Origin of the sequence: Streptomyces sp. 2A115 (genome assembly GCF_052245575.1) — a bacterium.
Classification (GTDB): domain Bacteria; phylum Actinomycetota; class Actinomycetes; order Streptomycetales; family Streptomycetaceae; genus Streptomyces.
Window position 1 is genome coordinate 1 of sequence record NZ_JBQQCG010000052.1, and the last position, 57268, is coordinate 57268.

Sequence of the window (57268 nt, forward strand, 5' to 3'; positions counted from 1 at the left end):
CGCTTCGCGCGTCCCCGCGCGAATTGCCCGCCTCCGGCGGGGGGTTATGGAATTGGCCTCCGGCCATTTCCATAACCGGCGTGCCTCCGGCACGAAAAGCGGGTGTGCCTCCGGCACGAAATACGCTGGTTTTGTTTTGTGGGTGGGGAGTTGGGGTTTTAGTTGAGGGTACGTCATATTCATTGTGGGGGTGGGTTTTGGGGAATCCCCGGATTCCCTGTAATGCGGGGGTGGTTGGGGTTCCTTGGGGGGAATCTCCGATTCCCTTAAGAGGGAGGGTATTTGATTGGTATTCCGTGTGGAAAGTAAACCACGGAATACCGGGAAGGGGCAATCGGGCCCCTCCGGGGCCCGGTTGCCCTGCGTGGGGGTGGAGGGTTGGGCCTGCCTCCGGCAGGACGGGTGTACGGGGGTGGGCAGGAACAGGAGAGCGAAGGAGAGCAGGGAACGAAGGGAGGAGGGGAACCCTCGGGGTTCCACCCCTGTCCCCTCTGTACGGGCCGAACAGGCCCCACCCCACCACCCCAGGCCCACCACCCCAGCGCGACGGCCCCGCCCGACGCGCAACCACACACCCAGGCCGCCCGATCCCCGAAGCCGCCGCCCAACCACACCCGCCCCCATTCCTCACTCATCCTTCAACCGCGCGGGGAAAAGTGGCAGCAGAGGGGATGTCAGACCCCCGACCACGCGCGGAAACCTTGGTTGACCTGCGGATACTTCGCCCCTCCCAGAGAGGCACGCGCAAGAGTTGTCGCAAGAGAAGGCGCAGGAGTAGCCGCAAGAGAAGGCGCAAGAGATGTCGCAAGGTTCGGTGTTGTGGGTCCCTTCCGAGGCCGAAGCGTGTATTATTGATTTTGTTGTCAGGCGGCAACCTGACTGAGTCTCAATCACCAACACGAGGAGCACCGTTGGACACCGGAACGGAAACCGTTGACGCGGTAAGCCGACTCACAATCCACATTGCTGGAGAGCACGAGACCAATGCTTCAATCGGTCTGACGCTCATTCCCCTACTCAAAATCCCTACGGCCATTATCGAATTCCGGCACCCTACCGCCGCGCGTGTGTGGTGGGAAGGCTGGTGTGAGGCCGCCGAAATGCTCGACCGGGTCTTTCCCGAGCAAGTCGACGCAGGCGAATTGCGTGAGCCTGAACTCATCATCAATTCGTTTGTGCTCCTGGATGACGCGCCCCGCCGCGCCAAGGTCCGGGCGCGCAGCGCGGCAGTGAGCCCCGACGGGATCGGTGCACTGTCCGTCACCGTCGGAGGTCTGACGATCGCGTGTGCGTCGCGCGCTGCAGTCGAGTGCCAGGTGCGCGGGTGGCGCGAGGCGTACGACATGTTCGCCCGGGACGGAGGGTTCGGACTCCCGTCCGTCGACGAGGTGGCCGCGCGCATTCGGGCCGACCACGCCCGCCACGGGGTCAACGAGCTGTCGACGGCCGCCGAGGAGCAGCGGGCAGGCCGGACACGGTGACGTGCCCAGGGTGGGGCGGCCGCCGGTCGCCCCACCCTCCCGGAGTCACGGCCACCAGAGAGGGGACAGCATGACCGCCACAGGACAGATCAGCATGGGGCAGCGGGTACGCGTCGAGCGCCGCCCCAGCCGGAGTCTGGCCGCCGTCGCGCGGCCGAGGACCGCTCGCCAGGCTGCACCGTGGCCCGAGGTGTGGGAAGGCACGGTGTTGCAAGTGATCTACGAGGACGACGAGTTGAGCGCCGTCGAGATCTACGGCAAGCGCGAGGCCACCGGCGAGACCAAGCGCATCACGTTCAACCTCGCCCGGAACGCGTTCTTCCGTACGCGGGTGACGCCGGTGGAGTTGCCGTAACTCGGCAGGTCCGGGGGGTGATTGAGGGTTGACGGTCACCCTCCATAAGGGAGTATTATTGATTCTACGGATGAGCGGCAACTCACCCGCCACCAACTCAACCACCCAAGGCAGGGGACATGAGCGAGTACCAAGACCACATCCGGCAGAGCCTCGACGGGACGCACCACGACCCCGCCGAGGAACTCGGCATCGACGAGATGCGATGGACCCCCGCACCCGTCAGCGAGCCCGTGACGGACGAGGCGATGAGCGACGCAGCCGAGACGGCGCACGCGTTGCTCGACCTCGCGGCGGACGCGTACCTGTCTCTCCTGAACGCCGTTCTCGGCGAAGGGACGCACCACATGGTGGCCAGCGCCACCACCCCGCACGGTGAGCTCATCGAGGGCCAGGAGCTCACTGTGATCGGTGACGCCGTGATCATCAACGAGGAAGCCTCCATGCGGGTGTGCGCCGTGATCGCGGCAGGCATGGTCGGGTGCGCCACCGGTGGACTGGTCGTGCGTACCTTCAGCCCCGACCGGTCGGAGTTTGTACGCGGCTGGAAGGTCCGGAACCTCTGGCTTCGGCCGCTCACCGCCGACGCCATCCAGGAGGCGTACAGCTTCCACCCCGAGACCGACGAGCCGTTGGCCCCAGAACCGGGAGTCGAGTTCCGGCAGGCCGAGCGAGTACCGCGCCCCGCTCAGGACCAGGCCGAGACCGGCGACCGAGAGGCCAGCCGCACCGCGCCCCGGGACAACCGCCCGCAGAACCGCCGCAACTGAGCACCACCCGCCGGGGCCGGTCGCCCGACCGGCCCCGGCGGGAACCCCTGGCTCCCCTGCCCTGCCTCCCGGTGTGAGCGGCAACTCACCCGGCACCAACCTGACCAGGAGTGACCCGACATGACTGCGACCACGCGCCTCGCCAGCAGCACGAGCGCCCCCACCCAGGCGCCGGCCCCGACCCCTGCCGAAGTGCCGGCGCCCACCGCCCCGCCCGCCGAGCAGCTCCACGCGGCGGACGCCCAAGGGGTGGCCCTGCCCCGCAACCTGGCCCGCTTCACCGCCCAGGCTGAGGAGGCCGGATGGACGGCCACCGTCCAGACGCAGCCCGGACACTGCGCGCTGCTGCTCACCGCCCGCCAGGAGGGCGGTGAAACCGTCCTGCGCTGCGTGTGGCGACTCACCGCCCGGGGGCACCGCTGGGACGGCGCCACCCTCACCCGCTACGGCCAGACGGCCGCCCAGGGCATCGCATGGCGCGCCGTCGCGGACCTGGTGACCGCAGAGGCGCCCACCGCCCGCACACAGCCGACGGATCGGGCGGACGCTCCGGCGCCCGGTCCGGCCGAGACCGCGGCGGAGACTTCGGCCCCCCGGAAGCGTGCTCGTAAGGCGCCGTCCGTGGCGGAAGTCGAGCGCGCGCGTAGGGCGGCGGAGGAGTGGCCGGAAGCGATGGAAGCGCGGTCGCTGGGCGACCGTTACGAGGGGGAGTTCCGGCGCTCCGACCTGCTGTCGGAACTGTCCGTGTGCGGTGAGCGGCTCCCGTTCCGCTTCCATTTCGAGTCGGGCGGCGGCCACACCGTGACCCTTCCGACGGGGGACGTGCGCGGTACGTGGGGTGAGGTCACGGGGGCCACTATCGGGTACGTGATCGCGGAGCGTCCGGCGGCGGTGCTGCGGGCGACGGCCGAGACGGCGCGCGTGTACGGCATCCATGCGGAGCGGGCGGAGAAGAACGCACAGACAGCCGTGTCGGTCGGCATGGCGCGCGCTGCCCTGTACACGGTCCGTGCGTTCGCTCAGCGCATCGATTGGGACGTGCTGACGGATGAGCAGTACGACAGTGCCCGGGGTGCGATCCGTGAGGCCGAGCAACGCGCAGAGGGCGCAGAGTCCGCGTACGGGCGGGGCGACGTCGACACGGCCCGTTGGGCCGCTCGTGACGCTCTCGCCGTCGTGCGCTGGTTCGGGCTTGACTCGCCGTCGGCTCAGGAGTGCGCGGAGCGTGCGCCGGAACCGCGCGCGGTTGCTGGGCGGGTGCGGCCCCAGGCGTCGGCGTTCCTGCTGCGCATCACCCGCCCGGGGTGGGAGGGACCGGCCGAGAAAACCGAGGTTCCGGCCGGTGACGCTCCGGCCGGTAGCGGCGTGGCACCGGACGTTCCGGCGGAGGAGATCGAGAGGGGCACCGTGGCGAAGGCCGCTCCGGAGTCGGCGACTTCCCGAGGTCTCGACGCGGACACTTCAAATGAGGTGGGGGAGACTGCGGCGGCTGTGGCGGTTATGCCGATCGACTGGGCGAAGCCTGTCGGCCGCGGTGACTGCGCGGCAGCAAATACGTGTGGCGGGTTCGAGGTGCTGCTGTGGGACGTGCCCGGCTGTGCTCCGCGCTGCGCCGAGTGCGCCGCAGGGATCATGGGGCACTCTCCGGCGGCGCTGCGCGCGCTCACCCTGCCCGGGGACGTCGTGGAGGCGGAGGAGGAGGCCGAGGCGGCGGACATCATCATCCGGCACACCCACGAAGACGGCACCACCGTTGAGGGCTCCTTCAAGGGTGACGGGGTGTGGGAAGCGTTGCGCCCGCTGGGCTGGACCTACCGGCGTACCCCGGGGATCTTCATCCGTGGCAGCCGCTACAAGGACGCCGACCGGTGGAAGATCAACCGGGCTGCGGACGCGGTGCGCGCACTCGGCCTGTCGTGCGCTGTGGTGATCGAAGAGGGCATGTCGTTTGCGGAGCGGGAGGCCGTCCGCGTGGATGCGGCCGAGGAGCGGTCGGAGCGGTTCGCGGACCGGGCCGGACGTGCGGCGGCGGCGTCGCAGTCGGCGCGGGATGCATCGGACCGGATCGGCGAACGGTTCTGGATGGGTCAGCCGATCCTGGTAGACCACCATTCGAAGGGGCGCGCCCGCAGGGACCAAGAGCGCATGCACAACGCGATGCGCAAAAGCATCACCGAGGGCGAGCGGGCCGGTTACTGGGCATCCCGCGCTCAGGCAGCGGAGGCCTACGAGCGGTACCGGAAGAACCCGGGGCGCACGCTGCGCCGTATCGAGAAGCTGGAGGCGGAGCGGCGCGGCGTTCTGCGGGAGCGGGACGGCGTTGACGACCGGGGCCGTAAGGCTGATGTGTGGCGACGCGAGCCGTCCGAGGCGCGCCGGGAGGAGCTGACGCGCCGTCTGGCCGAGTACGACGAAGAACTGACGTACTGGGCGGAGACGATCAAGGAGGCGGAGCGGCGCGGCTTCAAGGTGTGGGGTCGGAACGACTTCGTGAAGGGCGATTTCGTGCAGTGGCGGGGGTCCTGGTACGAGGTGACCCGGATCAACGCCAAGACGGTGACCGTGCCGCACATCCACGCCGCGTTTGATGGCGGCACCGTCGGCGCCGTCGGCGGCTGCCGCGTGGTCACCCGCGCGGCAACGGCGGAGACCTGGCACAAGGGCAGCACGTACACGCTCCCCTACAACGAGGTGAGCGGGCGCATGTCGGCCGAGCAGATGCGGGCCGCCCTGGCAGGTGAGCCGATCCCCGCCGACCCGCGCGACGTCACCCCGGAGCCCACCCCGGAGGAGACCGAGGCGGAGCGGGCGGCCGACGCGCGGGAGCTGGCCGAGCGCCAGGACCAGGCCGCCCCGGCCCCGGTCGCGCCGGCGGTGACGGTGAGCGCTCCGGCTCCGGCCGGTGTGTCCGACCCTGGGACCGAGGAGGCGTGGGACGGCGACGGCGGCGCGGTGCCGGGCGTCACCGCCCCTCGGCCGGGGGCGGAACTCCGGGAGCTTGACGCGAACAATCCAAAGCGGGAGGTCACTCCCGGTGGGGAAGGGGGATTTCCCCAGGAACTTGACGCGGGCGCCTCAGACGCGGGAGAGACGGCGGAAGCGTCCGCCGTCGTGCTGGCGGGAATGCCGAGGAACGCGGGCGTGATCTTCCATGAGGCGGCCGACGCGGGTTGGGACGTGCGCGCGGAGCGTCGTTGGACCGGTCGCACGTGGGCGGGTGTCGTCGTGATCACGGGGCTTGTGATGGTGCGCGCGGGTGTGGAGGAGCGAGAGCACGTGTGCGCGTGGTCAGAAGACAAAGGCTCTTACCTGGGGTCCGTCTCCACTGCCGGTTTCAAGGCCGTACGGGAGGCCGTCAAGGGGACATGTCCGGTGAACCGTGAGCACGAGAGCACGGGGCGGACAGTGTGGGGCCGTGACGCTGCGGAATGGGTGCGGCAGATGGACGGCGCCGTGTCGAAGGTGACGGCCGCCCTTACGGACGCGCGGGACGCGTTCAACGCCCTGGATGGCAGCACGGACACAGGCGCGCGGGCTGTCGCCCTGGCGTCCGCTGCCTACTCGGAAGCGCGCGACGCTGAGCGATCGGCGGTCGACGCCGTCAAGGCCGCTCGCGCGTGGCTGGCGGAGACGAACGGCGCGGACGCTCGCGGGTGCGCGTCGTGGCGCCGGGTGGTCGTGCTGGCCGGGCAGCACGTCAAGGAAGCCGCCGAGCGTATCGCGGATGCGACGGTCCGCGCGGAGCGGGAAGCGCTCGCGGCGCCGATCATCGCTGAGGCTCAGGAGCGGCTTTGCGCGCAAGAGGCGGCGTGGCGTGCCCGCCTGGCCGAGTCCGGCCGTGAGCCGACGGCGCGCGGGTACGCCGGGCTTGTGGTCATGTTCGAAGATGCCGCCCGCGACTGGTGTGCGTGGTTCGACGGCTACACCGACCACAAGGGGCAGGCGCACGCGGGCAACGGCGACGCGGAGTTGTCGTTCGTGGCGCAGTACGACGCATGGTCGGCCAGCCGGAACAGTGAGCGTCGGGTGTCGTTCCCGTCGCGGTTCACGACGGCGGCGCTCATGGCCGGTGACCGTACCGACACGGCGGCCGTGGCGTTCACGCTCGCCGTGGTCGACCGCATCGAGGGGCGCGGCGGTGAGCGTCTGCGTAAGGCGGCGGCGGCCGTGCGGAAGAACCCCCAGGGGTTCGGCACGGCCAACGACCGTAAGGCGCTTGCGGACTGGTCGAAGTACCCGCACATCAGCTACGGGGAGCCGACACGGCTTGCCGAGCACGCCCCCGCCGAGTGGACGGCACTTCAGACGGCGCAGGCCGCATACGACGGCGTGAGGGACTTTGAGGCCGCCCTGTACTGGGATGCCCGGTACGCCGGGGAGCGTGCCGACTCGCGCCGTGAGGCGGACGAGACGGGGCGTCAGGGCGCCGAGTCGGCGCGCGCGGAGCGTGAAGCGTCCGGCGACTGTCGAGCGGCTGACGGATGCGCACGCACGGGCGACGGGGCTGCGCATCTGGCTGACACCACGAGGCAAAGAGTGTAATATTGATTTTGCGGGTGAGCGGCAACTCATCCGCCACCAACCCAACTCGCGCCAGAAGGACAGGGCATGGACTACATCGACACCAAGCACGTGGCCGCCGAACTCAAGCGCCGCTTGCAGAACGCGTTCCCCGGCGTCAAGTTCAACGTGCGCAAGGGCACCGGTACCGCCTCCGCGTGGATCTCCGTCTACTGGACCGACGGCCCCTCCACAGCCGACGTCGAAGAGCTCACCCGCCCCATGCAGGGCGCGCAGTTCAACGGTCAGGAAGACCGCTACGAGTCCACCGACAACACGGTCACCGTCACCGTCAACGGCCGGAAGGTCACCGGCAAACCGCTGGTCGACGGCATCAACACCGACCGGGAGATCTCCGCCGACGCGCTGAAGGCCGCCGCCGCGCTGTGGTCCGAAGCCAACGATGGCGCGGACCCCGCCTCGGCCGGGTGGACAGGCGCCCTTGACATCGAAGGCCACACCATCCGGGACAACTGGGGGCGCACACAGGCACGGCAGATCGCCATCGATGTCGTCCTGCCCCGGCGCTGGGCCGCCGCCAAGGAGCAGGCCGCCGCCCAGGCCGCCCGTCCGGCGAGCACCCACGAGGAGGGCGAGTAGGCCGCGGAGGGACTCGCCCTCACGCACACGGACGAGGACGGGACAACGGTCACCGGTACGCGTCCGCGCGACGGCGCCGCCACCGTGCTGAAGCGTCACGGCTTCAAGTGGCACCGCAAGAACCAGTACTGGTACGCCCCCGGCAGCCGCAACAAGCAGGCCGACACCGCGTTCATGACCACCGTCGCCGCCGACCTGCGCGCCGCCAACCTGACCGTCACGGCGCACCCCGAGCCCGCCCCCACCGCCTGACCATCCCCCCTCGGCCGGGCGCCGTAGGCGCCCGGCCTGCCTCCCGGAGTCCTCATGCGCACCCACGCTGCCTTCCAGCTCATCGGCGACCGCTCCCACCAGTGCGACGCCACCGCCACCTACACCCACAACGCCGCCCGCGCCTACGTCCTGTGCGACGGCATCGGTTCCAGCGACCAGGTACGTGCCTGGACCCTCACCGCCGCCCGCCGTCTCGCCCGGGCCGCCGCCCACCACGCCGACGCCGAGGCCGGCCTACGGGCCGTCTACAGCGACTACGCCGCCGAGCCGGACCGCCAGGACGAGTACGCCGGCTACGACCTGCCCGCCGCGTGCGCCGTCGTAGCCGTCACCGCCCCCGGCAAGCCGCTCACCGTCTCATGGTGCGGAGACGCCCGCGCCTACGTCCTCACCCCACGCGGCACCCTCCAGCGCCTCACCGCCGATCACAACCTCCGCCGCGTCATCCAGGGCAACCGCAACCGCGTCACATCCTGCCTGGGTGCGACGGAGACCGACGAGCAGCGGAAGGCCCAGTACGGCCACCCCGCGATCGAGTCCACCACCCGCGGCCCGGAGAACTGCCGTCTCCTGCTCGCCAGCGACGGCGCGTACGAGCCCCTGGAGGACTCGGCCCGCAACCTCGCCAACTACCTCACCGGCACCCCGAACGAGGCGGCACGCGACTTCACCACATCCGCGATCGCCCACGCCGGGACCTACGCCGACAACGCAACCGTCCTGGTCGCTGACCTCACCGCCCGCACCAGGTAGCGCGCAGCCCGCACGAGCACCCACCGCCGGTCCGGGCGGCACCCCGGACCGGCGCACCGCCCCACCCAGAAAGGCGGCATGTCATGGCCGGAAAGCTCAGCAAGGAGCAGGCCCAGAAGCACAACCGAGCGTGCGAACTGGTCGCGTCCGACCGGGACTTGACGGAGGAGGAACGGGAATTCGTTCTCGATCACTACCACGAGTCCGCGAACACGGGCCGCGCCCTGGACGGCGCGTTCTTCACCCCGGCCGAGCTCGCCGGCCAACTCCACCTCGTGATCCCCGGCAACCGCATCATCGACCTGTGCGCGGGCATCGGCCGCCTGGCCTGGCACGCCCGCGACGTGGTAACCCGGCACTTTGAGCGTCTGCCGCCGCGCGAGATCGTGTGCGTGGAGCAAAACCCGGAGTACGTACGGGTCGGACGGCGCATCCTGCCGGAGGCCACATGGATCTGTGCTGACGTGCTGGACGTTCCGGGCATGAATCTTGGCCCCTTCGACTGCGCGATCAGCAACCCTCCGTTCGGGCGGATCAAGCGCAGCGGCAACGCCCCCGGGTACCGGGGCCCGCTGTTCGAGTTCCACGTGATCGCGGTCGCCGAGACGCTCGCCCGCCGGGGCGCGTTCATCATCCCGAGAGACTCCGCCCCGTTCCGCATCGAGGGCGGATTCGTTGACCAGGACTCCCCCGCCTACGAGCGCTTCCACCGCGAGAGCGGAATCAAGCTCCGCCCCACCTGCGGGATCCCCACCGACCTTTACCGCGACCAGTGGCGCGACGCCTCACCGGCCGTCGAAATCGTGCTCCACAACCGCGACGAGGACGAGTTGGAAGCCCAGGCCGAGCAGGCCGAGCGCGCGGAGCGGGAAGCCTTGGCCAGCCGCCCACGCGAGCCGGAGGCTCCGCGTACCGGCACAGCGCCCACGGTCGCGCAGGAGGCGGGGTTCGGCGACGGCGGCGGGGACACCTTGTTCTGAAGTCGGTTGATCACCCTGATGGGTGTATCATTGATTTTTAGGAATGAGCGGCAACTCACTCCGTCGCCAACTCTCACCAGGAGGACACACGATGACCACGATCCGCCGGAACTGGACGAATCGCGTTGCAGAGATCCGCGCAGCCGCCCGTTCCTGCCGCGCCTACGACTCCGCGACCGGCAACATGGTGCCGGTCGACCCGGCGCGCGCATTCGAGGCGTGGCAGAGCAAGCCGCGCGCCCGGCTCACCGAGGACGCCCCCGGGCAGAAGTGGACAGTCCACGTCCACTCCAACGAGTTCTACACCCTCACCGCCGAGGCCCCCGGCACGGCCGAGACGGACGCTGCGCCGACCCCCGAGCCCCCCGCAGACCACCCCGGGACCCCCAGCCCGGCAGCCCGACCGGCCACGGCACAGGACCACGACGCGGCCCGCGCCCTCACCGCCCGCAGGCGGACAGCCGCCACCCCGGACCCCGCCAGCCTGCCCGGCCACGTGCCCGCCATGGCGGTCGAACTCACGGGCAAGACCGTCCGCGTGAAACTCGACCAGGGCTACAGCCACGAGCAGATCCGCGACGAGTTCGAGCACGAGCGCGCCGAGGCCGAGTCCGCCGGGGACGCCGGGAGGGCAAGGGGCCTGGGAACGATGCTCACGGTGCACGCCTCGATGACGGCCGAGGAGACCGCCGCCCACCGGCCCCGCGCGCCGGGCACTGCCCGCCCCTCCGCCCAGCGGCCCCACCCCCGGCGGCAGCTCCCCGGATGAGCCGCAGGAGCACCGTGCCGCCTCCCCTCGAACCGGCCGCGCGAGGAGTGACAGCGTGCTGTCCCGTATTGACGCCGTCCTGCATGACGGGGCCGTCACCGACGACGCCGACGTCAGCGGCGATGCCATGCGGTCGGTGCCTCTGGCCGACCCGGACGAAATCATCCACGCCTACACCCGCGCCCAGGCCCAGGCGGACGGCGTCCTGACAGCCGCCGACGCCGAGTTGGCCCGCGAGGCCGGGTCCCGGTCGCCCTCACCAGTGCGGTGTGGGAGGGCTGCGTGGCCTGGAACGACGGCGACAGCGAGCGGCAGGTGCCGCAGGACGAGCGCGGCCGCCTGTGGGACCTGCTGACCATGGCCCGCGCGGCGATCCGGCGCGGCGGCGGGGACGGCGACCGGGTCACCGTCGACCTCCGGCGGGTACCGCGTGACGGCCGCGCCCGGATGGCCCGCCCGGTCCAGCTCGTGTGCGCGATCGGGCCCGGTGACCACGGTGAGCCCGTGGTCACGATCATGGAGCCCCACGAGGACTGACCCGCCACCCGAGGGGCGGACCACCGCCCCTCGGGTCCTGGCCGACCACACCGCCGCAGTTCCCCGGATGAGCGGCAACTCATCCGGCACCAACCCGTCGGAAGAGGCGAACCGTCATGCCGTCCATCACGTACCAACTCGCCGCAGAGGCCGCGCCGTTGATGCCCGGTGGCGGCTGGACCGTCCGCGCGTACACCGTCTCCAGCGAGGAGTGCGCCGCCCTGGAACACCCCGACGGGCGGCGCATCGAGATCTCCCCCGCACGGCGTGCGGGATACGTCCGGGCGCGGGTCGCGTACCCGGACACGTCGTACTACCTGACGCAACGGCACAGTCCCAGGACCGAGATGCGCGCCGATCGGGGCGGCAGGGCGCTGGAACAGGCCGTCCGCACCAAGCTGCTGCCGGTCTACAACGCGACCTACCCGAAGGTGCTCGCGGCCAACGAGGAGTCCCGCCAGCACGCAGATGGCCGGGCCGCCCTTGCGGGTCACCTCGTGGCCCTGGTCCCCGGAGCCGAGGTCATCCGGTCCGAACCGTCACCGACCGTCGAGTACCGCAAGCGCGGGACGATCGAGCGGGTGACCGCGCAGGTTCTCGGCGACGGCCTCAACATCGTCACCTTCCGCTACGTCGACGACGAGGCGACAGCGGCCGTCATGAAGGCCTACGGAGACGTGGTCCGCCGCGCCGCACCGGACAACCGTTTCGACAACGCCCGCGAGGACGCACGATGAGCACGCCGACCGCCCGCCACCGCTGCCCCTACCGGCCGGGCGCACCGTCCTGGTACGTCCACGCGACCCGCCGTGCACTTCCCCCGAGCCGCTTCCCCGCCTTCAGGCGCCAGCGGCTCACCGGAGAGCAAGTGGCCGTGTCCGTCGGCCACTCCGGCGAGGACGGCACCGCCCACGTGACGCTGCTCATCGGGCGCCACCTCGGGAAGCCGCCGCGCCCCGGCGCGGCCCGTGACGCCTGGCTGGAGGTGCGCGCCGACCTCACCGCGCGCCTCCAGGAGGGCGGGTTCGTGGCCGTGCCGGCCAAGGCCGGGGTACGGGCCACGCCGCCCCGGCCTGCGCCGGTCGCCGTCCACCTGGAGCACGGCGACGTGTTCCGTGACGGGCTCGACGCCTTGGGCCGCTACCGCATCTGGTGCCCCGAACATGCCCATCTGGCCGGCCGCCTGCAGAACTCTCACGGCATGGGACCGCAGGTGTTCACCTACGCCTACGCGACGGAGAAGGCCCGGAACCCCATCTGGCCGCAGGGCTTTCGCACCCTGCACGGCGCCGCTGAAGCGTGGGCCGCTCACATGGGCCTACCGCCCGTGACGGTGACCGAGATCTGACCGCCCGGCGCATCCGCGCCCGCCCGAAGGGAGACCTTCGTGTCCGACCGTTCCGCGCTCCAGCTGTACGTCTACGCCTTGCCCGACGAGGACCAGGCCGCCGTGCAGCTCGGCATCGACGACAACGGCCTTGAGCCGTACGACGACTCTGGCAGCGGCATCGTTCTCGGGATGCGCTACCTGACCGAGGAAGTGCCGGTCGGCTCCGCGTACGACCTTGCCGTGCACCTGCTCTCGAACGCCCCCGGGACGGCGTTCGAGCTGTGGCAGGACCCCGTATGGCTACGGCGACGTCATTTGGGACCACCGAGGCGTCTCGAAGCGGCCCCAATCTGTGAAGATCTCCTCCCGTGAAGGTGGCCTGGAATGGCTCCACACGGAACAGCGGCGCGCACGCCCGTAGTCCCCGGGGCTACCTCATTCGGGTCACCCCCCTGTAGCACTCGCCGCGAGGCTCTCCGCCATGGCGCCGACCCCGATTTGCCATACTTGCCCTCAAGATCGACAGCTCTCTGAGCTGCACACGAGCCCGTCGCACCCTAGATAATGCTGGCCGCGACGGGGTGCGGCGGGACTGTTCTTCCTGCGTCGCTCTCGGGGCACGTCACTGGTCTCAAGCGCGGTCCTCTGCCCACCGCTCGTTCTCGGACGCCGCGTTCCGCCATGCAGCGAGGGCCGCAAGGCCGTTGTTGTGGGCCCGCGCTTCCTCCTCCCGTTCGCCGCACGTCCGGTGCAGACGCTCCGCCTTCCGGTGCGCGGCTACGGCTTCGGCGAATCGTCGCTCGTGCGCGAAGGCGAGACCGAGGTTGTTGTGTGCCCTGCCGCGCCCGCAAGTGTCGCCCAGCTCACGGTAGAGGGCATCCGCATGCCGGTGCGCCCCGGCGGCTTCGTCGTATCGCCCCAGATGCTGGAGGGCCACGCCGAGGTTGTCCAGGGCAATGGCCCGGTCGGGGAGGGCGGTGGCGGCCGCCGCCTCCTGCAACGCGGTGACGGCTGCCTGGTGACTGCCGGTGCCGATCAGTGCCAGGCCGAGGTTGTTGAGAGCGGCGAACTTCTGGTCCGGCAGCCGGTGGTGCACAGCGATGCTCACCGCCCGTCCGTACACGCGGATCGACTCGTGGAAGCGTTCCTCGGAGTCGAGGAGGTTCCCCATGCACATCAGTTGGTCGCATTCGGTCACCCGGTCCCCCAGGGCCGACGACACCTCGACGACGCGTTCCCTGACACTGAACGTCTCAGCTGTTCTTCCTTGCCGTACCAGAGCGTAGATGAGCACCATGAGCGTCGCCTGTTGGCCCGACAGATCGCCTGTCTCGGCCTGCAGGTCCGCGGTCCGCGCGTACACCTCGATCGCTTCCGCGAACCGCTCCTGGCCCTCCAATGCCTCCGAGAGGTTGCCCATGACGCGGATCTCATGGGTGAGTTCACCGAGGGAAGTGAATATGGCGATGGCGCGCAGGTCGGCCTCGACAGCTTCGGCGTACCTTTGCTCCTCGGCCAGGATCCAACCGAGATGGTTGAGTGCCAGCCCCTCGCGCAGTTCGTCTCCGCAAGCAGTGCACCGCTCGGCGGACCGAGTCAGGGCCTCGATCGCGTCGCCCTTGCGTCCCGCCCCGTCGAATGCCTGCCCCCGAAAGTACAGAGCCTCGCCTTCAGCAGACAGGTCACCGGCGGCTGCCGCCCTGCTTGCGGCCCCGGACGTGATCTCGAGCGCCTCGGTCCAGCGTGCCGTCCTGAGGAGCGCCATACTCAGGTTGCCGACGACCTGCCTTTCCACGGCGGGTTCACCGAGCGGTCCGACCAGTACCGCGGCACGCTTGTAGGTGTCGATGGCCTCAGCTGTCCGGCCGGTCTCGAAGAGGTTACGTCCCAGGTTGCAGAGGGAGATCACCTGGCTGAGCGCATCGCCGCGATCCGCGAAGAACTCGGCACAGTCGGCGGACAGCCGGATGGCTTCCTCTCCGCGTCCGCAGTGCGCCAGGACGGCGGCCAGGACCTCCAGGGCCCGCGTCTCACCGTAGGTGTCACCACTTGCGCTGCGCAGGGTGGCGGCTTCCTCAAGGACGGCGGCCGCCTCGGTGTATCTCTCCAGTTTCAACAGTGCCCTGCCCCTGTTGGTCAGTGCCATTCCTTTGACGACTGCGTCGTCCGTACCGGCCGCCAGGTCAACGGCCTGCGCGTAGGTGTCCAAGGCCTCGGCGGGCCGCTCATCACCCAGCAACGCGTTGCCGAGGTTGTTGAGCGCCGTTGCCAGCTCGCGTGGCCCGGGGCCCAGGCTGACCACTCGTTCGTGCAGGGGGACGGCTTCGGCAGATCGGCCCAGCGCGTTGAGTGCGCTTCCCAGAGAGTCGAGCACTGCGATCTCGGCGTTCCTCCCGGCTCGTTCGGAGAGAGGTACAACGCGCCGCATCACCCGAACCGCGTCGTCGAGGTAGCGGAACTGGAGGAAGTACTGCCGCAACGCCATGGCGATGGCCATCGCGATCTCGGCGTCCAGCGGCTCGCCGTGAGCGATCGTCTCGACTACGGCCACCAGATTGAGGCGTTCCTCGTCCAGCCATGCCAGGGCCGATTCCCGGTCGTCCAGAAGCGCCGAGTGGTGAGTACCGGGAAGCGCGCGCATGAAGCCGTCCGCGTCCTCGACGTGAGCCACGTAGTAGCGCATCAGCCGGTAAACGGCGTTCTGCTGTGCCTCGGACCCGTCTTGTGCGGCAAGTCCCCGCGTGTATGCCCGGATCAGGTCGTGCATGCGCCATCTGTCGCTGCTCACCGGCTCCTCACCGAGCAGGCCGGCTCCAGTGAGTTCCGCCAGCCGTTTGCGGGCCTGACGTTCTGTTACGTCCATCAGCGCGGCCACAGCGGCGGTTCCCAGGTCGGGTCCTGGATTGAGGACGAGGCTCCGCAACACCAAGGCGGCCTCCGGCGCGAGTCGCCGGTAGGAGAGCTCGAACGCGGTCTCCACCGCCAGGGCGAGTTCACCCGTCCCGTGGCGCAGTTCCTTCAACCGGGTGTGCGTGTGTGTGAGGTCGTTGGCCAGGGTGCTGATCGGCAGGCCAGGGTCGTCCACCAGGAGGGCGGAGGCGATGTGCAGCGCCAACGGAAGGTGCCCGCAGTGAGCCGCTACCGCCGCCGGCGCTTCGGGTTCCCGGCTCGCGCGTGGGTCGTCGGGTCGCGCGTGGGCGAGCGCGAGAGTGACGAAAGAGGCGGAGGCGTCCGGGGTCAGCACCGGCATGTTGACGCTACGCACCGTCAACGAACTCGGGCAGTCACGTGAGGTGATCACCATGCGGTGCTCTTTGCGGGCGGGCATCAGCCTTGCCACCTGGTCGGCACTCGACGCGTCGTCCGCGACGACGAGGACGTGGATGCCTTCGTCCGCGAGGCGGGCCAACTCCTTCTGGTAGAGCCACGCCCGCTCGTCGAACGTCATCTCATCGCCCGCGCCGGACACGCCCAGAGCCCGGAGCAGGCTGTTGAGGGCCTGTTCCGGCGTGACGGCGTCATCTGGCTTGTAGCCGTGCAGCGCCACATACAGTGCGACGGGGTACCAGCCGCGTCGGACCGCCTCGTGCGCGACGTGCAGGGCGAATGCACTCTTGCCGATCCCGGGCATGCCAGTCACGGCAGTCACCCTTGCCTCGGACGGCCGCTCGGCCTGCGGATCCAGCAGGAGCAGCAGGTCGCGCACCATGTCCTCGCGACCGACCAGGCGGGCCGGCGGGGGTGGGAGCATGTCGAGGGCGCGGACGATCGTTCGGCCGACGTCCCCGAAGGAGAGGCTGACAATGATCTGGTCACGGCCGACCTGCGTGATGTGCGGGCTGCCACTCGCTTTCACCTGCTGGTGGACACCGGCCGCCTCGGGCGCGCGACGGCGGCCGTTAGCCACGGTGCCTCCGGCCGCGGGTCCAATCCCGTCCGATCTGTTCGATGCGGCCGCCGGTGGCCCTGGCTTCCTGCTCGACCCGTGGGACGGAGCCGGGATCCGTCGCCGGAGGTGTGTCCGTCCGGTCGCGTCCCACCTGGAGGATCTGCCCTTTAGATGCGCTCGCGGTCTGCCGCGTCGTCGGTACATCGTCTTCGCCGCGACCGGCCCACCAGCCGAGGGCCGTTCCGACCGAGCCGGCCACGACCGTGGCGAACGCGATGGCCACCGCCCAACGGTCGGCATCCGCGTCCGGCATCCATCCGAAGGCGGCTGATCTCAGTAGCCAGAGACACCCGGTGAACACCACGAGCGTGACAAGGACCACGGTCAACCACCGGACTGATCGCATAGGGCCGCTCCCTCACGCCAAGTGTGCCCCCGGCCCGGCGTGTTGTCACGGAGAGGTACCGAACAGGCGCTCCGGGCAACGGAGTTCCGGGGCCGCGTGCCGAGGACGCACGCTAACCTCCCTGTGGCAGATCCTCTCGCATACCGGCTGTATGGCCACTCATCGCGATCCCAGCCGCCGCGCAGGGTCGTACGGATGCAACGTGACCGAACGACGCCCCTCGCACACGCCCCCTCCCGTGCGGACGGCGACCGCGCCCCTGGACCGTCGCCGCCGGCGCCGCGCTCGCGCTCGTCACCGCAAGTTCCTTCAGCACGCTCGCCGGGCTGCTCGTCGGGCCGCTGCACCAGGACCTCGGCAGATTGGCGCCGCCGAGATGGCAGTAGGGGCGGCCGAAGCCGATGCGCCAGGAGATCTGGCGACGCCCCACAGCAGTACGGTGCCGTCCTCGCTGCCTGAGGCCAGGATCTTGCCGTGGCTGCGGCGTGCTCTTCCGGCTCCACAGAGGCGCCTCCGGCGAGCCCCAATTTGTGAAGCCTGTATCGCGGCGACCTGAACTGGACCCACGAGTGACGAGCCAGAAGAGCCAAGTGGAGCCATTCCAGGCCACCTTCACGGGAGGAGATCTTCACAGATTGGGGCCGCTTCGAGACGCCTCGGTGGTCCCAAATGACGTCGCCGTAGCCAACCCCGTATTCGAACACCCCGGCCACTACGTGGCGCACCTACCCGGCGTTGGCTCCTACGAGGGTGTGTGCGACTCCTCCGGCTCCCCGCTCGTGGAACTGACCGCGGTACTCGATGCCCTGATCACTGCACCGGACAGCGCCTCGGCCTTCCCGCCGGACCACCTTGCGCGTCTTGCGTCGTTCTTCGCCGCCCTGCGGCGCGTCCAGACAGTGCGGCGTCCCTGACCAGCATGGTTGCCCGACTTTCCCTCGGAAAAAAGGTGTTGCCCCATCCCCGAAAAGGCGTATAATTGATTTCCAGAGCAAGCGGCAACTTGCTCGACACCAACCGATCGCACGAGGAGTGCACGTGAGCGACACCGCGACAACAACACCGATGCAGCGGGTCACCCTGCGGCTCGGCCAGATCCGCGTCAACGAGAACAACGTCCGCCAGGACCTCAACCTCGACGAGAAGTTCCTCAAGTCCATCGCCGCCAACGGCGTGAAAGTGCCGGTCGTGGTCCTCCCGCTCGGCGAGGACGCGTACGAGCTGAAGATGGGCCACCGGCGCTACTTCGGCGCCCGGACTACCAAGGAGACCGAGGAGGAGAAGGACGCGATCGAGGTCCCCGCGTACGTACTCGACCCCTCCCTGAGGGAGGCCGGTGAGGACTTCATCGACCAGCTCATCGAGAACGACGACGACTACCGCCGGGGCCTGACCGAGCTGGAGCAGGCCGACGCCCTGTTCGGCGCGGTCGGCGCGGGCATGAAACAGACCAGGGTCGCCCAGCTCACCGGCCGCAGCCGTACCGAGGTCTCCCGCGCGGTCAAGACCGCCAAGACGGTCGGCGGGCGGACCCGTTCGGCGCTCGCCGAAGCCGGAACGTACAACCTCGACCTCGAAGCGCTCGGGGTGCTGGGCGAGTTCGACGACGATGCCGACGCCGTAGACCGGCTGTTGGAGGCCCACCGCAAGGGCCGCTTCGAGTTCCAGGTGCAGTGGGAGCGTGACGACCGCGAGGAGCAGCAGGCCCGCGCCACGGTCCGCCCGCAGCTGACGGCGGCCGGGGTGCGGCTGGCCGGGGACGGCGAGCTTCCGCCGACCGCCGAGCCGCTCGCCGAGCTTGACGGCCCGGACGGCGAGCCGCTGACCGTCGAGACGCACACCGAGTGCCCCGGTCACGTGGCGGCCTGGGCCGAGAACCCCCGCGAGCCCGGCGAGGTGGACTACTTCTGCACCGACCCGGACCGCTTCGGCCACCGCCCGCCCCAGGAGGACGACCAGGGGACGGACGGCGACGGCGAGGATCAGCCGACACGGGCGACGGAGGCGAAGCCGTCGGAGCCCGCGCGTGAGTACGTCAAGGCGGGCAACAAGGCCTACCGGGCCGCCGAGAAGGCCCGGCAGGCGTGGCTGAAGGACCTGATCGGCCGCAAGACCGCGCCGAAGCCGCTCGCCGCGTTCATCACCGAGCAGCTTCTGACCTGCCCCAAGCCGGTGGCTCAGTGGTCGGGCGACGTCGGACGCCACAACCTCATCAAGGAGCTGACCGGCTACAGCACCCTTGCCGAGCGCGCCAAAACGGCGACCCCGGCCAAGCTCACCCTCCTCAACTTCGCGGTCCTGGCCGCGACGTTCGAGAAGCGGATGAGCGAGACGCGGACCTGGCGCACCGACAGCACCGCACACTCCGCCGTCTACGAGCTGCGGGAGATCCGCGCGGACGCCCGCACGTGGCTGACGTTCCTCGCCGAGATCGGCTACCCGCTCTCCAGCGTCGAACAGGCCGTGGTCGACGACGAGCCCTGCCAGGAGCGCGAGGAAGAGGAAGGCGCGGCCGACGAGCAGGCCGCCGCCGAGGACACCCCGGACGCCGACAGCGCCGAGGACTCCGAGAGCGCGTCCTGACCCGAGGCCGGGGCCGGACCGACAGGTCCGGCCCCGGCCCCCTCCCGCTCCCCTTCTGTCGCTCGCTGCGCGCCGCCCGGAAGGCCTCGCCATGCTCCGCTCCGAACTCCGCCTCACCACTCCTCTGTTCGTCGCCCAGGCCGCCGTCAGCAATCACACCGGTCTCGTCGCCCGTGCCGGACTGGCCATGCCGGCCGCGCCGTTCGGCTCCGCCGCCTGGCAGCTGCCCGCCCTGGTCTCCTACCTTCACCGGCTGCACCAGGATCAGGAGGACCCCTCCCCCGAACTCTGGCGTGCGCACACCGAACGCCCCACCGGCCCCGTGCCCCGGCCGCGCCACCGCTACCAGGCCAACGGGCTGCACGACCCGGACGCGGTGTGCGTGCTCGACATCCAGCTCGGCCCGCGCGAGACGGAGACCGGCTGGCCCGCCGCCGACCTCGCCGTCATCGAGCAGGAGGAGGGCGCCTGCCCCTTCGGTCGCGTCACCCGCCGCCACGGCGCCGAAGCGATCGCCGCGTACGCCGCCGAGGAGCTGACCGCCGAACACACGGCGCTCATGGATCGGGCCCGCCAGCACCAGGACGCCTACTTCGTGCGCCTCGCCGACCTGGCGCAGCGCGCCGCCGACTGGGCCGACAAGGTCCGCGCCGCCGCGCACGCCGACACCACCCACGCCCAGGCCGACCGCGCCCGGGCCCGCATCACCCGCTGACCGCCCCGCCACTTCGCGCCGACTGCCGCCTGGAGGCCTGCGCCATGAACGAGTTCGCGCCCGCCACTCCGACCTACGCCATCTCCGACACCATCGTCGAACACCACCTGCACGGCCGGGACCGCACCCACGCCGACCTGCCCGGCGGCTACCGGCTGACCCTGCGCACCCGCGAGCGGCACGGCCAACTTGAGGCCGCCCTGGCCGCCCCGTCGCCCACCGGCCCCGCCCGGATCTGCACCGCGCGCATCAGCGCGCACACCCCGACGTCCGCCACGTCGCGCATCCTCGACACGGTCACCCGCTACGCCCCGGCCCTAGCCAACGCCCGCGCCGCCCACCCGCCCTCCGCTGCTGTTTCCCGCCTGCTCACCACCGGCGCCCCCTTCCAACGGCCCGGCGAGCCGGGGCTGTTCGTCCGGTTCGGGACCGCGGAGGCCTGGCTGGAAGGCAGGCGCCTCAGCGTCACCCTGGGCAGCCCCGGCAGCGGGCTCAGCCTGGTCCTGGGCGGTCCCTGGGACGCGCCGTCCACCGCCCGGCTCACCGCCGCCGTCCTGCGCGAGCTGACCGACGCCGAGCAGCTCGCCGGCAAGGTCGCCTCGCTGCTGCCGCCCGGGCCGTGGCAGGTCCTGTCCGACCAGTGGCACCCCGACGCCGCCCTCGTCCTGCCCGCAAACCGCCGTCCCGACCCGGAAGACCCGCTCGGCCGCCGCATCTCCCGGGCGCTGCGCGAGGTCCAACACGACCTGCGCGCGGCACGGCCGGACTGGGACTTCCAGGAGCTGATCGCCGTCGAGGGCTCGGCCGTCGCCCTACGCATCACACCGCTGGAGCGCGACGTCCCCCGTCTGGTCCGCAAGGTAGTGGGTGACGGCGCCTTCGACCCGGACGAGTTGGGGAACACCCGCACGACATTCAGCCCCGCCGACCTGCCCGCACATCCCTTCCGCGATCCGGCCCTTCCGCCGCGCGACGCCTCGGCCCTGGACCTCTACGTGAGCCCCAAAGACGAGCGCTACACGTACCCCGTGAAGGTGGAGCTCGACGAGTGGGCGTACGTCCTGGACGCCTCACCCGTCTTCTACGGGCCCGGCTGGTACCCGTTCCACCAACACGTCACGCGGCGGGAGAAGGACCCCTCCTACCCGCTCAACGACCGCGAAGTGCCCACCGGGCGCACGGTTCCCGCCAGGGTGCGGATCTCCCCCGACGTCGAGAACCGCTCCTGGGGCAACGAGTACGTACAGCTCACCCCGGTCGACCACCGGGTCGAAGCGCGGCTGCTGCTGTACGTCGGCCAGCGCCAGGCGGGCACCCTGGTCCGCACCGTCACGCTGGAGATCGACCTGCGGGCGAAGCGCGTGCGTCTGCCCGACCAGATCCCCGCCGCCCTGCACCACCAGGCCGCCACCAAGGGCCGGCGGATCCTCGATCTGCTGCTGGCCGCGCGCCGCGAGCGCCGCCAGGGAGCGGCTGAGCCGCGGGCCGTCCTCGGTCCCTGGAACCGCGGCGACCCGTCCACTGCGGACACCTGACCCGTCGATGACCGCGCGAGCCGCCCAGCTCGCATCCGCCGCGACACCCGCGTCGCTCAACGCTTCACCCACCGCCGATCCGGGGCGGCAACCCCGGGACCGGCCTCCCACCAACCCACCCGAGTGCAGCCGCCAAGGAGGCTCCCCCGTGAACTCCACCGAGCCAACCACCTCCTACGACCACAGCGCCGGTCCCCCTGAGCTCCAGGTCCCCGGCGAAGTTGGCGGCCGGACCGCTGCCTTCACGCTGCGTCCCAAGTTCGCAGACTCCGTCGACCCCGGTCCTCTGCTGGGAGTCGCCGTGCGCGTCGCCACTCACTTCCGTATCCCCCTGACCTTCACCGCCACCTTCAAACAGGTCACCGGCGAGCGGTGGGAGTTGGTCCGCGTCCTGTGCGACCAGGACGACTACCTCGCGTCAGTCCGGGCGGTGCGCCCGCAGGTCGCGCCAGCCGCCGCCAAGGTTCTGGAGGAACAGCGCGCGCAGATGGAACCGCTCTTCGCTGTCGCCCGTGAGCGTCAGGCCGCGTACGCCCTGGCTGAGGTCTACCGGGCACGAAACGCAGCTGCCGACGCTCACCGCCGCATGGACGCGGCCGAGGACGAGTTCAGTCTGTTCGAAGTCTGCGAGGAGCGGGCCGCCACGGTACTCAGCCAACTCTCCGGACGCCCCGGCCCTCTGCCCCACTCCGGCCCTCCGGTCGTACGCAGCACCTCGTACGGCCGGGTGCTGCTCCTGTGCCCCGTCGGTCACCTGGTGCAGTCCGTCAAGGCCGAGGACTGGAGCGGCTCGCAGCTCGCGGCCCGGTGCGCTGATCCCGCCTTCACCGTGACGTGCCACGGCCAGACCGGCGAGCCTCTCCCCCACTGACCGCCTTCCGGGCGCGGGGCGGCAACCCCGGGCCCGGAGTTCACCAACTCACCGAAGGGAGCGTCGCGATGTCCGACTTTGCCGCCAGGCTCCGCGCACTCACCCTCGCGCCGGCCCCCGGCCAGTACCCCGAGACATGCACTTGCACGCCCGCCGTCCGCTACGCCTGCGGCCACTGCTACCACGAACAGTGCGTGGACTGTGGGTTCTGCGCCGTCGGCGGCTGTGTCTGCCGCTGCGAGTACGGTCTCGGCTTCCACCCCAGCGACTCCCCAGCCGAGGGCCCGATGTTCTGGATCGGCGGGCACCACGCACGCTGGCTGTCCACCTGGGGCGTTCCCATGTGCGTCTCGCGTCCCGTGCTGGCCGACCGCGCCACCCTGCCGCGCGCCGCCCAGGACTGGGTGTGCGACTCGGGCGCCTTCTCCGAGCTCGACAACCACGGCGGCTGGACGATCAGTCCGCACGCCTACGTCCGTGAGCTGCGCCGCTATCGCGACCAGGTCGGCCGCCTGGTCTGGGCCGGCCCGCAGGACTGGATGTGCGAGCCCGACATGATCGCCAAGACGGGCCTGTCCGTGCGCGAGCACATCGACCGCACCGTGGGCAACTTCATCGACCTGATGGCCGAGGACCCCGGCGTCGACATCATCCCCACCGTTCAAGGCTTGCTTCCGGCCGACTACGAAGCCTGCATGGAGCTGTACGACAAGCGCGGCGTACGGCTGGCGGACTATCCGCTGGTCGGGGTCGGCTCCGTCTGCCGCCGCAAGTCGGTCAAGGACGTTGAAGCCGTACTGGCCACCGTGGCCGCCGCCGGACTGCGGCTGCACGGCTTCGGCCTGAAGACCCAGGCCCTCGAAACGTGCGCCGAGTACCTGGCCTCCGCCGACTCCCTCGCCTGGTCGCGCGATGCCCGCTGGAACGACCCGCTGCCCCAGTGCGAGGGCAAGCACAAGAGCTGTTCCAACTGCGTGCACTGGGCGATGCGCTGGCGCGAGCGCGTCCTGGACGTGCTGCACGCCCCCCGTCAGCTGATGCTCCCGCCCACGACCTGACCCATCGACACCGTGCCGGTCCGGGGCGGTGGCTGCGTACCCCTCAACGGATGTCGTTTGTTGCTGAGTTCGGATGTCATCCGAGCGCCTACGGGCCGGTGAAAGTCGGTGAGTTTCGATGTCACTCGGGTATGCGGACGCCAGATCTCTCAGCGACTGGCCTGATGCAGTCATGCCGAGAAGTTGAGGAAGGGTTTGATCTCGCTGACGACCTTGAGCATCCTTGCGGCGCACTCTCGGAGTTCCTCGCTGTTTTCCTGCCACTGCTCCAAGGCTTCCTGCAGAGCCTGTTCCGCCTGCTCGAGGCGACGAAGCAGGATCTGCCGTTGCGCGCCGGCGACGGCCAGGTCTCGCTTCAGGGATTTGACCTTCTTCTGCAACGAGCCCACGCGTGCGGCAAGGACAGCCTCCAGCTTGATCTTCTCGCCGAGCTTTGCCTCAGTGGCGTCAAGCCGCTCCTGAAGAGCCCGGGGCATCTCGCGTGCTGCGGCCTTCTCCACTTCTGGCCGCAGATCGGTAGTAACGCCTGTCACCTTCTCGAGGTTGGAGAGCATAGAACACAGCACATTCAGATCTGGCCCTGGAGTCTCTCCCTCAGTAACCCTGTTGAAGGACCTTCGGGAGGTTAGGAGCCCTGAATAAAAATCCGGGCCTTTGACACCTTTCTTCGTGTATTCGACTTTGACTTTCGTCAAGAGGCTGCTGAGCTTCTCCGCATGAACTTCCTCGATGGCCGAGGACTCATCCAAGATGTCCTTGATCTTGCCCAGCTCACGGTTCACCCCGGTTAGGGTCCCCTGGACTGGGCTCATGTTTCCCCTGAACAGCTTCGCGTTGGGAGCCTTTGGCCCCAGCTCGCCCTTAGCGAACTCCTTCACTTCGTCTCCTCCTTCTTAGCAGCTATGAACAGCTGGACACGAGGGAAGCCAGGGCGGAAATTACCGCTGCCAGCGCCCACAACACAGGGGTGATCTCCGCAGCCCATGCATAGCGAGTCGGAGAGGGTTCATCTTGACGTTCGGTCATACCAATCCTTTCCGCAGGAACGCCAACACGCATTGCGGTCAGCATTTAATTGGCTACGTCTCAGTATGATCCGATCGCGCGTGGAGCTGATGAGTTCGACCAGCGCAACGAAACGCGCAGGTGGGCAAAAGAACGCGCACCCATGCCCCTTGACTCTCATTCCGCATCCCGCTAATGGGTGCGAGGGCATGGACTGGGAGCCGTACGGGTTCAGCACATCCTTCTGGCGGCGCCCCCGCCCCCGGCGTGTTCGCCCCGGGAGCGGGGGTCAGACTGTGGCCGCCTGTTCGGCGCGGGCTTTGGTCTGGGCGAGTCGGTAAGAGTCCGTGCCGGTCCCGGCGGATCGCCGCGTACAGGTCGGCCTTGGATTTCGACAGGCGCATCGGTGCCCCCAGCGGGAGATGCACAGCCATCGTCCCACCACAAGGACCCAACTGCCCTTAAATCTCAGCGACATCGTCTTCGTCTCCACGGCAGTGCCATCCGCGCTCAACGACAATCGACATCACGACGCAGCAACAGAGCCAGGGGCGGCAACCCCGGACTGGCCTCGCTCACCAGCTCACCGCACCGAGAGGACCCTTTGATGTCTGCGTACGAACAACCGCCGCTCGATCTCGGCGCCGTCTGCCAGCGCTGGAGGAACCGCCGGCACAGCTGGAGGCCGAGGAGTGAAGGCGGCTTCGACTCCGCCCGCTACCGCGTCCGCGAGTTGCCGAACGACCTCGTCCACGCGGCGAAGGCCTTCGTCCTCGCCCACCACTACAGCGCTTCGTGGCCCGTCCGCTTCGCCTACGGCCTCACCGACACCGCCGCGCCCTCGGCAGGCCAGCTGGTTGGGGTGCTCACCCTGGGTATCCCGACCCAGGTCGCCGTGGTCACCTCGGTGTTCGGCCGGCTCATCCCGTACGAGGAGTCGCTGGAGAGGAATAGCCAGAGACTCAGGGCCTCATCTGTCTCGGTAGAGGTCCTCGTCAGGTTCCCAGTCCGCGTAATACTCGTCGAGCGTCATATCGATGGGGACTTCCTCGGCGAGGTCGCCAAGTCCTGAGCCTTCGAGGTGGAGATCGCAGGCTGAGCAGGCGAAGGTGTGGGGGGCGTAGATGACGCCTTCATCGCTGTGCAGGACGTAGGTGTCTCCCGTGAGCCACCCTCGCGATCCGCAAGCGGGACAGGCCTGTTCTTCGGCGTGCTCGCGGTTGTAGAGCGACTGCGGCTGCGGGGGTTGCGTGACCGCGGCCAGCACGACTTCTCGCTCCTTCGGAGCCAAGTGACTGTAGCGCTGCTGAAAGATCGCTCGTGCCTTGGCGAGCATGCTTTCCATCTGGATGCGGGCTTCCTCCACCTGCTTTGCGATCAGCATGTCGTGGAGTTGCTCGTAGCTGCCCCAGTAGGTCTTGGGGTCGACCTCCAGTTCCGTGAGCAACGGGTCGATCAGTCGGAGGCATGTGGTGAAGACAGTCTGGACCTCAGCGACATCGTGGATTCCGCTGTGAGCGACTCCATTGCGTGCGTTTGCGACCGGGGCGAGGGCTCGTTGGTCGATGGGGATCTGCTTGCGCAGGATCTTGTGCACTCGGGCGTGAGCTTCGACCAGGCCGATGGTCTTCGCTCGACTCGCAGGAGCCGACGCGTGGACGCCGTGGCCTGTGGCATGGAGTAGTGAGTCGAAGTCCTTAGCTTCGACTATCAGCGCCGGGTGTAGAGCGGCAAGGTAGGCCTTCAGAAGGTGCTCTGCAGCGATTCCAGCGTGGTGAACCGCGAAGTCGTGTGACTCCGGTCCCTGCGAGAACGCTGCCAGCGCTGCGGTCATCCACCGTTGCGACGAGGTCTTGAGCTGTTCAGGTTGCATGCGCCGGACGATAAGGCCGATGAGTCGAGGGCGGAGCCGGGTTTCTCGCCTTCAGGCTCTCGGGTGCGGCCGCCCGGGGATCTCTGCGGCTTATCGAGCCCACGGGAGTGGGCCGCGCACCGTAGGTTCCGGTCGTGATGCGGTCTTGGCGCTGGCGAGATTGACAGCCACCATCAAGAGCGCCATATTGATTACGCGAAGCTAGCGGCAAAAGCGGTGGGCGGCGGAAGGCACCCTCTCACGAGGGTGTCGACCCAGGGCGGCAACCCCGGCCGAACGTCCCGCCGACCACCTTCACCAACTCGACTCGCCCGCCGGCACGTGAGCGCCGGAGGAACAAAGAGGAGCAGGCCCCAAGTATAGGGCCGCGACCAGAACTGGAGAGTGCAGTGACCAAGGCCCTGAACCCGCAGCGTCGCCTCGTCGGCGGCCGCGCCGTGGTGAACCGCGACTGGATCCGCGAGTTCACCGGCGCCAGCGTCGGGACCGCGGCGCGCTGGTACAAGGTGCGGGACGAGCAGCCCAAGGAGCACCGTCACCCGGAGAAGGAGCGGATCGACGGGACCGACTTCTACGACGAGCAGCAGTTCCGTGATTTCTACGCGTGGTTCCAGGAGGAGAAGGCGAGCAAGGTCCTCAAGGCTGACCCCGAGCTGTACGAGCTCGCCCCGGAGACCGTCGTCTCCATCAACAAGGCTGCCGAGCTGCTGAACTTCAGCGGGCCCTCGGTGATCCGCAAGTACCAGCAGGCGAACCCCGGCTACTTCCCGGACTCCGTCGGCGAGGTCGAGGGTCCCACCGGCCGCATGATTGCCGCCTTCCGCGTCGGCGACCTGCAGGACTTCGACCGCAAGCGCACCGGGGACAAGCTCGGCAAGGCCGGCCGCCGTCCCGGGCCGCAGCCCGAGGCGCCCGTCGGCCGGCCTTCGGCCCTCGAGGAGGTTCTCGCCGCCGAGTTGAGCGCCCGCGCCGGCGGTGAGCCGCTCACCGCCACGCAGCTCGCCGAGCAGTTCGCCGCCGAGGCGATCGAGCGCGACGGCTACCACCCGCAGCTGGCCGCGGATCTCAGCGTGCAGTACGGCGGGCCGCAGCGGTCCTGGGAGTACGTCGTACGCAACGCCCTCGAGCACCTCCCCATGCCCGCGGCCGCGCCGACCCGCTCGGGGGCCGACCGGCGGGCGGACGTCGCCCTGGCCGCCCTGCGCGAGCGGGGCGACGTCCGGGGACTCGCCGCCTCCCTCGCCCGGGAGCACGGAGGCAGCCCCGATGTCTGGTCGCGCGCGGTGAACGCGGCACGACGGCTCGCCGACCCCACCACCTGAACTCCCACCAGCCGGAGGACGAGCCCGCATGGCCAGCTATCAGCTCCGCGACACCGCCACCCGCCAGCTCCTCGCCCACGGCCTGGCCGACTACGCCGCGGCCGAGGCCGCCCTGGACCGCATCGACGACCAACTGGAACACGACCTCGCGGCCAACGGTGAAGGCGCCGGGCGCATCCGGCTGCGCCTCGACGTCGAGAAGGTCACCGCCGGCATCACCGAGGTCGTCGGGCACCACGTGCTCCTCCTCGGCGTCGACGACCCCACCGACCCCCTGCCCGCGCTGTAACCGCCCCTGCCCGGATAGCAGCTCTCACCTGCGCGTCCGGCGACGACGCTGACATCCCAGCGCCTCACGATGGAGCCCCCGTGTCCCAAACCGATCGCGTCCTTCACGTCCTGATCGACCCGCTCGTGCCTGCCGAGGACACCGCGCTCATCACCAGCGTGCCGCCGGCGCTGCTCCCGCCCTCAGAGGGTCCCGTTCCCGACAGGCCGCGACAGGCAGGCCGGCCGCCCCAAAGCAGTCGGCCGCTCCCGCTGAGCGTGCTGCGCACGCGGTAGGCCGCCTGCACCGCGACGCCCCGGGCGATCGCTCTGGAGCATCCGACGTTCACCCAGGCGCCCTCTCTGTCATTTCGCTCATGCGCTCTCACGGGATGAACTCCCTTCGCGAACACGGTGGTTGAGCGGCGCGGTGAGGACCTCGTGTTCTCACACACGGTGGTCAAGCAGCCTGCCAGTAGGTGAAGCCGAGCGAGGTGAGTCCTTCGGACCGGCAGAGACGATCCGAAGGGCCTCCGACCTCCGTTTGAAGGAGTTGATAGGCGGCTCCGTTGGCCTGCCCCCAGTGCATCGCAGCACGCCACAGCAGACGTCCCAGTCCCGCGCCGCGGTGCTCTGGGAGGACACCGAAGTACTGCGGCATCAGTTGAGGGGTGCCGATCGCGTCGGGACGGATCTCCATGGGGCCGATGGCACCGGCCACCCGGCGGCCCAGGACGGCGGTCAGCACCGGGCCGACCTTCCCGGCCTGCATCTGGCCGTAGAGGAAGGCGAAGCCGTCCGCAGCCATCTCCTCAGCGAAGTCGGAGAAGCTGCCTCGTACACCCGCCGGCCACTCGTCGAAGCGGCGGACGGGGCCATCGGGTGCCGGGCGGACGGTCGCCCTGAAATCCTGGAGCTGGATGCGCGTGCCGTGGCCGCCCGATGACTCGGGGCCGAGGAAGCGCACGGTCCGCGCCTTGCCTACGCCATGCTCGGCGGCCAGCTTTTGAGCCAGCCCGGTGGCCGTGAATGCGCTGTCGGGCTCGATGCTGTAGAGGTGGACCTTGACCATTCCAGCACCGCGCCGGGACAGCGTGGGAATCAGCGTCTCGCCGGGACGGTGAACGATGTCCTCGAGGAGAACCGCCTCGTCCTTGCTGTCGGACCAGCGAATGTCCTTGTCGTAGTGCAAGAACCATTGGTCGGTACGGGCCGCGATCAGGGTGTCCGTGAACAGGTCTTCGGTCAGTACGGACGGGTGCACCGGCCCGATCGTCGGCACGTAGGGCGCCGACACCACTGGACGTAGCCAGTCCCAGCGGAATCGCATGTGCTCAGGGTACTCATCTCCTGCTCAGGGCTCAGGCCCCGACGTGGATTTGCCGGGGCCTGAGCGCAGATGACCGAATGTGGTCAGTTGGGGTTGTCGTCGCCGGCCGCGCAGGAGCAGGCGCTTGCTTCCATCAGGGCGTCGGCGTCGGGCTCGATGACGAGCGCCGGGGTGGCGACGAGGGTGGTGGGCAGAGCCGGGCGGATGGCCGGCGGGCGGCTGGTCTGGATCTCGACGAGAACGGGACTCATGAGTGCACCATCTCCTTGGTGTCTCCGTGCTGGCAGTAGCTTTGCAGTGGAGCCTTCGCCTCCTGGTAGACCTTGGCGAGCGGTCGGCACACCTGGCAGGAGCCGGAGAGCGAACAGCCCGAACAGCCACCGGTGCGAAGCATGAGCCGATCGGAGATCGCTCCGAGTCGGCGCAGTCCATCGATGCCCTCGGCCATGAGGTCGATCTGGTCGTCCCGGCCGATCTTGCAGATCGAGACCCTGGCGTGCGGGTCGGCGTGGAAGAAGGTCACGCCCGCGTTGCACCCCTGGAAGAGCGGCCGCTTGCGCAGGTGCTCCGCGGACTGGACGAGCAACGGCTCGCCTGTTCCGGAGAAGGTCGGCTGCATGTTGGTGTAGACGTGATGGTCCAGGCCCCAGCCCTTCACCACGTCCACCATGGCGTCGACCTGGTGAGCGTTGTCCTCCGTGACCACGACGGACACCCGCAACGGCAGGCCGGCATTGCGAGCTGCGGCCATGCCCTTCTGGAAGTTCTTCCACGCGCCCTTGCGCTGGGTGAGCTCGTCGAAGGACTCCTGCGCAGCGCCGTACATGCTGACGACGACGCGATACGGCGGGCAGTCCCGGAAGAGGCGCAGCAGGTCGGGTTTCCACAGGCGTGAGGCGTTGGTGGAGACCGTGAGCATCATGCCCTGGCGGTAGGCGTACCGGTAGGCACCCTCAAAGTCGGCATCGACCGTCGGCTCGCCGCCCGTGATCTGGAGCCAGAGGACCCCCGCGTCGCGGAAGATGTCGATGAGTTTGACCTTCTCGTCCCAGCTCAAGCCGGCCAGCGGGCGTTCGCCGAGATAGCAGTGCTTGCAGCCGAAGTTGCAGTAGAGGTTGATCTCCCAACTCGCCCGGGCGAAGGCGAGTTCGGTCGGCTCGCGCACCAGGAGCGCCGACCCTGCAGTCTGACCGCCCAGGTCGAGGTCCCAGGCCTCGGCCGCGGTTCCCACCAGCCAGTCCGGCACCTGGTCGTCGGAACCGGACCGCTGCCGTAACTCCTCGTAGTGCTCGGCCGGCAGGCGTATACAGGCGGCGCTGCCCGGCCGGACGGCCAGGTGGCCATCCAGGAACGGGCTGACGATCAGCTTGTGCATCCTGTACCTCTTTCCCTCGGGTTGGACCCCGCCCCTGCTGCGACCTGTCCTTCTGAGGTCGGGGAAACCTCCAGTTCGAGCAGCAGGAGCGGGGGCATGGGGCCCGTCCACGGCGCGCCGGTCTTCCTACGCGACATGGGCAGGCGGTCTGGGGAGCGGTGCCCTGGCAGACCACTGGCCAGGGGGACGAGGCGTGTCGGACGTGAGGGCGCCTTGCTGGCGGACAGCTCGTTCGCTCATCGTCCAGTGGAGCTGTTCGAGCCGGAACACACATACCTGGCAGGCGAAGAGGGGGAAGACCACGCCGGCCACCGCAATGTCGCCGATCTCCGCTACGGGGACGTTGGTCTGCTCGCACCTGAAACAGCTCCCGTCCTGCCAGGTCAAGCGGCCCCACAGCTCCTGCGGCCTCAGCCCCATGGCGGGTCACCTGCCGGCAGGTGAGGCAGCGGGGTGCCGCCGACGACGGCCATGACGAGGACGGGGCGGGCGTGCCACACGAAGGACAACGGTGCCGCCGTGATGGGCAACGTGAAGTGTGCACCCTGCGCAAGGGCCGACACGGCGTCCCGCCACCCCGGGTAGCCCCGGTCGACGAGAGAGTCAACAAGGTCCGGCTCGACGGCTGAGGCGATGGTGCGGATCTGGATACGCGCCCATCGGATGGCCGCTGAAGGGGTGGGGCGTGCAGCGCAGGTGATCCGCCGGCCGTCCGCATGGCGCCACTCGCACCAGAAGCCCGGCGTCGCGAGGCTCACGGCACGCGTCACTGCCGAGGCGCGCGGGAGCAGGGCGGGGTGGTCAGGTCGCATGTCTGCTCGGCTCGGTGTAGATCCGCAGTAGGCGCCGAGCCAGGTTGGCCGCGTCGCGCATGTAGAGGAAGGCGTTGAAGACCGCGGTCTGCCTCGTGGGCCGGCTCGTCAGCTCCAGCAGCCGGTACGCCTGTCTGAACAGGCCCCTGACGTCGGGGTCTTCGTCAGCGCCCAGCTCCTCGGCAAGGAGCCTGTTCAGGTGCTTGATCATCGCCTGCGTGCTGGTGTCGATCTCCTCGCGGGTCGAGGTCCCCAGCTCCATCGTGAGGGCAGCCGCGGTGCTGTCCGCGATCAACTCCGCGTCGATGGGCGGACCGTCAACGGCCAGGGCCTCGGGTTCATTGGTCACGGTGGACATCACGCATCTCCCCTCGATACCGCATCGTGAGGCGGCTGCCTCGGTTACCCGGTTCGAGAACGACCGTAGAGCGGCCATCGGCCAACTCCCAAGGAGATTGCGTGAGTTTGCAGCAAGCCGATTGACGGGCCCGAATGCCTCACTGACGATCGTTATGGCGCGCAAACCTGCGCAAGGCAGCGGACAGGAGAGCACCCATGAAGCTACGGTTCCTTGGTAAGAACTCCACCCCCGGAGACAGCCCCACCCTGTACGCCAGTGACCAGGACAGCTACGTCATCCAAGGCTGGAAGGTCTTCGCCAACGACCTGCTCATGCAGCTCGACGTGCCGGACGGACACGCCGCCGTTGAGGTGCCCACCGAGCTGTTCGAGCACCTGGCCAAGGACGGCCAGGTCTCCGGCGAGATCAGGAAGTTCACCGCCCCGATCATGCTCGTCACGGAACAGGGAACATGCGTGCTCCAGGGCCCGGAAATGCACGATCCTGAAACCTTGAACCAGATGCGCATGCCTGACTATGAGACCTGCATCGAGGTCCCCAAGTCCTCGATCACGGCCCTGCTGGAGGAAGACAGTGGACCTGATCACCCCCGCACAGCGTGATGAGCTGTTCCACAGCTTTGAACGCAACGCCTTCCACCTGGAGTTGCGGGACGACTACGGATCTCCTGTCGAGGACACGCCGTATGCCCGATGGCAGCGGGGCGAGCCGGATGACTACGGCTGGCTCGATCCGTGGAGGACGCTGATGAAGCACGTCACGGGTGCAGGTAAGACCGTGCGGCGTGTGCGGGTGGTTTCGGAGCCCCACACGCAGTACGTCATGTGGGAGCACTCGCTGACCCACTTCAACCTCGAAGTCGGCGAGGACATCCGATGGCTGCCGCGGCACCTGTTGCCCGAAGGCATCACCTTCCCCGTGGGCGGCAGCGACTGGTGGCTGTACGACGACCGTCTGCTGGCTGTTGGCCACTTCGATCCGCAGGGCCGCGTCCTCGGGTCAGAGATCATCGAGGACCCTGACACCGTGGCCGCATGCATCCACGTACGCGACCTGCTCTGGGCCGATGCCATCCCACACGCCGAGTACAAGCCCTGACCCATCAGTGAGCAATCAAGCACAGGAAGCACGAGAGGCACTGGGTGCCCGGCTTCGCGGACTCCGCAAGGACGCCGGATTCGCGAGCGGCCGGGCATTCGCCGTGGCCACCGGGTGGGCGGAGTCGAAGGTCTCCCGGCTGGAGAACGGCAGACAGAACCCCAGCGAAGACGACATCCGCACCTGGTGCACCACGACCAACAGGCAAGAGAACATCGCCGACCTGATCGCCACGGTGCGGCACATCGATGAGTTGTGGCTCGAGTGGCGCCGGCAGCTCCAGACCGGCGCGGAGCAGCGGCAGAAGAAGGCCCTGCCGGTCTACGCCAAGACCAAGGTCTTCCGTATCTGGCATCCGACGCTGGTGTGGGGAACGCTCCAGACAGCCGAGTACGCGGCGGAGACCTTCCGGCAGGTTGTTGACTACTACGAGATCCCCGACGACGCGGAAGCCGCCACCGCCAAGCGACTGGAACGACAGCAGTACCTGTACCGAGGCAACCGGATCTTCAATGTGGTCCTCGGCGAACAGGCGCTCTACACGAACTTCGGAGGGCCGGAGGTGATGAAGGGGCAGCTAGACCGGCTGCTGGCGGTCATGCGGCTGCCCCGGCTGAGCCTGGGCATCATCCCGCGCTCCGCACCCATCGGTATCTGGCCCGGCAATTCCTTCTCGATGTTCGACGACAAGCTCGTCCTCGTTGAGACCTATTCGGCGGAGTTCTCCGTCACACAGCCCCGAGAGATCGAGCTGTACACCAAGGCCTTCGCCCTCTTGAAGCAGGCAGCGGTCTACGGCACCGCTGTGCGAGACCTCATCCTCACCGCCATCCAACACTTCGATCAGATGCCGAGTGACTAGGAGAACACCATGCAGCGTGTGACCCCGAACTGGCGTACCAGCTCCTACACAGGGACGGAGAACTGCGTTGAAGTGGCCGACAACGAACCGACGAAGGTGATGGTGCGAGACACGAAAACGCGCAGTCGTGGAATCATGGCCGTCCAGCCGGCCGCCTGGAGGGAATTCGTGGAGTTCGCCAAGGCGCGATAGCGGTGGACTCCCACGAAGCCGCCGTCACCGACCAGCAGTTGCGGGTCGGCTAAAGCTGAGGAGTTGCCGTACGCAGTGGAGCGGTCGCAGTTTGGCCGCTCAGGTTTGGCACTGCGCCGTGCCGGCAGTAGACCACCCGCTCCAGGCGGCCCCGTCGGCACGGGCGTGTACACGAAGCTCGACCTTCACGGGCCCGCACACCCGGGTCGGGCTTCCCACCTCCGTGGGCTCGACGGTCCCACCTGCCGGGACATAGGCGGAAGCGGCCAGTGCTCCGGCACGCGAGGCAGACCCGCTTCACGCCAGGGCAGGTGCGGGGCCGGCAACGACTAACGGGCCGCCTGCATGGCTCATATCCGAGCACCGTCTGTACTCCCCGTCTTTCGGGGCCGGTCCGGCCCATTCGGCCTGGCGGCTCATCGCGGTCTCACGCGCGCTGGCAGAGCGGGGCCAGCAGGCCGTCGCCGGGCCAGAGATCCCGCTCGGCCACCAGGCAGGCGAGGAACGTGTCGACCTCGGCCAGGACGGCGGCACGTTCCGTCGGGCCGTAGGCGATGGACTCGCCGGCAGCGGCGTCGAAGGCGCGCACGTGGTTGTGCGGTCCGGTGCAGATGAGGGCACGTGCGATCTCGGGGAGTCCGAGGCCGAGGGCGTCGCACTCCCCTGCGCGGACGAGCTGCAGCAGGTCGGTAATCACGCTTTCCCAGTCGCCGACCGTCGGCCAGTCGGCGCCGCCGTTCAGTTCGTGGGTGAGGGTGGCCAGCGGAACGATCTCTCCTGGCTGGCGTCCTTGGGTGAGGCGGTCGTGGATCTGGGCCCCGTCGGGCTGCCGTACCCGGGGGTGGAGCAGACAGGCAGCAGGCACCAGGGTGGTGTTGATCTCCTGGGTGCCGGGTCCGGGGTGGTACGGCTCGTGCGCGAAGAGCAGGTAGACGTCCGCAGCGTGCCCATGGTCGTCGGGCTGGGTCTGGGGCATGGGGTGGAATCCCTTCAGTGGTGACGTGCCAGGTGTGCGTCGAGGTGCGGGCCGTGCCGTCTGCCCGATGCCGGGCGGGTACGGGCCAGGCGGCCCCTCGTTCCTGCGGGGCTGGTCCGTGTCGGCTGGGCCGTCCTCGCTGTGGCTGCTGCGCTTCAGGGTCTGGGCGACCTGGTCGGCGAGCTGGACCATCAGCCGTTCGCAGGCGATGAGTTGGGCCGAGGCCGCTCGGGTGTCCTGGGTCTGGAGCAGGGCGGCGGCGTCCCACAGCAGGTGCTGGCCGATCTCGGCCGAGCGGCGCAGCTCATACCGGTCGCCGCCGGCGGCGCGGACGAGGTAGGTGTGCGGGGCGGCGAGGCGCTGCAGGTAGCGAACAGCGGGCCGGTCGTGCAGGATCCGAACATGCCGGCGGGCACGGGTGTCGAGCCGGTCGGGCAGATGTTCGGCGAGCAGCGGGGCCAGCAGGGCCAGGGGCAGGGCGATGCCGGCGGGGGCGCCGTGGCCGACCGTGTGCAGGGCGGCGGCGCAGCCGACGAGGGCCAACACTGCCGCCGCATAGCGAAGCGACCCGGGGATGGCGGCGTGCAGGCCGATGCGCCGGGCGGGCCGGCGGGTGAGCCAGCGCGCCGCCAGGCGGTCGCGTCGTGTCGTGGCGGGCGGCAGGACGCCGATGTGGTGGGGCTGTTCGGGCAGGCTGCCGTCGGCGGGCACGGTCCAGGCGAGCCATCCCCATCGGGTGCGTTCGTGGACCAGGTAGGGCTCGCCCGCCATGGCGGACGCTCCCTCGGCACACGGGTGGTGCCCGGTACGCAGGGCGCGGTCGCGCTCCGTCTCCCACCGGGTGGGGTCGTGAGCGAAGGGCCGCAAGGCGGCCGTGGCGGCGGGCGGTGGGGTGCGCGGGGTGTCTGTCATGGTCGGCTTCCTTCGCTCTCGCGGGTCAGCGCGGCATGGCAGGTGGTGCAGCTGCCGTCGCTGTTGGGGTGGGCGCGCCGCGGTGTGGGGCCGGGGCACGTTTGGCACAGCGGCCAGCCCAGGCAGGCCGGGCAGAGGTCTTCGCCGGGGGCGGTTCCGGGCACGCCGCAGCCGGCGCATTCGACGAGGGCCCGGTAGGTCAGGGCCTCGGTCACCGTGCGGGCGGCGGACGTCGTCGACGACCGCTCGGTTGTCGCCGAACCGAGCGGCTGGTCCCACGGGGGCGCAGCGTGGTGGTCCACCGCGGTGGCGGGCGGCGGGTAGGCCTGGGCGGCGCGGAGCCGGGCGGCGATGATCGCCCCGACCGAGGTACGCACCGGGCGCGGCAGGGGCCGGCCGGTAATGACGTGGCGCAGCTGCGCAGCACTCCAGCCGGCGTCCATCATCACGGTCGCCACGCGCCCCTGATCGGTCAGCGGCTTCCCGGTCAGCAGCAGGTCAGGACGGCTCGCCCCGATCTCCAGCAGCAGCCGGATCCCCGGATGCATCTCGTCAGCCGGGGGCGGCGGCGTCGAGGACGCTGCCGCGTCCGGGGGGTTCGTCCTTCCGTTCGTGCGCGCGGCTTCGACGCGGCCGCACGGACGGAGGGATCTGGTGTGCTGCTTATTGGTCTTCTGAACGATGGTGTTCTTAGCGGACCGATCAGCCAACGTAGGGTCATCCACTGGTGGAAAACCCGACTCTGGCCCGGACCTGCCGTTTTGCAGGCTGGGCAGATCGGTGATGAAGTACGCGGCCGCGCCGAGCGTTCCGTCGGGATCACGCTCGCGCTCCCGGACCAGGAAGCCGTGCTTCTCCAGTTCCTTCAGCCCGCTCTTGACGGCTGACTCGCCGTCGCGGCCGCGGCGGGCGATGTCGGTGACGGTCATCCGCCAGCCCTCCCGGTGCGTGGAGAGCAGTCCGAACAGTCCCTTGGCCCTGAAGGACAGCTGGGCGCCACGGAACAGCACGTTGGCGATCTGGGTGAACTGATCGCCGGCCATCACGCCCCGGCGGATCCCCGCCCCGAACCCGCCGGCCGACTCGGTCTCGGGGGCCGTGACCACCAAGTCGGCTTCGGGCAACGCGAGGTCCAGGGTGGCCGGGCGGTCGGTGATGCAGTAGACGATCTCGCCGAGGGTGCCGTCCGGGCGGCGCAGGCGTTCCCGGATCAGGTAGCCGTGCGCCTCCAGTTCCTTCAGGGCGGTACGGACCGCCTCCCGTCCGTCCGGGCCCAGGCGGACGAGGTCGGCGATCGTCACCTGCCAGCCGTTTCGGTGCGTACTGACGTACCCGAAGATCCCCTTCGCCTTGAACGACAGCTGGGCGTCGCGAAACAGCGCATTGGCGATCTGGGTGAACTGATCGCCAGCCATCACGCCCCGGCGGATCCCCGCCCCGAAGCGGCTCACCGCCCTGCCCCCGACGCCCGCTGCACGCTCTGGCCACGGCTGCACACCGGACGCGCCGACGTGAGGCGGCCGGTGGTCCTGGGCGTGGAGGCGTGCGTGGGTTCCATGCCGTCAGCTCACTCGCCGACCCCGACCAGGCTGACGGCCACCAGCCCCGACCATCGGTCACGATCCGGCAACATGCCCGTCGAGCTGCCGTGGTCGGGCTCATGGTCGGGCCGACCACGCGGCGTCAGGCTCGGCGGCACGCGGCGCGCAGCCCCGATTGCGCAGCCGGGACGGGCGGTGCACATTCGGGGCTGCGCAACCGGTCGAGGGTCGTGCGCAGTCGGGTGGCGCGGGGCGGCTGCGCAGTCCGCTCGAGGGTTCCTGATGTTCGGGTGCGCAGGTTCGGATGGCGCACTGCGCAGGCTCCGCCGCCGTCCCGGGCGGATGCCGTCTGCGCATCGGTGTACGGGTCCGAGGTCCGCGCGGCATGAAGGCCTCGCAACGGTCGCCGGCAGTAGGGCTTGGGCCAGGCAGAGTGACCGGTCGCCAGCTCGCGCAGACCCGTGGTCGGGGTCATGGTCGGGCCGACCATGACCCCGACCATGGACTTCGTGTCCCCATCGTGACCGTGGTTGGGGTCTGGTGGTCGGTGGTCGGGTCGGGGTCGACGGGTTCTCTCAGAGTCAGCAAGTACCCGTTCTGACCTGGGAGTTTGACCATGTCTCCTGGCAAGCAGGCCTCTACGAGCGAGGCCGCTGCTCCGATGGCGGCAGGCGCCCGGCTGGAGGCGATGCGGCGCCGCGTCCGCCTTTCACGCCTGGCCGTCTGGACCGTCATCGCGGCCGGCCCGATCGCACTGGGCGTCGCCATCACCTCCACCCCGACCACGGTCGAGGCGGCCACCCAGACCAAGCCCACCGCCGTGCGCACCACGGCGGTGGCCGCCGACCCGTCCGGCTATGCTCAGCTGTTCGTCAGCACGTGGTTGCGCAGCAGCACGGATGACGCGACGAGTGCGCAGGCGCGGCTTGCGCAGTCGATGGCACCCGACGTCGAGCTGCCCGACCCAGCCGCGGATGCGCAGTCGAAGCCTCAGTCCGTGACGGCGGTACGCAGTGCGCAGCGCGCGGACAGTGCGTGGTCGGTCACGGTGGCTGCGCAGTACGCCGACGGTGTGGTGCGCTACTACGCGGTGCCGGTGACCGCCGATCGCGCAGGCTCCTCGTTCGCCGTGACCGGTGCACCGGGCGTGGTGGCCGGCCCGGCCCGGGCCGAGATGCCGACGTCGTCGTACGGCGTGGCCGTTCCGGAGGGCGATCTGTCGTCCGCGCTCGGGGAGTTCCTCGCCGCCTACCTGACCGGCGCCGGAGAGGTGGACCGCTACCTCGCACCCGGCGTGCAACTCACCGCCGTCTCCCCCGCCCCGTACACGGCGCTCACGGTGCAGCAGGTCTCCGCCGTCGAGGAGGCCGCGGCCGCCGAGCGGGTGCCGGCCGACGGCACGAAGGTCCGCATCCTCGTCCAGGTGGAAGCCCGGGACAACGACGGGCGGTGGCCGCTGGCGTACGAGCTCGCGCTGAAAACCCGCTCGGGCCGCTGGGAAGTCGCCGCGCTTCAGTCCGGCACCACCGCCCACGCGGGGGGTGCCAAGTGAACACGGTGCAGAGCCTGATGCTCGCCGGGCAGCTGGACGACCTCGGCGACTCGTGGATCAACATGCTCCAGGACTGGGCGACCAAGGGTCTGCAGGCCGGACTGCTCGTCCTCGTCGTCGTGATCATGATCCAAAAGTTCAGCCTCAAGGCCGGGATCGGCGCCTTGCTGCTGATGATCATCGCGCTGGGGCTGTACAACTCCCGCGAGGACCTCTCGGACATGTTCGAAGACGAGGTCAAGAACCCGGCCAAGGGCGCGCCCGCTGTCCCCGGCATCGTGCACAGTTCTGATCCGGCTCTGCGGGAGCACTCCGCCGGCGCGGGAGGCTGGCTGTGAGCGCCGCCGCCGCTGGGCGGGTAGGGCGCTTCTACACCGCCGCCCGTCGCCATCCCTGGGTGCTGGGGAAGGTCGCGGACTGGAAGATCCCGCTCGGCCCGTATACGCCTGCGCAGATCGCGGTTGCCGTCGGCGGCGGCTTCCTTCTGGTCAAGACCATCAGCTGGTGGTCGATGCTGGGGCCGATTCCGATCGCGGCATGGCTACTGGCGATCTGGGCGGTGCGCCGTCCGAAGATCCGGGGACGTGCCCCGATGCAGGCCGCTTTGGGCTGGGTGCTGCTGGGATGGCAGCCCCAGGGCGGGCGGATCGGCGGGCGGGCCGCCCGCGACCGCGCTCCCCACCCGCTGCTCGGCGGCTTCACGATCGAGGACACAACCAACCCCGTCCTGGCCGCCGCACCGTCCCGTCCGGCGCAGCGGCCCACCGGCCGGGCGTCGCACCCGAGCCCGGCCGCAGCTCGCACGTCCACGCGTCGTCGCACGGAGCCGGCCGCTCCTGCTGTGCCGGTGGGGCCGGTGTCGGGTGTGCAGCAGCTGCTCGCGCTCGCCGAGCGGGGCGGGGGTGTGCGATGAGGGTTCCGATCCGTCACATCGCCGGGCACCTTCTCTGGTCGACGCACGGCAGCGTGTGGGCTCTCTACCGTCTGCACCCGGGCCCGGACGCGCAGGGACAGAACGAGGAGACCGTCCAGGGCACCTACGTGCCCGCCGCGGTCCGCGACGAACAGCTCGCCAAGACCACACATTTAGTGCGGTCGCTGTCCGGGGCGCCGCGGCTGTTCGGACTGTGCGCGCAGGTCGACCCGGGCGAGATCGCCCTGCGGATGATCGAGGGCATCGAACCTGCCGACACGGCGCCGGATAACGGGCCGCACCCGTGGGTGGAGAACGTCGAGGCGACCCTGGACCTGCTGGACGACCAGGAGATGCACCGCCGCACTCTGTGGCTGGCAGTGCCGCTGCAGACCGAGACAGCCGGTCTGCAGGTGTCGGCATCGCTCGGCGCGGCGTGGGCGGAGCTGTCTCCGATGCTGGGCATGCGCCCGGCGCCGGTGGCACGGCGCGAGGTGAGTGCCTACCGCGAGCAGGCCTTGCGGGTGGAGGCCGCGCTCGCCGGCGGGATCGCCTTCCGGCCGGCCGGCCCGGCGGAGATCGTGTGGATGATCCAGCACGCTCTGCACCGCGGCCTTGCCGAGCCGCTGCTGGCGGAAGCCGAGACCAGCGATCTGTACGGCGGGCAGCTGCGTGACGGTGTACTGCGCTCCCCCAGCTACGCCGACCTCGGTCAAGTACGCCTGCAGGAAGGCGGCATCGACCCCGGCCTCGACGACGTCGACGAGCTCAAGAACGCGGGCCGGATCACGCGGTCGGGCCGCACGGCCTGGTGGCGGCTGAACACCGGCTCGCCGCTGGGGCGGCGCTGGATGCAGGTCGAATCAGAGACCGGGGTGGGCTATCAGGCGCAGTTGGCGCTGGCCGAGTGCCCGCCCGCGGTCAGCCAGGACGCGGCCGACCTGTTCGCCCAGCTGGAAACCCTCGACTTTCCCGTCGACTACACCATCGACCTCACCCTCATGCCCGCGGAGAAGGCCCGCGACCAGGTGCGGCGCAAGAAGAACGAGTTGATCGACCAGGCCGACCAGTACGACGCCCGGCCCACCGGCATGCCGGCCTCGCTGACCGAGGCCGCCCGCGACCTGGGCGAGCTGGATGCTCGCCTGTCGCGCACGTCGGTTGAGGTCGAGGTGCAGTCGGTGACCGCCTTGACGGTGTGGGGGCCGACCGCCGCCGTCTGCGATGCCCGCGCCCGGGCCTTGGCCGCGCTGCTGGGTGGTGCCGATTACCGGGCCGTGCGCCCGGCCGGTCTTCAGGAGGCCCTGTTCACCCTCGGCCTGCCGGGCACCGTCCGACCCGGCGTGCTGCGCGAGTTCACCCAGCACCAGGTCTCCGAGGACTGGGCGCTGGGCGGGGCCTTCACCACCGCGGAGGTCGGCGACCCCAACGGAATGTTCCTCGGCATCGACCTGGACTGCGGCACCACCCGCCCCGTGATGATCAACGTGGCGGATGCGCCCAAGGTCGACGCGTCCGCCTCCATGGGCATCGTCGGAGATCTCGGTGCGGGCAAGAGCGTCCTGCAGAAGCTGATCGCGGAGGCGGTGTGGGCCCGCAGCGGCTGCGCGATCTGCATCGACCGCACCCCCGTACGCGAGTGGGCCACCTTCGCCCGCACCGCAGCCAAGGGCCGCGTCCAGATCATCGACGCCGCCCAGGCCGAGGTGTCCATCGACCCCTTGAGGATGTTCACCGGCCCCGAAGGCCGCCACTACGCCCTGTCCTACCTCACCCTGCAGCTCGGCATCGGCCCGATGAGCACCAACGGCGAGGTGTTGCACCACGCCGTCGAGCAGGCCGCCGCCCACGCCCAGCCGTCCATGCACCGCGTGCTTCAGGTCCTCGAGGAGATGGCCACGAGCGAAGTGGGCAAGCGGCAGGACGCGGCCGCCAGCCTCGCCGGCCTCGTCCGCGTGGTGGCCAGCAACGCCCTGGCGGCGATGGTGTTCGACCCCACGCTGCCGCCGGTGCAGCTGGACGCCTCCAGCGCCTCCGACATGATCGTGATCACCACGACCGGTTTGAAGCTGCCGCCCAAAGCGGCTTTCGACAATCCGGAGGTCCTGCACCAGCAGCCGCTGGAGGCGCTGATCGGGCGCGCCGTGCTGTATCTGATCGCGGCGATCGCCCGGCAGACCGCGTTCGAGGACCCGAGCCGTTTCACCGCGGTGGTCCTGGACGAGCTGTACTGGCTCACCTCGTCGGCCGAGGGCACCGCGCTGGTCCACGAGATCCTCCACGACGGCCGCAAGCACGGCGCCGGCCTGCTCGCCGGATCCCACGACGCTGAGGAACTCGGCCCCGACCGCGGCCTGATGGCCTACCGGGCGCTCGCCCGCACCACCGACCGTGAACGCGCCCGCCGCGGCCTGGAGTTCGTTGGCCTCGACCAGAACGACTCAGAGTTGCTGCGGCTGGTGACCACCGGCCTGTCCCCCGTCGGCCGCAAGGGCCGGGAGGGCGAGTTCCTGCTGACCTGCCCGCGGCAGAACACCGGCCGGGTCAAAGTCTCCATCCCCCGTATCCCGCGCATCACCACATCCATCACCACCACACCCGGACGCCGCACAAGCGCCGCCTCACCTTCCGTGCCCGAGCCGCTTGCCGGAGAAGCCGCCGGGACCCGCCGTCCGAAGGAGCACGTCTGATGACCTCTTCTTCCTGGGACCGCTCCCGGCGCCTTGCCGCGGCCGTAAGTGTCCTCACTGTCATCGCCATCGTGGTCGGCGTGCTCGTCCTGGCCGTCGGGGTGGATGTGCCTCAGGCGTGGTGGCCGCACACGGGGCAGGCCTTCGCCGCTGACGCCCGCCCCGCGCACGAGGACCTGTGCGACCTGATCGTGGGCCCGGCCAAGGCGTACTGCGAGCGCGGCACCACAACGACTGCCTCCGCCGAGCAGCCGGACGTTGCCGGTGCCGCATGGCGGCTGGTGCCGGCCGGTGCGGGCCTGGCCGCTCTCGTGGTGTGGCGGCTGCGGAGCCCTGCCGGGCAAAGGCGGCGCTGAAGTGTTCCGTCCAGACCGCGCGGCCCTCCGCTCGGCCGGCTTCGTCGTGCTGCTCAACGGCATGTTCCTCATGGTGAACAGCCAGGTCGTGTACGCGGCCGGCAGCAACAGCGAGACCGGAGACCTCCTCGCCCCGCTGAACATCACCTCCTCCGAGGGGGTGGCGATCAACGGCTACGAGCTGAACGCCGAGGGCGGCTCCATCGTCAGCTTCAAGACCCAGTCCCTCGCCTTCGCCCTTGGGGGCTTATTCACCCTGATCCGGCTGTTGGCGGGTCTTGGGGGATGGGGGATCGAGGTGGCCTTCCGGTTCCCGCTGCTGAAGATCCTCACCCGCCCGGCGCAGAAGGTCGCCGACACCTACGACACCGTGGTGGTCGACACGCTCGGGTTGAAAGGGTTGTTGCTGGCCTGGGGTTTCGTTTTCGCCGGGTTCATGATTGTGCGCGGCCGTGTGGGCCGCGGTCTGGGCGAAATCTTCCTCACCCTGCTCATCGGGGCGATCGCTGCCTCGGCCCTCATCCGCCCCGACACTCTGCTCTCCCAGGACGGCCCGCTGGGGCAATCCCAGCAGGTGGCCGCCGAGGTCGCCCAGCAGAGCGTCAACTCCTACGACTGGGGCGGCAAGCTCGCCAGCCTGAGCCCCTGCGCCGGTATGGCCGGCATGCAGGAGGTCAAGTGCCAGGAGCTTGAGGCCGCCAAGCCTGTGTCGTCGCAGGACGTGGCCCGCCCGATCCAGGACTCGATCACCAACGCCTTGATCGTCAAGCCTTACATGCTGCTGCAGTACGGGCGCATCCTCGACCCGGCCAAGGACTCCGACCGCAAGGCCTACGCCGTCCACTTGAAGTGGGTCACCGGCGGCTACAAGGCGGGTGCCGACAGCTCGGACGACCCGGACGACCGGAAGGACCCCTGCGACCTGGTCAAGGGCGATGCCAAGAAGTGGTGCGAGCGCGGCACCGACGACGAGGACAACTGCAGGCTTCTCGATGGCCAGGCCAAGGAGGTGTGCGAGAGCGACTCGCTGCCTGAACTGACGCCGGGCGGCGACCTGCTGGACGCTTCGAATGCGATCGTCACCGACGAGGACCGTGAGTTCTATGCCTTCCTGCAGGATCTGAAGAAGGCCGGTCCGGTCGGCAAGTCGTGCGCCGCGTACGCGGAGAAGCCCACTTGGTGGCGGGTCGGCGGCGCCGCCCTGCTGCTGATCGCCGCCCTGTTCATCTGCGGCATGCTGCTGAGCAGCACGATCGTCCTGCTCGGCACCCAGGGCATCTGCGCCGCGGCGGCAGCCGTCGGCGGTGTCACCTTCATCGCGGGAATGCTGCCCGGGCCCGCGCGCCAGTCGGTGTGGAAGTGGCTGTCGATCTGGGGCATCTCGGTCCTGGCCGTGGTCGGGATCTGCGCCTTCGTGCCGTTCTTCGGGATCGCCGTCGACGCCACCATCACAGACGGTCCCGACCTGATGGTCGAACGGATCCTGCTGATCGACGTCCTCGCCATCGCCGGCGCGGCCGGGCACCGCAGACTCCTGACCGGCATCACGTCCTTCGGCCGTCGCATGGCCATGCGGATGCGCTACGCCAAGGTCGGCGGCACCCACCTGCCCGGCGACACCTCCGAACTCGGCGCCGCGCTCGCCATGAACTCCCCAGCCGCGATGGGCGGTTACGGCGGCGGGCTGCGCGCCTTCACCGGAGGTGGAGGCGGCCGGTACGGGATGCTCGGCACCCGCCAGCGGCTGATGGCTGCGCTCGGCTCCCTGGTCGACGGCGCGGGCATGCCGGTGGACACCGGTGGCATCCTCGCCGATGCCACCGCCGAAGCCGGACGTGGTCTCGCCCCGCTCACCGCGGCCGCCGCCGTGGGCGGGCTGGGCGCCCGGCTCGGTGCGAAGGGCGCGCACTGGATGCTGATCGGCCGTCGGCCTGACAAAGAGCAGTTGGCCAAGTGGCGCAAGCCCACCGCCGACGGGGACCCGAACACGGGCGGCCCCTCGGACGGCGGGGACGGTTCAGGCGGCACCGGGCCGCGTCGGCCCGGAGGTCCGCCCGACCGGTACCGCGACGAGGATGGCCTGATCCGCGACCGCGACTCCGGCCAGACGCTTCATGACCAGAACACCGACCGCACCCTGCTGTCCACGCGCGCCCACAACCGGCTGGTCCGCTTCCGCGGGTACCGCATCCTGAATCGCGGGGGCCGGACAGCGTACGGGGCGACGGTCGGTGCCCCGGCAGGCGTCCGCCGGGCCCGGTCGGAAGGCTCGCGCTATTCCCAGGACGCCCGTCAGCAGGTGCGGGTGTGGGGCAACACGGTCCGCGAGGACGGCCGGGCCTGGGCCGACACGGGCCGTCACGTGTCCCGTGTCCTGCGGGAACACACGGACGACAGCGGCGGCCCCGGCCCCTTCGTCAGCCGTCGCCTGCCGACCCGTCCGGCACCGGCTCCGCGGCCGACCGGGTCCTCCAGCTCCCCGGGCCGCACGAGGCCGGCCTCCCCCCGGACCAGCGCGCCCGCAGCTCCGACCACGGCTGCAGCCAGCACACGGCCGAGCGCCCCGCCAACGTCCCCGACGCGACTCGCAGGCGGCACGCCCCGGCGTCCGGCCAGCCCGGCACCGGACAGGTCCAGGCCGGTCTTTCCCGGAGGCGAAGGCGCGCACAGCAGCACCCGTGACGAGGCGCACGCGAGGTTCCAGGAGCTGATGCGGCGGACCGCGCCCGACGCCGAGCGGCTGCGCCAGGAACGGGAGCAGCGGCAGCGCGACGAGGACGGTGAGGACGAGTGAGGCCGGCCCGGCGCCGTATGGCGCGGTGGGGGTGTGTGGTGGTGCTGTTGGGTTTCGCCGCCGTGTGCTGTGCCGCACCTGTAGGGAACGCGATCAGCGCGTACGTCGCGCTGAAAACGGGTGCACAGGACGACGGTGGAATTGCCGAGGGCGGCAGCGCCGTGGACGCACCACCGCGCATGCGCACCGCTTACAAGAAGGCCGTCCAGCAGGTCGGGAAGCATGTGCCGAAGTGCCGGGGCATGCGCTGGCCGATCCTGGCCGGGATCGCCAAGGTCGAGTCCAACCACGCGGTCGGCCGGAACATCGCCGCAGGCGGAGACATCCGCCCGAAGATCTACGGGGCGCTCCTCAACGGCTCCGGGGCCGGCGGCAACACCACCGTCTTCCCGGACACCGACGGCGGCAAGTGGGACGGCACCCCTGGGGGTGAGCGTGCCGTCGGCCCGTTCCAGTTCCTGCCCTCCACCTGGGAGGGCGTCGGGAAGGACGCGGGCGGCGACAAGACGGCCGACCCGCACAACGCCTACGACGCCGCACTCGGCGCCGCGATCTACCTGTGCGGCAACGGCCGTGACCTGACGAAGCGGGCGCAGCTGAAGGCCGCGATCCTGCAGTACAACCACTCCACTGAGTACCTCGCCAACGTGCTGGGCTGGATCGACCAGTACACGGCGGCCGCCAAAGACCCGGACCTGAAGAACGTGTCCGGGAAGGTCCGCACCGTCATCGAGGCGGCGCTCTCCCAGCGCGGTGTCCCGTACTCGTGGGGCGGCGGCAACGCGAGCGGCAAGACGTACGGGATCTGCTGCACGCGCAGCGGGAAGAGCGGCGCGAACATCAAGGGCTTCGACTGCTCGGGCCTGACCACGTACGCGTACGCGAAAGCCGGCATCCGCCTGCCGCGCACGGCGGCCGCCCAGGCCGGGGTTGGCCAGCGGATCCCCGCCAGCCTCGGCACCAGCGCGCTCAAGCCGGGCGATCTCGTCTTCTACGCCGATGCCCCCGGCCGCGACGCGACGATCTATCACGTCGGGATCTACCTGGGCAGCGGGCAGATGGTCAACGCCGCCCGCCCGGGCACCGTTGTCCGCCTGGACGCGGTCAGCGCGATGTCCGGCTATGCGGGAGGGGCCCGGCTGCTGTGACCACCTTCCCGGCGCGCTCGCCGCGCCTGCTGCTGATCGCCACCGTGGTCCTGGTCCTGGCCGGGGTGGTCCTGCTGACGATTCCGCATGCGCCGAACGCACCCGCTACCTCGGCGACGGCGCGGGCGACTGACTCCACGTCGGTTCCCTCGACAACCGCTCCCGGCAGCCGCTCTCCGCGGACCGAGGCGCCTGGGCCGGCCGTGACGGCGGGTCCGGTCAACGCGTCCGCGCTGCCGCCGCACGGCGAAGGCGTGGCCGGCGATACGGCGATCCAGAAGTCGCTTGAGGACGCCTGGCCTGCCGACCTTGCCGCCGCCGACGAGCAGAAACTCCTCGCGGCCGGCCGGGGCCTGCTGCGGGCGGACGCCACCGGGATCGGCCGCGCCAAGTGGCCCGCGCTCTTCGGCGAACCGGACAAGGCGATCGCACCGGCGTTCGCCACCGCTCGTTTCCGCATCCAGGCTGCCATCGCCCGCAGCGACGGCAGCCCGGACAAGGCGGTGGTGCACCTGGTGTGGGCGGGCACGGACCGCGGCGGCACCTACACCGACCGGCGCATCACCGACTGGTACTTCACCCGCACTTCGACGAAGGGAGCGTCCACGTGGACTCCGCAGCCCCGTACGTGACCGATCATGCCGATGAGACGGCGGCCGGTCAGGCACTCGGCCTGCTCACCAACCTGGTCAACGCCGCTGACTGGCTCTACGACCACTGGTATCTGCTCGCCCTGTCCATCGCCGTGTGCTGGGGTGTGGGCGAGAGGGTGGTGCGCCGTTTCGCGGCGCGCGCCTCGGCCGAGCGGATGGCCCTCGAGCTCGTCTCCAGCCGGCACTTCGACCCGAGCCTGGAGGAGATCTTCCGCCGCGGCGTGCAGCTCGCCCGCGCCTCCACGGCCATGCCCTGGTGGGCGCCCCGCAGGGCGAAGGCCGTACAGATCCGGCTGCGCGCGGACGGCTCCAGCCCGCTGCGCTACCGCATCGAAGGCCCCGCAGGCGGTGAGCGCCTGTTGTCCATCACCCCGTTCGGGCCGGACGTCACCGTCAACCAGGCCAGGCCGACCGCCGACAAGCCCCGTGACCACGTGGTGCGGGCCGAGTTCATCCTGCGCGGCAGGCTCACCTCTCCGCTGCGCGAGGTGCCGCTCACCCCCGACCCCCTCCAGCCGCTCGTCGACGCCGTGGCCGACCTGCGCGCCGAGCTCGGCGACCTCGCCGAGATCCGGCTCGACATCCAGCGCGCCCCGAAATGGGCGCTGCGGGCGCGCCGCCTGCAGCTGATGAGCGCCGCACGCCGGTCCGAACGCCGGGAGGCCCAGCGGTCCGCTCGCTGGCTGCGCCAAGACGCCAGCGGCATCGAGGATTCGATGGGCTGGCAGCTGCAGCAGCTCCTCAGTGACAAACCCGGCTCCGGCGGCGGCCGACGGCTGGTGATGCCGCCGGTGCCCCGTCGGGTGGAGCCGGCCGAGGCGCTGGGCAAACTCGCCGAGGACGACCACCTGGTCCGCGTCCAGCTGCTGGTGATGTGTGCCTCGAACACCGAGGGTCGCGCCCAGGCGAGGCTCGCCCAACTCCAGGCCGCGCTGGATGTGTTCGGCGGCCGCTCCCGGTGGGCCATGCGCGGATGGCGGCTGGGACCGTGGCGGATCGGCGCCGACCACTGGCCCACCCGGCACGGCTTCGAGCGCCGCTGGAATCTGGGGCACTGCCAGCCGCCCCGCGCGAACTGGGTCAGACTGGAAGAGATCACCGGCCTGCTCAAGCCCCCGACCGTGCACTGCCGTCTGCCGGTACTCGCCGGTGACCTGCCGACCTTCGCCTTCGGCGAGCCCGAGTTGCTGCTGCAGGGCATCTACCGGGGCCCGGACGGCCGCGAGCGCCTGGTCGCCACCTACGCCGCAGAGACCCTCTTCGAGGTCGGGGTCGGCAGGGCGGGCGGCGGCAAGACCGAACGCGCCCTGGCGCAGGCCATCGGCTGGGCACACGCGGGCGGAGGGCTGGCCTTCGTCGACCCACACCGCGACTCGTGGCCGCGCGCAATGACGTTTTTGGCGCACGAGGCCTTGATGGAGCGGATCGCACTGATCGACCTCAACGGTCTCGGACCCAACCCGCGGGTGAGTTCGTGGAATCCGCTCGCTATGCACCACGGGCAGGCGGCACATGAGGTCGTCGAGGCGATCGCCGACGCCTACGCCTCCGCACTGGCCTGGGACGACGCGAGTGCGCCGCGTGCACTCACCATCCTCACCGCCGCGCTCACGGTCCTGGTCGCGGTCAACGAGACGGCCTGCCAGGCCGGCCGTCCCGAAGACCAGGCCACGATCTTCCACATACGGGCCCTGCTCACCGACGCCACGTTCCGCAAGGCAGCACTCGCCGCGGTGGCCGGGCGGCTGGATGAGGAGACCCACGCGTGGTGGCAGTCGGTGTTCCCAACCCTGCCGCCCGACTCATTCGCCGTCGTCCTCAACCCGATCGCCCGCCTCGCCGCCAACCCCATCACCCGTGCCTTCCTCGGCCAGCCAATCGGTGTCTACAACATCCGCGCCGCGATGGACTCCAAGATGATCGTGTGGGTGTGCCCGGGCGGCAACGGCCCCACCGACCGCCTCCTGACCGCGCTGCTCGCCCGCGACCTGCTGCGGGCCGCACGCTCCCGGCGAGACACCCCCGAGCAGAAGCGGGTGCCCTTCCGCCCCTACTTCGACGAGCTGATCACACTGACCGGCGCGGCCCCGGAGACCATCGCCGCGATGTTCGAGGATTTCCGCAAATACCGGTGCCACGTCCACGGCATGACGCAGCTGCTGTCCCGCCTTCCCACACCGGTGCGGCTGTCCTTAGTGCAGAACGCGTCCACGCTCGCCACCACCGCCGGTTCGAAGTCCGCGATCGCCCCAATCACCGCCGAGTGGGGCGATAACCCCAGCCCCGACCGGGTCGCCACCATGGAGAGGTTCGAGCACTACGTCTCGCTGAACGTGCACGGGCGCCGGGTCGGGCCCGTCCAACTGCGCGGCCCGCATCTCGACGACATCTTCGCCGCCCAGGCCCGCCCCAAGGACGTCCCCGCGCTGGAACGAGCCGCCCTCGCGAACGCCGGAGCACGCCCACTGGGCCAGCTCACCGACCTCGCCACCCAGCAACTCGGCCGCGTCGCCGCCTTCCTTGCCGAGCACTCCCCCGCCGACGCCACCGCTGTCGACCTGTCGAAGGAGAAGGAATTCGGATGACCACCGCCCAGCCGAGGGACCGTACGACCACGGGCTTCACGCCCAGCCCCGTGGAGCCCCTCGTACATCAGCTCCTGGCCACGCTCGCCCAACACCGCATGGCCTCCACCCATCAACTGCATGTCCTGCTGCGCCCCGACCGCTCCCGCCAGGCGGTCTCGGAACGGCTGAACCAGCTGCTCGGCGAGCGCCTGGTCGACTTCGTCGTGCTGCCCCAGTCCAACCGCACCCGCGTCTGGTACCTCACGCCGAAAGGCGCCCGCCTGACCAGGGACTGGCCCGCGCTGCGCGGCCGCCCGCCGTATCCGATCACCTCGACCACAGCCGCCTCGCTGAAAACCCCGCACACCCTCACCGTCCTGCGCACCCACCTGGTCTTCGTCGCCGATGCCCGCCGCCGCGGCGACGAACACGGCCACCTCGACTGGACCCCCGAGGTGTTCCACTCGATCGGCGACGGCGAGAAAGTCGTAGCCGACGCGCTCATGCACTACACCCTCATCAACGGCCAACAACGGCGGAAACTCAGGGCGTTCGTCGAAGTCGACCGGGCCACCATGAGCAGCGAGCGCCTGGCAGCCAAGCTGATCGAGTACGCGAGGCTGTGGTCGTACGAACCACAGCCGGTCGGTCGGCGCCGACCGGCAGCTGGGCCCGGCTGGCTGCGCTGGTACCCGAAGTTTCCCCGGGTCCTTTTCGTGCTGACCGGCGCTGGGCGTCAGGCGATGGACAACCGGATCAGCGACCTCAAAGCCATGGTCGCCCACCATCCCCTCGTGGCCGAGATGGCCCGCGAAGTGCCGCTGGGCGCGGTCGTCCTGGAAGACCTCGAAGAGCACGGCGCCGCGTCTGACGTGTGGGTGCCGCTGGTCGGTGGGGGACGACGGTCGTGGACCGAGCTGTGACATCCCCGCTGCGGTTGGCTGCAGAGAAGAACGCTCTTTTCAGGGCTGTTGTCCCCGGTATGTTCTGCCTCCTCGCCGCGGCAACCGGGCCGGGGTGTCCTCGGGGGTCGCGATCGTCTCGGCGGCCAGGTGGAGCTCGGCCCGCACGGTCGCGGACGACAGATCCAGGGACAGTGCCCTGCCGCACTTACTGAGCCAGTCGGTGAGCGTACTGCGGCTCAGGCCTAGCTCGGAGGCAGCGGGCGCTGTTCGGCCGCGGTGTTGGAGCCAGCAACGAAGGGCGATACGAAGCGGCTTGTCCAGAGGTCTGAGGAGGGCGGTAGCCCAGTGATGGGCGTCGTCGGGGCCGAGTAGATCGGCGGGCAGCGGGGGGTCGGGAACAAGGCGTGCGGATGGGCTGACTTGTCCGGAAGGTGCCGGGGCCCGCACGGCCAGCAGGAGTTGTGCCTGCACGGTGGGGTTGTCCAGGTCGGCGGCCAGGGCAGTGCCGATCCAGCGCAGGCGTGCACGAACCGTGCCTTCGGACACGTCGAGCACTGCTGCGGCGGCCTGAGCGGACCCCGACCGCAGGTATGCCTCCAGCGTCCGGTGCTGCTCGCGGGTGAGGGGCGTAAGGACGGCGGCGGACCAGCGGGCGAGCCGGTCGGCGGGCACGGCGCGGAGCAGCCCGTGCGAACCCAGGAAGGTCGCGGACGCCAGGCAGCCGGGAGTTGCGCCGTGCCGCGCGTTGCCGGCCTCGGCCCATGCGGTGGCGACCATGTCCAGCGGCAACGGGTCCGAGACGCCGCCGGCCAGTTGATGGCGCTCTGCGATGCGCGCGACGTAAGGGCGGGCCACGTGGCGGTCGTGGCCGAGGCCGTGGAGCGCAACGACCGCCACCTCGGTTCCCTCCATACACACCAGCATGCGGGGGGCTTTGGAAGCCACGCGGGGCTGCGCTGCTCGCCAATGAGTCTGATAGGCGGCATGCACCTGCTGACCGGCCAGCCGGAACACCGTCGCGTGGGTGGCGGCGGTGCCCAGCACGTCGGTCGCCAGATGGGGCTGGCCGCTCAGCAGGAGATGCAGGACGGCGGTGTGCAGTCTCTGCTCAGCGTGGCGGGTGTCCTCCGCCCGGCGGACCCGCGCCCGCATTCTGAGCAGATCGACGCAGGTCCGCGCGATCAGGTCAATGCGCGATACGGGCGATGCCGGGCCGGGACGGATAACGAGGACGCCACCGGTCATCTTGCGGATCGTCAGGTGCGGGTAGAGCTGGGGATGCGCGGCGGCACGCACCCCTTCAGGTCCGGCGGTGTCTGGGGTGCTGCAGACGACGCCGCCCGTGAGGTCCGCCAGGACCGCCGAGCCCTCGGCCAGGACTGCGGCTTCGGCAATCAGCTGGGCGTCCGAGTGGGCTGCTGCCCGGGTGAGTCGTCGCACCACCTGGTATCGGGTCGCCTTCACGGGGCGGGCAGGCGTGGGCCCGGCACGGCTCGTCGTCATCGGATCCGTGCGACCCCGCCCCAGCCCGCGCGGTCGGTGAGAGTGCCGGTGTTCGCGTCGGGGCGCCAGCGCGGCCAGCTCGTGAACCCGGGTTCGACCAGTTCGGTGCCCTCGAAGAGTTCGACGGCCACCGACGGCTCCCGGAAGATGTAGGGGATCGCACCGGAGCTGTTGTACTCGTCCTGCACCGCTTGGTGTTCCTGGTCTGCGGCGGTGGAGTGGCTCAGTGACAGGTAGCTGCCCGGGGGAAGCTGCTCGACCAGCCGGCGCACCAGACCCCTGGCTTCGGTCCAGTCCTCGATGTGGCCCAGCACGTCGTTGATGACCAGGGCAGTGGGCTGGGTCATGTCCAGCGTCTTGGCCGCGCCGGTTAAGACGGCGTCCGTGTCGCGCATGTCCGCCTGCACATAGGCGGTGGCGCCCTCGGGGGTGCTGGTGAGCAGCGCATGGACGTGCAGCAGCACGATCGGGTCGTGGTCGATGTAGACCACGCGGCAGTCGGGCGAGATCCGCTGTGCTACTTCGTGAGTGTTGTTGCTGGTCGGCAGCCCGGCACCCAGGTCGATGAACTGCCGGATGCCTGCCTTGGCGAGGAAGGCGGTGGTGCGTCGGAGGAAGTCCCGCGATTCCTTGGCGAACGGGACGATCAGGGGGTACTTGCTGCTGTAGGCGTCGCCGGCGGCCTGGTCGGCGGGGTAGTGGTCTTTTCCGCCCAGCCAGTAGTTCCAGACGCGCGCACTGTGCGCGACGGACGTGTCGATCGGCTGATGCGGGCGAGTCGGTTCGGTCATGTCAGTACGTCTTTCGATTCGTCGGGATGGGGTGCGATGACGCAGGTGTGGTCCATCAACAGGTGATACGCCGACACCGCGTGCAGGCTGTTTGAGACGTCAGCGGCTCCTGCCAGATCTCCTTCACGGACTACGTGGTCGGGGATCCCCGGCACGTCGACCCGGTACAGGGTCACGGTCGGCATGCCGGTCATGGGGTGGCACGGACCGTCCAGCGGGTGGATCTGCAAGGTCACATCGGGGTGATCGACGGCTGCCCGCAGTGCCTGCCGCTGCTCGGCCATCACATCCTCGTCGCCTACGGACGTGCGCAGCGCCGCGGCGGACATGATGGCCCAGATGCGGGTGTTCTGGTGGCGCAGCCGCTTCTGGCGTTCCATGAGCAGCTCGGTCCGGCGGTCCTTGTCGGCAGGGGACAGGTCGGGTCTGCGGACGTTGTCGACGGCGCGAGCGTAGGACGGTGTGCGCAGCAGGGCGGGAACAAGTGCCGGCTCCCACACGCGGATGATGCGGGCCGCGGATTCCACACTCATGAGGTCCAGCTGCCAGGAGTCCATGACAGACCGCCACGGATGCCACCACCCCGGGAGGTTGGCCGTCGCGAGCTGGCCGAGGAACGCTTCGATTTCGGCCGTGCCCGCGCCGTACGCCGTGAGCAGGGCATGGACCTGCCCTTCGTCCAGGGAGGTCTCGGCCTGCTCGATGCGGCGCACTGTTGCGGTATGGGCCCCCAGCGCCTGGGCGGCCTCGCCCCGGGACATCCCGGCCGCCTCACGCAACGTTTTGAGCCGGGTGGCTAGAACCAGGTGCGCGACGGTCCTGCCAGACCTTGCGCGAGCCACAGCATCCCCTTCCGGCACTTTCTGCAACCTGCGGGTAGTGCAAACTCTGTACCTTGCAATCTCCGTTCACAACCCTTTGAGTATGTCTAACCCGCCGCAGCCGGCGCGCAGTTGGTGGGGGGACGGCAAGCTGCGAGATCGCGGTCGGCCGCCGACGGGGGCTCCGTTCACATACGTGCCGTCGCACCGGGCTGGGAGTAAGTCGGGTGCGGTCGACGCCTATGGGGGCAGGATCGGGAGGACGCATGGACAGACGTGATCTGCGGCAGTCGGCCCCTGGAGGGGGTTCCGTCAGCAGGAGGGACGACGGCGCCGGATCCGGTTCGGCGGCTATGCGCGCCCGCACGACGTAACACGCACAGAGGTGGCCGCCCCCGGAGGGAACGGCCACCTGGCGACTCATCCGAGTCAGGCACACCAGGTACGGACCCATCCATCACTGGGGTGCTCCGGTCGGCGTGTTCGCGGCACGCCGCCGGGCTCAGGACAGACCGGCTCGCGCACAGGATCGCGACGTCCCGTGCCGTCCGGCCGGATCCCGATTCTGAGCCCCGGGGTGCCCCGCCCTCACCGAAGGATGTGACATGCACACTACATACTTAGGCGCTGCGGGCCATCCCCCCGCCCGCCGCTCCCGGCACTGCACGCCGCACCCCGGCCCGGCCCTCCGGCCCCCGCAACACCCCCCCGAAGAGGCCACCGACCGGCACCGACCGGTGACTGCGGTGCACAGCCGCAGCTCATACCAGCCCGTGCTCGCCCGGCAGCCGGCTTGCCGCGCCGCGGTGACCGACGGTCATCCAGCCGACTCACCCTGACGTCCGGAGGGCGTAACCGTGCACACGACAACACGCCACCCGGTTCTTCTGATTGGTTCCGGCGTGCGCGAGTACCACTTGCACAGTCTCCTGCAGATTGCCGCCGCGCATCCCGTGGTCCTGGTCGACCGTGCCGTGCCGCCCTGGGCGCGCCCTTATCTGGCAGGAGAGGTCACCGCCAGTTTGTCCGACCCTGGCGAAGTCACCGCAGCGGTCGGGAAGTTCCTCGTCGACCACTCCGTCGGCGGGCTCGTCACCTACGAGCCCCGCCATGCCAGGCTCGCAGCCCACCTGGCCCAGCACCTGGGCCTGCCCGGCAACTCCCCTGCAGCCGTCGCCACATGCCAAGCCCCGGCCAGAGCTCGGCACGTACTGCGGGAAGCTGACGTCCCCTCCGTGCAGGTACACGCGGTCGATGACGAGCGCGCTGCGCTCGACGCCGCGCGCACGCTCGGTTTCCCGGTCTCCCTCACGGCACCCGCGGTGGGCACCGATCCACTGCTCGCGGACTGCGATAGCGAGGTGCGCAGCGCGTACCGGACCTTGCGCCGAACCGGCACCGCTGACCCGTTCGCCGCGAGCATGAACATAGAGCAGGCCGGGCTGGACGGCCCGGAAGTCGGCGTCGAGGCCGTGGTCCTCTCCCCCGACGAGGTGCGCACGGTCGCCATCACCCGCAAGACCCTCTGCCCGGACCGCTCCCAGGCCGCGGTCGGCTACAGCATCGACGCACACGACGAGCTGCTCAAAGACGACACACTCACCCGCCTCGTCGCCCAGGCAGCGACCACGCTCGGGCTCACCGTCGGCGTCGTGCACGCCGACGTGCGGCTGACCACGCGGGGTCCGCTCATCCTGCAGGTCGGTGCCTGTCTGGCCGACGACCTCATTCCGCTGCTGGTGGCCCGCGCCCGGGGCATCGACCTGGCCCGCGCGGCAGCCGCCCTGGCCGCCGGCGACACCCCCGACCTGTCCCCCACACGGGAAGCGGCCGCGGCGATCCGCTACCTCTACCCGGACACCTCGGGCCGTCTGGTCCGGCTCAAAGCCCCCCACCTCTTCACACTGCCGTGGCTGGACCGATTCACCTGGACACAACGGACCGGCAACCCGGTGCTCGGCCCACCGCGCAGCGGACCCGAGGACCGCCTTGCGCACTGGATCGTCACCGGAGCCGACGAGGCGGAATGCACATCGCGGCTCAGCCGCATCGCCGAACACGTCACCGCGCGCATCGCGAAACCCGCCTCCAGCCCGGTCGGCACGCGCTGACCCCACACTGTCACCCGCTCGACCCCACTCGCCCATCCACGAGAGAGAACACCCCTGATGACCTCCCCCTTACGCCCCGCCCACCACCCGCGCAGGCGCCCTACGGCGCTGCTCTCGCTCAGCGTGCTGGCGGCCGCCGCACTCAGCGGGTGCAGTGCCGGCACCGACGAGCCCGGGACCGACCGTGCCGCTGCGCGCCCCGCCCCGAAGGGCGTGATCACCGTCGATGCCGCGCGCGCCACCGTGGACGCGTTCGAGAAGGCCAACAATGAGGCCAACACGATCCGGGGCAGCCGTGGCGAAAGACTCCTGGGCACGGTGGAAGCGGGCCAGGTCCATGAGCAGTCCCTCGCCGACTACGAGCAGATCAAGACCTGGTCGAAGGACGATCAGAAGGAATACGGGACGCCCCACTTCTACACCGCCCGGAAGTACCACATCCCGGACGCTGATGAGAGCTGGTTCGCGGTCACCGTGACGGTCACCGCAACCAAGTCGGATGGCCTCCTGATCTTCGACAAGGTCGACGGCCGCTTCAAGATGGTCGCCTCCGTGTACGCGGACGAGAACACCCCGATACCCGAGATCGCTGTCGACCGCGGGCTCGCCACGGCCGTCGACCCGTCGAAGCGCGTAGGAACGCTCACCCCGAACCAGCTCGCCGACGCCTTCGAGGACCTGGCGGAGACCGGCGGCAAGAAGAAGGGCCAGCAACTGGCCCCCACCAAGGCCACCAAGGAGTTCACCAAGAACTACACGAACCGCACCAAGGTCAAAGCGGCCAGCTTCGCCACGGTCAAGCACTTCGACGGGAAACCGGCACACCCGAAGGTGTACGCGCTGCGCCTGGCCGACGGCGGCGTCCTCGCGCTCTTCCCGAGCGCCTACACCATCGAATACCTCCACAAGCGGTTCATGAACGGCGGGACGATCATCCCGGGCCCGGCGGAGGCGGTCTACAACAGCGAGAAGCGGCCCCTGATCACGGACGAGTACCAGGGCCAGGCCCTCGCGACACTGACCCCGCCGGGCAAGCCCGAGGTGATCACCAGCGGGTACACGATGGTGGACTC

General features: G+C 69.9%; 52 protein-coding genes and 1 pseudogene (1 of these 53 cut by a window edge). 39 read left to right on the forward strand and 14 right to left on the reverse strand.

The window, feature by feature from the left end:
* The first annotated feature begins 911 nt into the window (after window positions 1-911).
* The 13 genes and pseudogenes from ACTWQR_RS34985 to ACTWQR_RS35045 all read left to right on the forward strand — a co-directional run bounded on the left by ACTWQR_RS34985 (window position 912) and on the right by ACTWQR_RS35045 (window position 12780).
* On the forward strand, window positions 912-1481 hold the full coding sequence (locus tag ACTWQR_RS34985) for a hypothetical protein (protein WP_443231243.1): 570 nt from the start codon (window positions 912-914) through the stop codon (window positions 1479-1481).
* Window positions 1482-1551: 70 nt separating this feature from the next.
* Window positions 1552-1836, forward strand: a complete 285-nt coding sequence (locus ACTWQR_RS34990) for a hypothetical protein (RefSeq protein ID WP_443231244.1) — start codon at window positions 1552-1554, stop codon at window positions 1834-1836.
* A gap of 119 nt (window positions 1837-1955) precedes the next feature.
* Window positions 1956-2606: a hypothetical protein gene (locus ACTWQR_RS34995; protein ID WP_443231245.1), complete on the forward strand. Its 651-nt coding sequence runs from the start codon at window positions 1956-1958 to the stop codon at window positions 2604-2606.
* A gap of 120 nt (window positions 2607-2726) precedes the next feature.
* A complete protein-coding gene (locus tag ACTWQR_RS35000; RefSeq protein ID WP_443231246.1) occupies window positions 2727-7148 on the forward strand; it encodes a DUF3560 domain-containing protein in 4422 nt (1473 codons plus the stop codon).
* Window positions 7149-7214: 66 nt separating this feature from the next.
* Window positions 7215-7766 (forward strand): LPD29 domain-containing protein, encoded by a 552-nt coding sequence (locus ACTWQR_RS35005; protein ID WP_443231247.1) that lies wholly within the window; start codon window positions 7215-7217, stop codon window positions 7764-7766.
* A gap of 84 nt (window positions 7767-7850) precedes the next feature.
* Complete coding sequence (locus tag ACTWQR_RS35010; protein WP_443231248.1) at window positions 7851-8018, forward strand: hypothetical protein; 168 nt, start codon at window positions 7851-7853, stop codon at window positions 8016-8018.
* Window positions 8019-8072: 54 nt separating this feature from the next.
* Window positions 8073-8792, forward strand: coding sequence for a PP2C family protein-serine/threonine phosphatase (locus ACTWQR_RS35015; protein WP_443231249.1), 720 nt, complete (start codon window positions 8073-8075; stop codon window positions 8790-8792).
* A gap of 83 nt (window positions 8793-8875) precedes the next feature.
* Window positions 8876-9772 carry a methyltransferase gene (locus ACTWQR_RS35020; protein WP_443231250.1) on the forward strand — a complete coding sequence of 299 codons (897 nt, stop codon included), beginning with the start codon at window positions 8876-8878 and terminating at the stop codon, window positions 9770-9772.
* Between the two features lie 91 nt (window positions 9773-9863).
* The gene (locus ACTWQR_RS35025) at window positions 9864-10541 is read left to right on the forward strand and encodes a hypothetical protein (protein WP_443231251.1); all 678 of its coding nucleotides are present in this window, start codon (window positions 9864-9866) and stop codon (window positions 10539-10541) included.
* Between the two features lie 252 nt (window positions 10542-10793).
* A pseudogene (locus tag ACTWQR_RS35030) lies at window positions 10794-11078 on the forward strand (DUF6573 family protein); the annotation flags it as partial.
* 116 nt (window positions 11079-11194) lie between these two features.
* Window positions 11195-11815 (forward strand): hypothetical protein, encoded by a 621-nt coding sequence (locus ACTWQR_RS35035; RefSeq protein WP_443231252.1) that lies wholly within the window; start codon window positions 11195-11197, stop codon window positions 11813-11815.
* A complete protein-coding gene (locus ACTWQR_RS35040) occupies window positions 11812-12426 on the forward strand; it encodes a hypothetical protein (protein WP_443231253.1) in 615 nt (204 codons plus the stop codon). The genes ACTWQR_RS35035 and ACTWQR_RS35040 overlap by 4 nt, the downstream gene beginning before the upstream one ends.
* A 39-nt stretch (window positions 12427-12465) precedes the next feature.
* Window positions 12466-12780, forward strand: coding sequence for a hypothetical protein (locus ACTWQR_RS35045; RefSeq protein WP_443231254.1), 315 nt, complete (start codon window positions 12466-12468; stop codon window positions 12778-12780).
* A gap of 259 nt (window positions 12781-13039) precedes the next feature.
* Here the strand turns inward: ACTWQR_RS35045 and ACTWQR_RS35050 are convergent, their stop codons facing one another.
* Window positions 13040-16315 carry a tetratricopeptide repeat protein gene (locus ACTWQR_RS35050; RefSeq protein WP_443231255.1) on the reverse strand — a complete coding sequence of 1092 codons (3276 nt, stop codon included), beginning with the start codon at window positions 16313-16315 and terminating at the stop codon, window positions 13040-13042.
* Complete coding sequence (locus tag ACTWQR_RS35055; protein ID WP_443231256.1) at window positions 16308-16703, reverse strand: hypothetical protein; 396 nt, start codon at window positions 16701-16703, stop codon at window positions 16308-16310. Before ACTWQR_RS35055 ends, ACTWQR_RS35050 begins: the two co-directional genes overlap by 8 nt.
* Window positions 16704-17362: 659 nt before the next feature.
* On the opposite strand from ACTWQR_RS35055, the gene ACTWQR_RS35060 reads away from it, so the two are divergent.
* The 6 genes from ACTWQR_RS35060 (at window position 17363) to ACTWQR_RS35085 (ending at window position 23465) form a co-directional block, all read left to right on the forward strand.
* Window positions 17363-17617: a hypothetical protein gene (locus tag ACTWQR_RS35060; protein ID WP_443231257.1), complete on the forward strand. Its 255-nt coding sequence runs from the start codon at window positions 17363-17365 to the stop codon at window positions 17615-17617.
* A 124-nt stretch (window positions 17618-17741) separates the two neighbouring features.
* The gene (locus ACTWQR_RS35065; RefSeq protein WP_443231258.1) at window positions 17742-19286 is read left to right on the forward strand and encodes a ParB/RepB/Spo0J family partition protein; all 1545 of its coding nucleotides are present in this window, start codon (window positions 17742-17744) and stop codon (window positions 19284-19286) included.
* 91 nt (window positions 19287-19377) lie between these two features.
* Window positions 19378-20001, forward strand: a complete 624-nt coding sequence (locus tag ACTWQR_RS35070) for a hypothetical protein (RefSeq protein WP_443231259.1) — start codon at window positions 19378-19380, stop codon at window positions 19999-20001.
* Window positions 20002-20045: 44 nt separating this feature from the next.
* On the forward strand, window positions 20046-21536 hold the full coding sequence (locus ACTWQR_RS35075; RefSeq protein ID WP_443231260.1) for a hypothetical protein: 1491 nt from the start codon (window positions 20046-20048) through the stop codon (window positions 21534-21536).
* A 148-nt stretch (window positions 21537-21684) separates the two neighbouring features.
* Entirely contained in the window at window positions 21685-22407 is a 723-nt protein-coding gene (locus tag ACTWQR_RS35080) for a hypothetical protein (protein WP_443231261.1), read from the forward strand.
* Between the two features lie 68 nt (window positions 22408-22475).
* A complete protein-coding gene (locus tag ACTWQR_RS35085) occupies window positions 22476-23465 on the forward strand; it encodes a deazapurine DNA modification protein DpdA family protein (RefSeq protein ID WP_443231262.1) in 990 nt (329 codons plus the stop codon).
* 170 nt (window positions 23466-23635) lie between these two features.
* Here the strand turns inward: ACTWQR_RS35085 and ACTWQR_RS35090 are convergent, their stop codons facing one another.
* The gene (locus ACTWQR_RS35090; RefSeq protein WP_443231263.1) at window positions 23636-24343 is read right to left on the reverse strand and encodes a hypothetical protein; all 708 of its coding nucleotides are present in this window, start codon (window positions 24341-24343) and stop codon (window positions 23636-23638) included.
* A 734-nt stretch (window positions 24344-25077) separates the two neighbouring features.
* On the opposite strand from ACTWQR_RS35090, the gene ACTWQR_RS35095 reads away from it, so the two are divergent.
* Complete coding sequence (locus ACTWQR_RS35095) at window positions 25078-25542, forward strand: hypothetical protein (protein ID WP_443231264.1); 465 nt, start codon at window positions 25078-25080, stop codon at window positions 25540-25542.
* Here the strand turns inward: ACTWQR_RS35095 and ACTWQR_RS35100 are convergent.
* On the reverse strand, window positions 25441-26343 hold the full coding sequence (locus ACTWQR_RS35100; RefSeq protein ID WP_443231265.1) for a hypothetical protein: 903 nt from the start codon (window positions 26341-26343) through the stop codon (window positions 25441-25443). The genes ACTWQR_RS35095 and ACTWQR_RS35100 overlap by 102 nt on opposite strands.
* Before the next feature lie 389 nt (window positions 26344-26732).
* Between ACTWQR_RS35100 and ACTWQR_RS35105 the strand changes: the two genes are divergently transcribed.
* From ACTWQR_RS35105 to ACTWQR_RS35115, 3 genes are all read left to right on the forward strand, one after another.
* Window positions 26733-27665, forward strand: a complete 933-nt coding sequence (locus ACTWQR_RS35105; protein ID WP_443231266.1) for a hypothetical protein — start codon at window positions 26733-26735, stop codon at window positions 27663-27665.
* 28 nt (window positions 27666-27693) lie between these two features.
* Window positions 27694-27954: a hypothetical protein gene (locus ACTWQR_RS35110; RefSeq protein WP_443231267.1), complete on the forward strand. Its 261-nt coding sequence runs from the start codon at window positions 27694-27696 to the stop codon at window positions 27952-27954.
* A gap of 80 nt (window positions 27955-28034) precedes the next feature.
* The gene (locus ACTWQR_RS35115; RefSeq protein ID WP_443231268.1) at window positions 28035-28229 is read left to right on the forward strand and encodes a hypothetical protein; all 195 of its coding nucleotides are present in this window, start codon (window positions 28035-28037) and stop codon (window positions 28227-28229) included.
* Window positions 28230-28392: 163 nt separating this feature from the next.
* Here the strand turns inward: ACTWQR_RS35115 and ACTWQR_RS35120 are convergent, their stop codons facing one another.
* The 5 genes from ACTWQR_RS35120 to ACTWQR_RS35140 all read right to left on the reverse strand — a co-directional run bounded on the left by ACTWQR_RS35120 (window position 28393) and on the right by ACTWQR_RS35140 (window position 31807).
* A complete protein-coding gene (locus tag ACTWQR_RS35120) occupies window positions 28393-29262 on the reverse strand; it encodes a GNAT family N-acetyltransferase (protein WP_443231269.1) in 870 nt (289 codons plus the stop codon).
* Between the two features lie 83 nt (window positions 29263-29345).
* Window positions 29346-29513, reverse strand: a complete 168-nt coding sequence (locus tag ACTWQR_RS35125; protein WP_443231270.1) for a hypothetical protein — start codon at window positions 29511-29513, stop codon at window positions 29346-29348.
* A complete protein-coding gene (locus tag ACTWQR_RS35130) occupies window positions 29510-30637 on the reverse strand; it encodes a radical SAM protein (protein WP_443231271.1) in 1128 nt (375 codons plus the stop codon). Before ACTWQR_RS35130 ends, ACTWQR_RS35125 begins: the two co-directional genes overlap by 4 nt.
* A 410-nt stretch (window positions 30638-31047) precedes the next feature.
* Window positions 31048-31449 carry a hypothetical protein gene (locus tag ACTWQR_RS35135; RefSeq protein ID WP_443231272.1) on the reverse strand — a complete coding sequence of 134 codons (402 nt, stop codon included), beginning with the start codon at window positions 31447-31449 and terminating at the stop codon, window positions 31048-31050.
* Complete coding sequence (locus ACTWQR_RS35140; RefSeq protein ID WP_443231273.1) at window positions 31439-31807, reverse strand: hypothetical protein; 369 nt, start codon at window positions 31805-31807, stop codon at window positions 31439-31441. The genes ACTWQR_RS35135 and ACTWQR_RS35140 overlap by 11 nt, the downstream gene beginning before the upstream one ends.
* A gap of 197 nt (window positions 31808-32004) precedes the next feature.
* On the opposite strand from ACTWQR_RS35140, the gene ACTWQR_RS35145 reads away from it, so the two are divergent.
* The 4 genes from ACTWQR_RS35145 to ACTWQR_RS35160 are packed head-to-tail and all read left to right on the forward strand — an operon-like array spanning window position 32005 to window position 33962.
* On the forward strand, window positions 32005-32412 hold the full coding sequence (locus tag ACTWQR_RS35145; RefSeq protein WP_443231274.1) for a hypothetical protein: 408 nt from the start codon (window positions 32005-32007) through the stop codon (window positions 32410-32412).
* Entirely contained in the window at window positions 32384-32908 is a 525-nt protein-coding gene (locus ACTWQR_RS35150; RefSeq protein ID WP_443231275.1) for a DUF6879 family protein, read from the forward strand. The genes ACTWQR_RS35145 and ACTWQR_RS35150 overlap by 29 nt, the downstream gene beginning before the upstream one ends.
* 7 nt (window positions 32909-32915) lie before the next feature.
* Window positions 32916-33770: a helix-turn-helix domain-containing protein gene (locus tag ACTWQR_RS35155; protein WP_443231276.1), complete on the forward strand. Its 855-nt coding sequence runs from the start codon at window positions 32916-32918 to the stop codon at window positions 33768-33770.
* Window positions 33771-33779: 9 nt separating this feature from the next.
* The gene (locus ACTWQR_RS35160) at window positions 33780-33962 is read left to right on the forward strand and encodes a DUF397 domain-containing protein (protein ID WP_443231277.1); all 183 of its coding nucleotides are present in this window, start codon (window positions 33780-33782) and stop codon (window positions 33960-33962) included.
* 427 nt (window positions 33963-34389) lie between these two features.
* Here the strand turns inward: ACTWQR_RS35160 and ACTWQR_RS35165 are convergent, their stop codons facing one another.
* Together ACTWQR_RS35165 and ACTWQR_RS35170 are read right to left on the reverse strand one after the other, a co-directional pair.
* On the reverse strand, window positions 34390-35850 hold the full coding sequence (locus ACTWQR_RS35165; RefSeq protein WP_443231278.1) for a hypothetical protein: 1461 nt from the start codon (window positions 35848-35850) through the stop codon (window positions 34390-34392).
* Window positions 35847-37301 carry a hypothetical protein gene (locus ACTWQR_RS35170; RefSeq protein WP_443231279.1) on the reverse strand — a complete coding sequence of 485 codons (1455 nt, stop codon included), beginning with the start codon at window positions 37299-37301 and terminating at the stop codon, window positions 35847-35849. The genes ACTWQR_RS35165 and ACTWQR_RS35170 overlap by 4 nt, the downstream gene beginning before the upstream one ends.
* A 706-nt stretch (window positions 37302-38007) precedes the next feature.
* Here ACTWQR_RS35170 and ACTWQR_RS35175 point away from each other — a divergent pair.
* Genes ACTWQR_RS35175 through ACTWQR_RS35220 form a run of 10 tightly spaced genes read left to right on the forward strand, consistent with a single transcriptional unit; the run spans window position 38008 to window position 50987 of the window.
* Window positions 38008-38943: a conjugal transfer protein gene (locus ACTWQR_RS35175; protein WP_443231280.1), complete on the forward strand. Its 936-nt coding sequence runs from the start codon at window positions 38008-38010 to the stop codon at window positions 38941-38943.
* Window positions 38940-39281 carry a hypothetical protein gene (locus tag ACTWQR_RS35180; protein WP_443231281.1) on the forward strand — a complete coding sequence of 114 codons (342 nt, stop codon included), beginning with the start codon at window positions 38940-38942 and terminating at the stop codon, window positions 39279-39281. The genes ACTWQR_RS35175 and ACTWQR_RS35180 overlap by 4 nt, the downstream gene beginning before the upstream one ends.
* On the forward strand, window positions 39278-39856 hold the full coding sequence (locus ACTWQR_RS35185) for a hypothetical protein (protein ID WP_443231282.1): 579 nt from the start codon (window positions 39278-39280) through the stop codon (window positions 39854-39856). The genes ACTWQR_RS35180 and ACTWQR_RS35185 overlap by 4 nt, the downstream gene beginning before the upstream one ends.
* Window positions 39853-42546 (forward strand): ATP-binding protein, encoded by a 2694-nt coding sequence (locus ACTWQR_RS35190; RefSeq protein ID WP_443231283.1) that lies wholly within the window; start codon window positions 39853-39855, stop codon window positions 42544-42546. The genes ACTWQR_RS35185 and ACTWQR_RS35190 overlap by 4 nt, the downstream gene beginning before the upstream one ends.
* A complete protein-coding gene (locus tag ACTWQR_RS35195; protein ID WP_443231284.1) occupies window positions 42546-42902 on the forward strand; it encodes a hypothetical protein in 357 nt (118 codons plus the stop codon). Before ACTWQR_RS35190 ends, ACTWQR_RS35195 begins: the two co-directional genes overlap by 1 nt.
* Window position 42903: 1 nt before the next feature.
* Window positions 42904-45696 (forward strand): hypothetical protein, encoded by a 2793-nt coding sequence (locus ACTWQR_RS35200; RefSeq protein ID WP_443231285.1) that lies wholly within the window; start codon window positions 42904-42906, stop codon window positions 45694-45696.
* A 35-nt stretch (window positions 45697-45731) separates the two neighbouring features.
* The gene (locus tag ACTWQR_RS35205; RefSeq protein ID WP_443231286.1) at window positions 45732-46844 is read left to right on the forward strand and encodes a C40 family peptidase; all 1113 of its coding nucleotides are present in this window, start codon (window positions 45732-45734) and stop codon (window positions 46842-46844) included.
* Window positions 46841-47476, forward strand: a complete 636-nt coding sequence (locus ACTWQR_RS35210; protein WP_443231287.1) for a hypothetical protein — start codon at window positions 46841-46843, stop codon at window positions 47474-47476. Before ACTWQR_RS35205 ends, ACTWQR_RS35210 begins: the two co-directional genes overlap by 4 nt.
* The gene (locus ACTWQR_RS35215; RefSeq protein WP_443231288.1) at window positions 47452-50082 is read left to right on the forward strand and encodes an ATP/GTP-binding protein; all 2631 of its coding nucleotides are present in this window, start codon (window positions 47452-47454) and stop codon (window positions 50080-50082) included. Before ACTWQR_RS35210 ends, ACTWQR_RS35215 begins: the two co-directional genes overlap by 25 nt.
* Complete coding sequence (locus ACTWQR_RS35220; RefSeq protein ID WP_443231289.1) at window positions 50079-50987, forward strand: replication-relaxation family protein; 909 nt, start codon at window positions 50079-50081, stop codon at window positions 50985-50987. Before ACTWQR_RS35215 ends, ACTWQR_RS35220 begins: the two co-directional genes overlap by 4 nt.
* A 39-nt stretch (window positions 50988-51026) precedes the next feature.
* Here ACTWQR_RS35220 and ACTWQR_RS35225 read toward each other — a convergent pair whose 3' ends face one another.
* Genes ACTWQR_RS35225 through ACTWQR_RS35235 form a run of 3 tightly spaced genes read right to left on the reverse strand, consistent with a single transcriptional unit; the run spans window position 51027 to window position 54105 of the window.
* The gene (locus ACTWQR_RS35225) at window positions 51027-52472 is read right to left on the reverse strand and encodes a helix-turn-helix domain-containing protein (protein ID WP_443231290.1); all 1446 of its coding nucleotides are present in this window, start codon (window positions 52470-52472) and stop codon (window positions 51027-51029) included.
* On the reverse strand, window positions 52469-53263 hold the full coding sequence (locus ACTWQR_RS35230; RefSeq protein WP_443231291.1) for an SAM-dependent methyltransferase: 795 nt from the start codon (window positions 53261-53263) through the stop codon (window positions 52469-52471). The genes ACTWQR_RS35225 and ACTWQR_RS35230 overlap by 4 nt, the downstream gene beginning before the upstream one ends.
* On the reverse strand, window positions 53260-54105 hold the full coding sequence (locus ACTWQR_RS35235) for a helix-turn-helix domain-containing protein (RefSeq protein ID WP_443231292.1): 846 nt from the start codon (window positions 54103-54105) through the stop codon (window positions 53260-53262). The genes ACTWQR_RS35230 and ACTWQR_RS35235 overlap by 4 nt, the downstream gene beginning before the upstream one ends.
* Before the next feature lie 881 nt (window positions 54106-54986).
* Here ACTWQR_RS35235 and ACTWQR_RS35240 point away from each other — a divergent pair.
* A complete protein-coding gene (locus ACTWQR_RS35240; RefSeq protein WP_443231293.1) occupies window positions 54987-56195 on the forward strand; it encodes a hypothetical protein in 1209 nt (402 codons plus the stop codon).
* Window positions 56196-56252: 57 nt separating this feature from the next.
* Window positions 56253-57268: the 5' portion of a hypothetical protein gene (locus ACTWQR_RS35245; protein WP_443231294.1), read on the forward strand. Its footprint extends 7 nt past the window's final position; only the first 1016 of its 1023 coding nucleotides appear in the window; its start codon is at window positions 56253-56255; its stop codon lies off the right edge, out of view.

What these genes read in the sequence shown, in the direction of transcription:
- ACTWQR_RS35165 (WP_443231278.1), bottom strand. Translation starts at nt 35,850, where the DNA reads ATGACAGACACCCCGCGCACCCCACCGCCCGCCGCCACGGCCGCCTTG.
- ACTWQR_RS35035 (WP_443231252.1), top strand. Translation starts at nt 11,195, where the DNA reads ATGCCGTCCATCACGTACCAACTCGCCGCAGAGGCCGCGCCGTTGATG.
- ACTWQR_RS35140 (WP_443231273.1), bottom strand. Translation starts at nt 31,807, where the DNA reads ATGTCCACCGTGACCAATGAACCCGAGGCCCTGGCCGTTGACGGTCCG.
- ACTWQR_RS35040 (WP_443231253.1), top strand. Translation starts at nt 11,812, where the DNA reads ATGAGCACGCCGACCGCCCGCCACCGCTGCCCCTACCGGCCGGGCGCA.
- ACTWQR_RS35095 (WP_443231264.1), top strand. Translation starts at nt 25,078, where the DNA reads ATGTCTGCGTACGAACAACCGCCGCTCGATCTCGGCGCCGTCTGCCAG.
- ACTWQR_RS35120 (WP_443231269.1), bottom strand. Translation starts at nt 29,262, where the DNA reads ATGCGATTCCGCTGGGACTGGCTACGTCCAGTGGTGTCGGCGCCCTAC.
- ACTWQR_RS34990 (WP_443231244.1), top strand. Translation starts at nt 1,552, where the DNA reads ATGACCGCCACAGGACAGATCAGCATGGGGCAGCGGGTACGCGTCGAG.
- ACTWQR_RS35005 (WP_443231247.1), top strand. Translation starts at nt 7,215, where the DNA reads ATGGACTACATCGACACCAAGCACGTGGCCGCCGAACTCAAGCGCCGC.
- ACTWQR_RS35025 (WP_443231251.1), top strand. Translation starts at nt 9,864, where the DNA reads ATGACCACGATCCGCCGGAACTGGACGAATCGCGTTGCAGAGATCCGC.
- ACTWQR_RS35000 (WP_443231246.1), top strand. Translation starts at nt 2,727, where the DNA reads ATGACTGCGACCACGCGCCTCGCCAGCAGCACGAGCGCCCCCACCCAG.
- ACTWQR_RS35020 (WP_443231250.1), top strand. Translation starts at nt 8,876, where the DNA reads ATGGCCGGAAAGCTCAGCAAGGAGCAGGCCCAGAAGCACAACCGAGCG.
- ACTWQR_RS35225 (WP_443231290.1), bottom strand. Translation starts at nt 52,472, where the DNA reads ATGACGACGAGCCGTGCCGGGCCCACGCCTGCCCGCCCCGTGAAGGCG.
- ACTWQR_RS35075 (WP_443231260.1), top strand. Translation starts at nt 20,046, where the DNA reads ATGAACGAGTTCGCGCCCGCCACTCCGACCTACGCCATCTCCGACACC.
- ACTWQR_RS35195 (WP_443231284.1), top strand. Translation starts at nt 42,546, where the DNA reads ATGACCTCTTCTTCCTGGGACCGCTCCCGGCGCCTTGCCGCGGCCGTA.
- ACTWQR_RS35110 (WP_443231267.1), top strand. Translation starts at nt 27,694, where the DNA reads ATGGCCAGCTATCAGCTCCGCGACACCGCCACCCGCCAGCTCCTCGCC.
- ACTWQR_RS35135 (WP_443231272.1), bottom strand. Translation starts at nt 31,449, where the DNA reads ATGCGACCTGACCACCCCGCCCTGCTCCCGCGCGCCTCGGCAGTGACG.
- ACTWQR_RS35055 (WP_443231256.1), bottom strand. Translation starts at nt 16,703, where the DNA reads ATGCGATCAGTCCGGTGGTTGACCGTGGTCCTTGTCACGCTCGTGGTG.
- ACTWQR_RS35085 (WP_443231262.1), top strand. Translation starts at nt 22,476, where the DNA reads ATGTCCGACTTTGCCGCCAGGCTCCGCGCACTCACCCTCGCGCCGGCC.
- ACTWQR_RS34995 (WP_443231245.1), top strand. Translation starts at nt 1,956, where the DNA reads ATGAGCGAGTACCAAGACCACATCCGGCAGAGCCTCGACGGGACGCAC.
- ACTWQR_RS35230 (WP_443231291.1), bottom strand. Translation starts at nt 53,263, where the DNA reads ATGACCGAACCGACTCGCCCGCATCAGCCGATCGACACGTCCGTCGCG.
- ACTWQR_RS35145 (WP_443231274.1), top strand. Translation starts at nt 32,005, where the DNA reads ATGAAGCTACGGTTCCTTGGTAAGAACTCCACCCCCGGAGACAGCCCC.
- ACTWQR_RS35100 (WP_443231265.1), bottom strand. Translation starts at nt 26,343, where the DNA reads ATGCAACCTGAACAGCTCAAGACCTCGTCGCAACGGTGGATGACCGCA.
- ACTWQR_RS35015 (WP_443231249.1), top strand. Translation starts at nt 8,073, where the DNA reads ATGCGCACCCACGCTGCCTTCCAGCTCATCGGCGACCGCTCCCACCAG.
- ACTWQR_RS35175 (WP_443231280.1), top strand. Translation starts at nt 38,008, where the DNA reads ATGTCTCCTGGCAAGCAGGCCTCTACGAGCGAGGCCGCTGCTCCGATG.
- ACTWQR_RS35190 (WP_443231283.1), top strand. Translation starts at nt 39,853, where the DNA reads ATGAGGGTTCCGATCCGTCACATCGCCGGGCACCTTCTCTGGTCGACG.
- ACTWQR_RS35125 (WP_443231270.1), bottom strand. Translation starts at nt 29,513, where the DNA reads ATGAGTCCCGTTCTCGTCGAGATCCAGACCAGCCGCCCGCCGGCCATC.
- ACTWQR_RS35220 (WP_443231289.1), top strand. Translation starts at nt 50,079, where the DNA reads ATGACCACCGCCCAGCCGAGGGACCGTACGACCACGGGCTTCACGCCC.
- ACTWQR_RS35160 (WP_443231277.1), top strand. Translation starts at nt 33,780, where the DNA reads ATGCAGCGTGTGACCCCGAACTGGCGTACCAGCTCCTACACAGGGACG.
- ACTWQR_RS35130 (WP_443231271.1), bottom strand. Translation starts at nt 30,637, where the DNA reads ATGCACAAGCTGATCGTCAGCCCGTTCCTGGATGGCCACCTGGCCGTC.
- ACTWQR_RS35070 (WP_443231259.1), top strand. Translation starts at nt 19,378, where the DNA reads ATGCTCCGCTCCGAACTCCGCCTCACCACTCCTCTGTTCGTCGCCCAG.